Genomic DNA, 57671 nt, shown 5'->3' on the forward strand with positions numbered 1-57671 from the left:
TTCTCGCCAGCTGGACTTTGGATGAGAGCCTCGAGCACCTGTCGCAACTGGCGGAAGCGCTGATTTTTGAAACCTATCAATGGCAGTATCACATCTGTTGCCAAGAGTGGGGCACGCCGTGCAATGCCGAAGGGCAAGCACAACCCATGCTGATCATTGGGATGGGCAAGCTCGGTGGCGGGGAACTGAACTTCTCTTCCGATATCGACCTGATCTTCACCTATCCCGAAAATGGCGAAACGCAGGGTACACGCCGCTCCATCGCCAACGCGCAATTCTTTACCCGTTTGGGCCAGCGCATCATCAAGATGTTGGATCAACACACCTTTGATGGCTTCTGCTATCGCGTCGACATGCGTTTGCGTCCGTTTGGCGAAAGTGGACCATTGGTGATGAGCTATGCGGCGCTGGAGGATTACTATCAAGAACAAGGGCGCGACTGGGAACGTTACGCGATGATCAAAGGGCGCGTGATGGGGCGGGAAATGTACTCGCAGTATCAAGAGCTGCGCCAGATGCTGCGTCCGTTTGTGTTTCGCCGTTACATCGACTTTAGTGCGATTCAATCATTGCGCCGCATGAAATCGATGATCAGCAGCGAAGTGCGTCGCCGCGGCTTGAGTAACAACATCAAGCTCGGCGCCGGTGGCATTCGTGAAATTGAATTTATCGCGCAAGTGTTCCAGTTGATTCGGGGCGGCCGTGAGCCTGCGCTGCGTCAGCGTGGTCTCTTGGAAACGCTGCAGGCGATTGGCGAGCTGGCTCTGCTCACAGAGCAAGAAGTTGCGGCGCTCACCGAGGCCTATCGCTTCCTGCGCCGATTGGAAAACCTGCTGCAAGCCTTGGCTGATAAGCAAACCCAGACGTTACCTGACAAAGCGGACGATCAACTGCGTTTGGCGGTGGCGATGAATTTTGCCTCTTGGCAGGCGCTGTTGGATGATGTGCAGGCACACATGGGACGCGTTCATGCGGTGTTTGCCAATCTCATCGGCGATGAAGGGGATGAGGAAGACGATGCGATTGCGGCGCACTTTCATGAGCTGTGGGACATGGCGCACAAGCGCGACGTGATTGAACACGTGATTGAACATGATTTGTCACGTGCGCAAAGCGAGGCGATGGCGACCACTGTCATTCAGTTTAAAGAGGATTTGGCCAAGCGCACCATTGGCCCGCGAGGGCGAGACGTGCTCAATCGTCTGATGCCCAAAGTGTATCAAGCCATCTTTGCCCATCCGGATGCCGAATTTGGTCTGTCGCGCGTGTTATCGCTGCTGCACAGCATTGCCACACGCACCACGTACTTGGAACTGCTGGACGAACATCCTGCGGCGCTGACGCAACTGGTACGTTTGTGTACTGCCAGCCCGATGATTTCTGAGCAACTGGCGCGCTACCCGATTTTGCTTGATGAGCTGATCGACCCACATCATCTGTACAATCCAATTGCGTTGGATGGGTACAAAACTGAGCTGCGTGATTTTCTGGCCCGTATTCCGGAAGATGACATGGAACAGCAGATGGAAGGGCTGCGTCAGTTCAAACAGATTTGTATTTTGAAAATTGCTGCCGCCGACATTGCGGGCGTACTTCCGGTAATGAAAGTGAGCGATCACTTAACTTATCTCGCTGAAGCGATTGTGGAAGCGGTGATCCATCAGGCGTGGCTGCAAGTCAGTGCCAAATACGGTGAACCCACCCACCTTCACGACCGCGCTGGGAAAGGCTTTGCGGTGGTCGGCTATGGCAAAGTGGGCGGTTGGGAACTGGGCTATAACTCGGATCTCGACATCGTGTTTATTCACGACTGCCCGGTCGATGCCAATACCGATGGCGTGAAAGAGATCGACGGTCGTCAGTTTTACTTGCGCTTGGCGCAGCGCGTGATCCATATTTTCTCCACTCGCACCGCGTCTGGCATTTTGTATGACGTGGACACTCGCTTACGTCCGTCTGGCGCGTCCGGTCTATTGGTCAGCCCGATTGATGCGTTTGAAGCGTATCAACGTGAAGATGCGTGGACTTGGGAACATCAAGCGCTGGTGCGGGCGCGCGTCATTTACGGCGATGAACCGCTACAACAGGCGTTTCTTGCCACGCGTCACGCCATTTTGTCGTTGCCGCGTGATGAGGACCAGCTCAAGAAAGAGGTGGTCGAGATGCGTCAGAAAATGCGCGAACACCTCGGGGGCAAAAAAGCTGGCCGCTTCATGCTCAAGCAAGATGTGGGCGGCATTACCGACATTGAATTTTTGGCGCAGTACCTGGTGCTACGCTACAGTCATGACAAACCTAAGCTGACGCGTTGGTCAGATAACGTGAGAATTTTTGAATCATTGCTCACGCAAGGTGTCATGGAAGAAGAACAGGCGATGGCGCTGACGAATGCTTACACCAGCATGCGAAACCAGATCCATCACCGCAACCTACTCAATCAGGACGCGGACGTCAGTGAGACGAAATTCGTGACGGAGCGTGAGCAGGTGAAACGCGTTTGGCAACAGTGGTTGGGCTGATGCTTTAGCCACAAAAAGGGCTGTGATACACTCCGCCCAGTCATAAATATTGGAGATCCATAATGAAACCAATCCTACCTGACTACAGCAATGCTGGGGTTTTGATTATTGGCGATGTGATGCTTGACCGTTATTGGTATGGACCAACGGGTCGCATCTCGCCAGAAGCTCCGGTGCCTGTGGTAAAAGTAGAGCAGAACGAAGAGCGTCCGGGCGGTGCAGCGAACGTTGCGATGAACATTGCCTCTCTCGGCGGTCAGGCGCATATCATTGGTTTAACTGGGATGGATGAACCGGCTCAGGTTTTGTCAGACAAGCTCACGTCGTTAAACGTGACGTGTGATTTTGTCGCACTGCCTGATTACCCAACCATCACGAAGCTGCGCGTCTTAAGCCGTGGCCAGCAACTGATTCGTCTCGATTTTGAAGACAAATTTGAAAACACCGATCCACAACTCATTCTGTCACGCATGGCACAGGCGTTGCCACAGGTGAAAGCGGTGATTCTGTCCGATTACGCCAAAGGCGCGTTGGAACACGTGCAACAGTTCATTCAAACCGCGCGTGCGGCGGGTGTACCGGTGTTTATCGACCCGAAAGGTGCCGATTTTGAACGCTACCGCGGTGCGACCTTACTGACGCCAAACATGTCTGAATTTGAACAGGTCGTGGGCAAAGTGAAGACCAATGAAGAGTTGGTGGCCAAAGGCGAGGCGCTGATCGAACAGTTTGATCTGGAAGCCCTGTTGGTGACTCGCAGCGAAAACGGCATGACCTTGCTGCGTCGTGGCATGGATCCGTTCCATCTGCCGACACAAGCCAAAGAAGTGTACGACGTGACCGGCGCAGGCGATACCGTGATCTCGGTACTGGCCGCATCGGTTTCAGCGGGCAAAGCGTTGGATGAAGCGTGCGCTTTGGCCAATGCTGCTGCGGGTGTCGTGGTCGGCAAACTGGGGACTTCAACCGTGTCAACCATCGAACTGGCAGAAGCGATTCATGGCAGTAAAGATACCGATTTTGGCGTGATTGATGAAGCATCACTGATTGAAGCGGTGAAAAAAGCGCAAGCACGCGGTGAGAAAGTGGTGATGACCAACGGGTGTTTCGACATTCTGCATGCGGGCCATGTTTCTTACCTCAATCATGCAGCTGAGCTGGGCGATCGTTTGATTGTCGCAGTCAACACGGATGAGTCGGTGAAGCGTCTGAAAGGCCCCGGTCGTCCGGTGAACCCAACGGAGCGTCGCATGGCGGTATTGGCCGGTTTGGGCGCGGTGGATTGGGTGGTGCCTTTTGCTGAAGATACGCCACAACGTTTGATCGCTGAAGTTTTACCGGATTTGCTGGTGAAAGGCGGCGATTACAAACCGGAAGAGATTGCGGGTGGCAAAGAAGTGATTGCGGCGGGTGGCAAGGTGCAAGTGCTGAACTTTGAAGACGGCTGCTCAACCACAGAAATTATCGAAGCAATCAAAGGTGGCCGTGGTTAATCCCAGCGCTGCATGATGCATCGACAATAAAAAGGGCTCACGAGGTGAGCCCTTTTTACGAGAACTGACCGCCACACAGTGTGTGACGAACAGGCACTTTATTTCTTCATGGCTTTCAGGCCAGCGTTGACATCCACGATGTCTTGCTCGCTGAGTGTGCCCACCGCTTGACGCAGTTGCAGCACGCTGATGATGTAGTTGTAACGTGCATCAGACAGGTTTTTCTTCACGCTGTACAGTGTACGCGTTGCGTCAAGAACGTCAACGATGGTACGAGTACCCACATCAAAACCTGCTTCAGTGGCATCCAACGCAGACTGCGCAGAAATCACCGATTGCTCATACGCACGCACTGAACCGATCGACGCGTTGATGTTGTTGTTGTACGCACGTACATTTTTCACCACGCTGCGGTATGCCGCTTCCAGATCTTGGCTGGCTGCGACGTACGCGTATTCCGCTTGTTTGGTTTGAGACGACACATTACCACCGCTGTAGAGTGGAATGGTCAGGTTCAGACCAATGTTGAAGTCGTTATTTTCGTGGTAAGTGTTGTAGCTGCTGTAGTTGTCGTTGTATTCACGACCGTAGTTGTAGCCACCATCCAGTGTTAGTGAAGGTAAGTGACCCGAGCTTGCCAGCGAGATGTTGTCTTTCGCAACATCTTGCGAGATGCGTGCAGACAACAGAGACAAGTTTTTCTCTTGTGCTTTCTCAATCAGCGCTTCCATGGAATCGGCGGTGCGGCTGGTGGAGAAACGGTTGGTGTCGAGCACACTCAGGTTGGTGTGTTCTTGACCGGTGATTTCACGCAATGACTCGTAGCTGTTGATCAGGGCGTTTTCGGCCAGCACTTCATCAGCCAGCACGGTATCGTATTGTGCTTGTGCATCATGAACGTCAGTGATGGCAGACAAGCCCACTTCAAAACGTTGTTTGGTTTGCTCGAGTTGGCGGCCAACGGCGGCTTTTTCCGCACGAACAAATTCCAAGTTATCTTGCGCGCTCAACACGTCAAAGTAGGCTTGCGCCACGCGCAACATCAGACTTTGCTGAGTGTCGGCGTATTGGGCGTCAGCTTGACGGGCTTGTTTCTCAGACGTATCCAGAGAAACCCAGCTTGAACGGTCATACAATTCTTGCGAGAAGTTGATGCCTGCGCTCAGTTTGTCGCTATCGCGAAGATCAACATCACTACGGTTAATGTTGTAACCCGCAGTCAAATTGATTTGTGGCAAAAGAGAGCTGCGGCTTGAGTTGATCGCTTCAAACGCTGCGTCACGTTGTGCCGCTGCACTCAGCAGTTGAGGATCGTTTTGTTTTGCTTGATCGTAAATTTGTGCAAGGTCATCTGCAGATGCTTGAGCACTTAGGCTGCCTAGTGTTGCACTAATTAGTAGTGGAAGCAGTTTTTTCATTAGTCCTATTCCTGCCTGAATATGAAAGGAGTTACGCTTTCGAGAGTGTAACTCAAATTGATGGTATTTCACTCGAAACTTTGCACTTTTTTACACTTAGCTGTCCATTTGTGCAATAAAAATCGTATATTAACTTAAATATAAATGTAACTTTTGTATAAAAAGTTGAGCAAGGTCCTTGGAAGTAACAAAAATTCATGAGTAAACTATAAGATTCACTGAGAGAGGTTTCTAATGCAGCAGTCTGAACGGTCGCCAGGAGCATTTACTCCGAATGATGTTGAAATTGTCTCGACCGAGACATTGTTTCAAGGATTTTTCCGAATGGTGAAGTATCGGTTTAAGCATCGATTATTTCAAGGCGGGTGGAGTCAGACAATTGAACGAGAAATGTTTGAGCGCGGTCATGCCGCCGCAGTCTTGCCTTATGATCCCATTCGAGATCAGGTGGTGATGATCGAACAAATTCGAGTGGGCGCATTAGAACATGAACATCCTTGGCAGCTGGAAATTGTCGCCGGCATCATCGATCGCGATGAAACGGCAGAACAAGTCGTTCGCCGTGAAGCGGAAGAAGAAGCTGGGATCTCGGTCAAACGAACCGAGAAAATAACCGCCTATTATCCTTCTTCCGGGGGATGTTCTGAAAAACTCGATGTCTACGTAGGAGAAGTGGATGCTTCCCTCGCTCATGGTGTCCATGGTTTGGACGATGAAGGGGAAGATATTCAAGTTCACGTCATGTCACGGCAGGACGCGTATCAATGCGTGAAAGATGGACGAATCGAGAATGGTGCCTCGATAATCGCACTCCAATGGTTGGAGCTAAACCACGAGAATTTACGATCACAATGGCAGCAATGACAGCATTAAAAAAAACGTATCATGTTGATTTACCTGAACTGATGCGGACTTATGAAACCAACTACGCCAAGTTGAACGCTTTGTTGCCCGCGCAACCGAGCGTCGGTGACGTGCGTTGTTATCAAGCTGCACATTTAACGTATCAGCTACAAGTGCTGGAAGTCACAAAGTACACAACTTTGGTGGAGATTTGTCAAAGTGATGATATTTCGATATTTCCATTACCAACCATGTCTGTCAGGCTATATCACGATGCGCGTGTTGCAGAAGTACTGACCACTGATCAGCTTAACCGGGTATTGGCACGTTACGATTACCCGAATGAGAAAATGGTGCAAAAGGACGAGAAGGCACAAATCAATCGTTTTCTGGGAGACTGGCTGACATTTTGCCTGAAAAGAGGCATTAGCCGCGCCCCCATTCACATCAATCAATAGCATTAGGTTTATAGATTTTGAACGTGTCGTCCAGTTTAGAGAATTCCGACAGCATCAAGTTAGTGCAAATCACGGACACGCATCTGTTCGCACCCGATGATGGGAGCCTGCTGAGCGTCAACACCGCAGACAGCTTTCTCGCAGTGGTCGAAGCGATTTCGGCGCAACGATTGGAATTTGATGCCATTTTGGCGACCGGCGATATTTCGCAGGATCACACGGCGGAGTCCTATCACCGTTTTGCCCAAGGCATTCAACCGTTAGAGAAAACATGTTTCTGGTTGCCCGGTAACCACGATTACAAACCCAACATGGGCAGTGTGCTGCCGTCTGAGCAGATTCATGCGCCTGACCACGTCCTGTTGGGCGATCATTGGCAAATGATTTTGCTGGATTCGCAAGTCGTGGGCGTTCCCCACGGCCGATTGAGCGATCAGCAATTGGCCCTGCTGGAAGCGCAATTGTCGGCACATCCGACGCGTTATACTTTGGTGTTGTTGCATCATCATCCGTTGCTGGTGGGTAGTGCTTGGCTTGACCAACACACGCTCAAAGACAGCGAGGCATTCTGGGCCATCGTTGAACGCCATCAGAACGTCAAAGCGGTATTGTGTGGGCACGTGCATCAGGATATGGATCGCATGCATCACGGTGTGCGCGTCATGGCGACGCCTTCCACCTGCGTGCAATTCAAACCTAATTCGGATGACTTTGCGCTCGACAAATGTTCGCCCGGTTGGCGTGAGTTAGCGTTGCATGCCGATGGCCGAGTGACCACACAGGTCAAACGCTTAGCCAAAGGTCAGTTTCAACCCGATTTCACCTCCAGCGGATATTAATATGTCGAATCTCCCATCGCTACTGCTCTACATTCACGGTTTCAACAGTTCACCTCTGTCGCACAAAGCGCAAGTGATGCAGCAGTACTGCGCGGCGAACCGCCCGGATATCAAGGTCGTGGTGCCCAAGTTGCCTTCGTTTCCGAAACAAGCCGCGGCATATCTGGTCGATGTGGTGAACCAGTACAAAGATGATTATCAGATTGGCTTGGTTGGCAGCTCGCTCGGTGGGTATTTGTCGACGTGGCTCAATCACCAATTTGGGTTTCGTGCCGTGCTGGTGAATCCGGCCGTGAAACCGTACGAATTATTAGCCAATTTTTTGGGTGAACAACAAAACCCTTACACGCAGGAACGTTATGTTCTGGCGGCTGAGCATATTGATGAATTAAAAGCGTTGGATACCCCGACGTTGCGTGCACCACAAGACTTCTGGTTGCTGCAACAAACCGGCGACGAAGTGCTAGATTATCGCCAAGCGGTGGACAAGTATCGTCACGCCCGTCAAACGATTGAAGAGGGCGGCGATCACAGTTTTGTCGATTTTGAACGGTATCCGGCCCAAATCATTCATTTCTTAAATCTCTGACCTTTTCATTGAGGGAAGAGTCATAATTTTGCTCGTTACTTACTGATGTCGCTTGACATCAGCGAGCCTCTTCCAGACTATGTTTCTCTTGGACTTTCCTCGTTTATGGCGCCGGAAAAAGCGGCAAAGCGCCTGCTAATTCATCAAAAATAAAGCGTTCATAAACGAGTCGTAAAGTTACGAATCATTTATCGATAAAAGCATTCCGTATTATGACTGAACAATATAATGCTGGGGCCATTGAAGTACTCAATGGTTTGGAACCAGTACGTCGCAGACCTGGGATGTATACGGATACCACGCGCCCTAACCACCTTGGGCAGGAAGTCATCGACAACAGTGTCGATGAAGCGCTGGCCGGATACGCCACTAAGGTTCAAGTGATCCTACATGCCGATCAATCACTGGAAGTGATTGATGACGGTCGTGGTATGCCTGTAGACATTCACCCGGAAGAGAAAGTCTCCGGGGTCGAACTGATCTTATGCAAACTGCACGCGGGCGGTAAGTTCTCCAACAAGAACTACCAGTTCTCCGGTGGTTTGCACGGGGTAGGGATCTCAGTCGTGAACGCGCTCTCCAAGCGCGTCGAAGTTACAGTGCGTCGAGATGGCCAGGTATATGACATCGCCTTTGAACATGGCGACAAAGTGTCTGATCTTACCGTGACCGGCACCTGTGGCCGTCGCAACCGCGGCACCAGTGTCCACTTCTGGCCAGAGACCAAGTATTTTGATTCCCCGAATTTTTCCGTGACCCGTCTGATCAACAACCTGCGTGCGAAAGCCGTGTTGTGTCCGGGCTTGGAAATTACTTTCTCTGACAAAGTGAACAACAACGAATACCGTTGGTTCTACGAAGATGGCTTGAAAGACTATCTGGCCGAAGGCGTCAAAGGCTACACCTTGTTGCCGGAAGAGCCGTTCACTGGTGAATTTTCTGCAGAAACCGAAGCGGCAACGTGGGCGGTGATTTGGCTGCCGGAAGGCGGTGAGATGATCACTGAAAGTTACGTCAACTTGATCCCGACCGCACAAGGCGGTACGCACGTGAACGGTTTGCGTCAGGGTCTGTTGGATGCGATGCGTGAGTTTTGTGAATTCCGCAATCTGCTGCCACGGGGCGTGAAGCTGACCGGTGAAGATGTGTTTGACCGCTGTGCTTACGTGCTGTCGGTGAAAATGCAGGATCCGCAGTTTGCGGGCCAAACCAAAGAGCGTCTCTCGTCACGTCAAACCGCTGCATTTGTGTCTGGTGTGGTCAAAGATGCCTTCAGCTTGTGGTTGAACGAAAAACCGCAACTGGCTGAGCAACTGGCGGAAGTGTGTATCGCGAATGCACACCGTCGCATGCGTGCGGCGAAGAAAGTCGTGCGTAAGAAAGTGGCCTCTGGCCCCGCGCTGCCAGGTAAATTGACCGACTGTTCGCAACAAGATCTCAGCCGCACCGAACTGTTTTTGGTGGAAGGTGACTCGGCGGGTGGTAGTGCCAAACAGGCGCGCGATCGTGAGTTCCAAGCCATCATGCCGCTGCGTGGTAAGATTCTGAACACGTGGGAAGTTTCGGGCGATCAAGTGCTCGGCTCGCAAGAAGTGCACGACATTTCAGTCGCGCTGGGGATTGACCCAGACAGCGACAACCTCGAAACACTGCGCTACGGCAAAGTGTGTATCCTCGCCGATGCGGACTCCGATGGGTTGCACATTGCGACCTTGTTGTGTGCGCTGTTTACGCGCCACTTCTCGGCGTTGGTACGCGAAGGGCACATCTACGTGGCGATGCCGCCACTGTATCGTATCGACTGCGGTAAAGAAGTGTTTTACGCACTGGATGATAATGAAAAAGACGCCATTCTCGAACGTTTAGCGAAGAAGAAAGCCAAAGTGAACGTACAGCGATTCAAAGGTCTGGGTGAAATGAACCCGATCCAGCTGCGCGAAACCACCATGGATCCGAATACGCGTCGTTTGGTTCAATTGACCATTGATGACGCGAAAGCGACCGAAGAGATGATGGATATGCTGCTGGGTAAAAAGCGTGCGGATGACCGCCGCAACTGGCTGCAAAGCAATGGCGATCTGGCTGAGGTGTAACGAATGTCGACTGAAATCACCTACGATGGCGTTGAACAGCTGCCGCTGCGCAAGTTTACTGAAGACGCTTATCTGAATTATTCCATGTACGTCATCATGGACCGGGCGTTGCCATACATTGGCGACGGCTTGAAACCGGTACAACGACGTATCATTTATGCAATGTCTGAGTTGGGGCTTTCTGCCTCAGCCAAATACAAAAAATCGGCGCGTACCGTCGGTGACGTGCTGGGTAAATACCACCCGCACGGCGACTCGGCGTGTTATGAAGCGATGGTACTGATGGCGCAGCCATTCTCTTACCGTTACCCATTGGTGGACGGTCAGGGGAACTGGGGGGCGCCGGATGATCCGAAATCATTCGCGGCGATGCGTTATACCGAAGCGAAACTGTCGAAGTTTGCTGAAGTACTGCTGAGCGAATTGGGTCAAGGCACCGTTGATTGGCAACCGAACTTCGACGGCACGATGAAAGAGCCGAAGATGCTGCCAGCGCGCCTGCCGCACATTCTGCTCAATGGCGTGACTGGTATTGCCGTGGGCATGGCGACCGACATTCCACCGCACAACGTGCGTGAAGTCGCGGATGCGACCATTCATTTGATCGACAACCCGCAAGCTGGGCTGTCGGATCTGATGCAATACGTGAAAGGCCCGGATTACCCAACCGAAGCGGAGATTATTTCGCCGCAGGTTGAGCTGGAAAAAGTGTATCGTACCGGCCGCGGCAGCGTGAAAATGCGCGCGGTGTGGCACAAAGAAGGCGCCGACGTGGTGATCACCGCGCTGCCGCATCAGGTGTCTGGCGCTAAACTGCTGGAGCAGATTGCCAACCAGATGCGTGCGAAGAAACTGCCGATGGTGGAAGATTTGCGCGACGAATCGGATCATGAAAACCCGACTCGCATCGTGATTGTGCCGCGCTCAAACCGTGTCGATTGCGATCTGCTGATGAATCACTTGTTTGCCTCGACTGATTTGGAACGCAGCTACCGTGTGAACCTCAACATGATTGGCCTCGACAATCGCCCGCAGGTGAAAGGTCTGGTCAGCATTTTGAGTGAATGGATTCAGTTCCGTCGTGAGACCGTGCGCTCTCGTTTGCAATACCGTCTGGATAAAGTGCTGGCGCGCCTGCACATCTTGGAAGGTTTGCTGATTGCGTACCTCAATATCGATGAAGTGATTGAAATCATTCGCACAGAAGACGATCCAAAAGCGGTGCTGATGGCCCGTTTTGGCATCAGCGATATTCAAGCGGACGCGATTCTGGATACCAAACTGCGTCACTTGGCCAAATTGGAAGAGATGAAGATCCGCGGCGAGCAAGACGAGCTGGAAAAAGAGCGCAAGAAACTGGAAGAGTTGCTGGGCTCTGAGCGTCGTCTGAATACGTTGCTGAAAAAAGAACTGAAAGCTGACGCGGAAAAATACGGTGACGATCGCCGTTCACCGTTGGTAGAACGTGAAGAAGCCAAGGCGCTGACAGAGCGCGATTTGATGCCAAGTGAAGCGATCACCGTCGTTCTGTCGGAAAAAGGTTGGATTCGTCACGCGAAAGGTCATGAAGTCGATTGTGAAGGCTTGAACTACAAAGCCGGCGACAACTACTTAGCGCACGCGTGTGGTAAGAGTAACCAACAAGCGGTCTTCCTAGGCAGTGATGGACGCAGTTACTCACTCGAATCACACACACTGCCGTCTGCACGCGGTCAGGGTGAGCCGATCACGGGGCGTCTCAACGTGGCTGAAGGCACGTCAATTCGTCAGGTGGTGATGGGCGAAGAAGATCAACTGTGGCTGGTGGGCTCGGATGCTGGTTACGGTTTCGTGTGTAAAGGCACCGACTTGTTGTCGAAAAACCGCAGCGGGAAAGCGCTGGTGAACTTGCCTGAAAATGCAGAGATCATGGCACCTCAAGCGGTGAACGATCTGGAAAGTGATGAGATCTTAGCTATCACTAACCAAGGCCGTATGCTGCTGTTCCCGATCAAAGATCTGCCACAATTGGGCAAAGGGAAAGGCAACAAGATCATCAACATTCCGGCAGCGAAAGCCAAAGCCCGTGAAGAAGTGGTGTCGCATCTGATGGCGCTGCCGAAAGGCGTCACCATCACGCTGTATGCGGGTAAACGCAAGCTGGGGCTCAAACCGGCCGATCTGGACAATTACCGTGGTGAGCGTGGCCGTCGTGGGGGCTTGCTACCTCGTGGCTTGCAACGTGTGACTCGGATTGATCTGGACGTGGATGGTCAAGTGAGTTCGGAAGAAGAATAACGCGAACTGAACGAAGCAAAAGCCCCGCACTGCGGGGCTTTTTTGTGTCGCTTATTTGTGTCACTTAGCTTGGGCGTAGCAAGCGATGCGGGTTAGTAGTTGTCTTCCGACCAACCGTCGCTGTCGGACATGTCCGGCGCGCCGGGAATCGATTTCTCTTCATCGGCCCATTCACCGAAATCAATCATCTGACATTTTTTACTGCAAAACGGACGATGAGGGCTTTGTTCACCCCATTCAACACCTTGGCCGCATGTGGGGCATTTCACCACCGTAATTTTTTTTGACATGGTTTTATCCTGTACGTCGAGAATGGCTCGCCGTGAATGAACTGAAGTATGGCGACGTTAGCTGCACACGGCAAGATCGAAAGCAATGTCTTGCGTGCTGGCTTGGCCAGAGCTGAAATCGATGAACTTGATGGCAAATCGATTTTTGTGTCCAGAAATCATCGGGTACACACCGTAATCTAACGGAATCGACAGGCGCAGAATGTTGGCTTCTTCCGCATCGCTTTGGTAGAACCCAGACTTCGCTTCACGGGCACGGAAGTTGCCGGTTTCCCGTGTCAGCTTGAGCCATAACTTCAGGGCATCAGCGAGCGGTTGCAGGGTTTGCATCCATTGATGAGCATCGCGAGTTTTTTGCGCTAAGGCTAAGTGCAGCCAATAATGCAGCGCCGGAAGGTCAAAGCAACATGACCCACCCGGCAGATTAAAGCGCTGGCGAATGGCACTGAGAAAACGGTCTTCTTTGAGGGATTGGCCGAAGCGCTCGCCGCCCATGAGGTGGCGGTGGACGTCGTCGATTTCGCGCAACAAGCCGAGCAGCATCGCTTGGTCAACGCCTTCCACGTTCAGCCAGTTGCGATAAGCCAGGCGCTGCTTTTCGATGTCTTTAGCCAGTTCACTTTTGAGTTGGATCTGCTCAAAAATTTCTAGCAGATCGAACAGTGAGCGGAAGAATAGCTGATGCTGAATTTCGTCGCTAAACTGCGACGCTTGCTCCATCTGATTGAGCAGCGCTTCGACACGAAGGTAAATACGCGTTTTTTCGTTGAGCGGATGTTCAAACTTATGTGTGGTCATCAAACTAGCCTTGGGTTATTTGGGACTTATTCTCACAGATTTGTACGGCTTATGGCTAGATACTTTTGGTGCAATTCTGTGATTTGAGGCAAAAGTTTCTGGTTTTCTGCGTTATTTTTAATCACATCGTCGGCGATGGCTAAACGTTGTTCACGGCTCGCTTGCGAAGACAGAATCGCCTTCACCTGCTGCTCGGACACATGATCGCGCGACATGGTGCGCGCGATCTGGGTTGCTTCATCGACATCGACCACCAAAATGCGGTCTGCCATAGACTGCAGTTGGTTCTCCACGAGCAATGGAACCACTAGTAACGCATAAGGAGAGCGGACTTGTCGTAAATCCTGTGTCATTTTTTCGCGAATCAATGGATGCAACAAATGATTGAGCCAGTTTTTCTCATCGTTATCGGCAAAAATACGCTCGCGCAGGGCGGTGCGATTCAGAGTGCCATCGGCGAGGAGGATGGCATCACCAAAATGCGCGGTGATGGCATGCAGTCCCGGTGTCCCTTGCGCGACCACTTCGCGGGCCACCACATCGGCATCGACAATATCGATGGCGAAATGCTGATGGAACAGATTTGCCACGGTGGTCTTTCCGCTGGCGATACCGCCGGTTAAACCAATGATGAGTGCCATCGTCAAAATCCTAATACGGAATGAAAATACCAACCAACGATCGCCTGACCGTATAGCGCTGACAGCCAGCCCGCAATCGCCAGATAAGGGCCAAACGGGAAGGCTTTATCTATGCCGCGTTTTTGCAGGCGCAGTTGAATCAGACCAAACACGAGGCCGACCACCGAAGACATCAAAATGATGATCGGCAGCTGCTGCCATCCGAGCCAAGCGCCCAGCGCGGCCAACAACTTAAAGTCGCCATAGCCCATGCCTTCCTTGCCGGTGAGCAGTTTAAACAGCCAGTAGACGGACCACAGCGCCAGATACCCCGCCATCGCACCGATCACGGCATCGTGCAACGTGATTGGGCTGATGCCCGCTAGCGCCAGTGCGATACCGCCCCACATCAACGGCAGCGTCAGTTGGTCAGGCAGCAGCATGGTGTCGAAGTCGATGAAGGTTGCCGCAATCAGCACATAACTGAAAAACAGCAAAGCCACCGCAAACCAGCTAAAACCAAACTGCAAAGCAATCGCCAAGCTGCATAACGCCGTGAACGATTCAATCAGTGGGTAGCGAGCGCTAATGGGTGCGTGGCACTGCGAGCACTTGCCGCGCAGTAGCAGCCAGCTCAGCACCGGAATATTGTCGATGATACGAATCGGTGTATCGCAATGTGGGCAGGTGGAACGGGGCGTGCTGAGCGTTAACACACCTTGGGGTGGTTCAATATGGTATTCCGGAAAGGACTCGGCACAGTCTTGACGCCACTCGCGCTCCATGATTTTCGGCAAGCGATAGATCACCACATTGAGAAAACTGCCGATGATCAGACCCAGCAAGGTGGCCAGCGTGGGAAACAGCCAGGGATAGAAAGTAAAAATGTCCATGCAATATGCTCGCGGCGCGTTGCCTTAGTGCGTCAATCAGAGGTGTCCATACTAACCCAATACACTCATTAAGTTAAAGATGGGGAGGTACATCGCAACCACCAGCCCGCCAACGACCACTCCCAGAAAGACGATGATCAGCGGCTCGAGAATTTTCCCCAGATTGTCCACGGTATTGTCGACTTCAAACTCATAAATGGTCGCGACTTTGTTCAGCATGTCGTCAAGCTTACCCGACTCTTCACCAATCATCACCATTTGCAGCACCATCTCCGGAAATGCGTCGGTATTGCGCATGGCGATGTACATCGGCATGCCTGCCGCGGTATGGCGATGCACCTCCTGAATCGCGGTTTCAAAATGGACGTTGCCGGCGGTTTTGGCGGTGGTTTTTAAACTGGCCAGAATCGGTATACCGGCGCTAAAACTGGTGGCCAATGTGCGGCTGAATTTGGCAATGGCAGCCTTGGTTAATACCGCGCCGACAACAGGAAATCGCAAGCCAAGGCGGCTGGTTTTCAATCGAAAGACCAATGATTTGTTGCGCGCGGTTTTGAGCGCCAATAGGCCAGCGCTGGTCGCCAGTACGCCCCATAGGCTATAGGCTTGCACGCCGTGAGAGAGTTTAAGAATTTGCTGTGTAAACCAAGGGAGCTCTGCGCCAAAGCCTTTGAACATGCTTTCAAACTCGGGGATGACCATGGTCAGCATCAGATAAGAGACACCCAACGCGACCAACATCACCATCGCCGGATAGATCAGCGCCTTGATCACTTTGGCGCGCAGTTGTTCGCTTTTTTCTCGATAGGTAGCAAGGCGCTCAAACACTTCGGCCAAATTCCCGGATTGCTCGCCGGTGGCAATAAGGTCAACGTATAGCGCATCAAAATGTGGGCTGGCAGTGCGCATCGCTTTAGACATCGGGGTGCCTGCTTCTACCCCTTTGGTGACTTGGGCCAGAATCGATTTCATTTCTGCTTTGCGGTGATTGTCGCCAACCAGTTTCAACGCTTGAACGATGGGCACGCCTGTAGTCAGCATGGTGGAAAGCTGGCGTGTGAGCAGGGTGATGTCGCGAGTCTTGACGCGGTGGGTGAGGCGAGTCAGCAGTGAAATGCTGCCTTTTTTGATCTTCTTCACCTGAATGTGCTGCTCTTTGAGCTTATCGCGCACCTCGATTTCACTGATGGCCAAGGTGTGTCCGGCAACTTTTCGCCCGGAGCTGTTGATGCCTTTCCAGCGGAAGTTTTTCAATTCGGCAGCTTTATTTGGTTTCATGGTCGTGGCTCATTCAACTTGAAGTGGCAAGGGAACAATTCGGTGACTAAACAACTCAGTGACTTAACAATCGGGTCACTAAAAGTAGAGCACTCGCTGTAATTCACTAAAACTGGTGATGCCCGCGCGCAGTTTTTCAATCCCAGATTGCAGCAAGGGTTGCATGCCGTGCTGTTGGGCAATGTTTTCGATTTGATGAATGCTGGCGCGCTGCATCACCGCGTCCGCCAAGGCGGGATGAAACGCCATCACTTCATAAATGCCCACGCGGCCGCTATACCCATTGGTGCATTCTGTGCAACCCGATGGATGTGCTTCGTACACGGCATCTTCGGCGAGCAAGCCAAATTGCTGCTGCAGCGCCGCTGGGGGCATGATGGCGACCTTGCAATGCGGGCACAGACGGCGGGCCAGCCGCTGCGCAATGATCAGGCTCAATGATGAGGCAAGGTTAAAGGGTTCAATGCCCATGTTGGCTAAACGAATCACGGTTTCCGCGGCCGAGTTGGTGTGCAAGGTTGAGAGCACCAAGTGCCCGGTTTGCGCGGCTTTAATGGCGATTTCTGCGGTTTCTAGATCGCGAATTTCGCCCACCATCACCACATCGGGATCTTGGCGTAGAAACGAGCGCAGCGCTTGTGCAAAGCCAAAGCCGATTTTGGGTTGAACTTGCACCTGATTGATACCGGGCAGGTTGATTTCCACCGGATCTTCGGCGGTGGAGATGTTCACTTGTTCGGTATTGAGAATGCGTAATCCAGTGTAGAGCGACACGGTTTTGCCGCTGCCGGTTGGGCCGGTCATTAAGATCATGCCTTGCGGTTTGGTGAGGGCCGCGAGGTAGAGCTGTTTCTGCTGTTCGTTGTAGCCAAGTTTGTCGATGTTGAGGTTGGCCGCGCTGCTGTCGAGTAGGCGCAGAACAATCTTTTCACCCCACAATGTTGGCAAGGTCGATACACGCATATCAATCGCGGTGTCGGCATCCAAGCGCAGTTTGATGCGTCCATCTTGCGGGAGGCGGCGCTCGGCAATATCCAGTTTCGACAAAATTTTGATTCGGGCTGCCAAGCGTCGGCTGAGGTGACTGGCAGGTTGTTGGGTTTCGACCAGAATGCCGTCACAGCGCAGACGAATACGGTAGTGGGACTCATACGGCTCAAAGTGAATGTCGGATGCACCTTTGCGCACGGCATCGAGTAGGATCTGGTTGATAAAACGACTGACCGGTGAATCATCTTGGCTGAGATCTTCAATGGTGGTTTTTTCGTCGTCAGAGATCTGTACCAGATCCGCCAATTCATCCTGACTGATCTCTTTGCCTTGCGTCCCCGGCGTCGCGAGGCTGCGCCCATACAAGCGGCGAATGGTGGCGTGCAGCGCTTTATGATCGGCGAGCACCAGTTCCACCTGTAATCCGGTGGCAAAGCGAAACTCGTCTTCGACTTGCAGGTGAGTTGGGTCAGCAACCGCCAACGTCAGGATTTGACCATTGCTGTGCAGCGGCAGGGCTTGATAGCGGGTGATGAGTTCTCGAAGTCCCAATTGCTGGCATAATGGCGCGTAATCAAACCGAGTGAGATCGGTTTCGGGTAGACCAAAGATCTGACTCAGTTGCTCGGTTAAATCGTGATGATGAAATATCGCCAAATCGATCAACGCCTCCGGCACCGTGGCACCGGAAGCGTGAATATGATCGATCACGGCCTGTTCCTGCGTTGGGCTGATCAACTCAGCCTGACGCAGAATGGCGATAAGGTTGGTCAGCATTGGGAATTATTGACAGCCTTTAGGGGCATCGGTAGTCGCTAAGCCAGTTGTTTTAGGATCGAACGCACATTTCCAACCATTATCTTCACGTGTATAAGTGAACGTCGCTGGTGCTGCTCCTCCGTTTTTAAATTCAAACGCCATCTGACCTTTATGCGTGGTGTTTCCTTCTACAGCCGTCAATTCGCCAATAGGATTTGCACCTGATGTAATGCCTATTGCATCTAAGATCGTTGCTCCACTGACAGCTTTCAATGTGCCTTCTGATTGGACAATTAATTCTGCTGGTGTGATGGTTGATTTGATCGTGGCAAAACCAGAAGCAATCTCGCTCTTGGTGACATAATTTTTATAGGCGGGGACGGCAATGGCCGACAGGACGCCGATGATGGCAACCACGATCATCAGTTCGATCAGGGTAAATCCTTGTTGCTTTTTGCGTTGATTCGCGTTCATGAAACTCTCCGTTATGCGTGTGTTTGTGACGATGGGCAAGAGCATAAGAAGTTGCTGATTTAAGGAACATTGTTGGAATCAGAGGGCGCGAGTCATTCGGGATTTTTATTGTTCGGGTTGCATGAATTGGGCAAATTCTTTCGACTCAGTTAAAAGCCTCAGTTAAAAGCATGGCCGCGATTTGAGGGTTGGTGGACAAAAAAAAAGGAGGCAAAGCCTCCTTTTAACTATTTGAAAATTCGATTTTTATTTGAAGCGCATCGACAAGTCCATGGCGCGTACATGTTTGGTTAGTGCGCCCACCGAGATGTAATCAACGCCCGTTTCGGCGTATTCACGCAGCGTTTCCATCGTGACGTTGCCGGAGTTTTCCAGTGCCGCGCGACCAGCGTTGATCGCCACTGCGTCACGCATCATCTCCAGCGTAAAGTTGTCGAGCATGATGATGTCAGCGCCAGCTTCAATCGCCAGACGCAGCTCATCGAGGTTCTCAGTTTCGACTTCCACGGGTTTGCCCGGGTTGAGTTTCTTCGCGGTGCTGATCGCTTGTGTTATGCCACCACAAGCGATGATGTGGTTTTCTTTAATTAAGTACGCGTCAAACACACCAATACGGTGGTTAAAACCGCCGCCACAGGCCACGGCGTATTTCAGCGCGCTGCGCAGGCCTGGAATGGTTTTGCGCGTGTCGAGCAGGCGACATCCTGTCCCTTCCAGTGCTTTGACATATGTCGCGGTGGTGGTGGCGCAACCGGACAAGGTTTGAATAAAGTTCATTGCGTTGCGCTCGCCGGTCAGCAGAATGCGCGCCGGACCGCTCAGCGTACACAGCGTTTGGTTGGGCACCACGGGATCACCGTCTTTGACCAACCACTCAATGGTTACTTCGCCACCGAGTTGCTTGAACACTTCATCTGCCCACGCTTGGCCGCAGAACACGCCATGTTCGCGGGTGATGATGGTTGCGTTGCCCTGCACATCGGCGGGGATCAGACTTGCGGTGATGTCGGCTGCGGGATCGAGCGTGCCGCCTAAATCTTCTTTCAGCGTGTCGGTGACCGAGCGGGTGATTTCCAGTGGCAGTTGTTGCTTGAGGTATTCGAGGCGTTCTTGACTGTTGTGGGACTCTTTCATCGCAAATCGTTAATAGTAAATTGAACCAAGGAGAGGAATGATACGCGGAGTGGGCGTTAAATTCAGCTCTTGATCTCGCATTTCGTGGTCAGAACGTTAAAATCGCTCCATTCCCGAGGTGGTTTCACCGCAAGTCAATGGAGCGTGTTTATGATCGACAATCAGGGCTGGTATCAGGCTGCCCGCCGCGTGCCTTCGCCGTTTTACGACCAACGCACGGACGCGCAAGATATTTCGTTGCTGGTGGTGCACAACATCAGTTTGCCGCCGGGGCAGTTTGGTGGGCCGTACATCGAGCAGTTTTTTACCGGCCAGCTTGATCCGAATCAGCATCCGTTTTTTCGCGTGATTCACACCATGGGCGTGTCGGCGCATTGTCTGATTCGCCGAGATGGGGAAGTGGTGCAGTTCGTGCCATTTTCAGCCCGCGCTTGGCATGCTGGGCAATCATCATTTGCCGGGCGCCCGCGCTGCAACGACTATTCGATTGGCATTGAGTTGGAAGGAACCGATTTTGTCGCCTATACCGAAGCGCAATATCACGCCTTAGCCACACTCAGTGATGCGCTGATGACGCGCTATCCGGCAATCACCTTGCCACGCATTACCGGGCATCAATACATTGCCCCGATGCGGAAAACCGACCCGGGGCTGGTGTTTGACTGGCGAAAATATCGCGCGCTTCTGACCCATCACGCTGGATGATCCATCGCGCTTGATGGGTCAGTCACGATGACATTTTAGAGCGCGTCGTGGTACTCGACCAGCACCTGTTCAATCCAGGTGGCGATGCGTTCATCACTGAGTTCGTATTGCGAATCTTCATCCAGTGCGAGGCCAACGAACTGGGTGCCCTCTGCGGTGAGCGCTTTTGAGGCTTCAAACTGGTAGCTATCATCGTTCGGCCAGTAGCCGATCAGCGTCGCTCCCGTCTTCTTGATCTCGTCGTGGAGCATCCCCATCGCATCGAGGAACCATTCGCCATAGCCTTCTTGATCGCCTAAGCCGTATAACGCGACGAACTTGCCTTTTAGCGACACGCCACCGATGTGATCCCATATTGCGCTCCAGTCTTCTTGGATTTCGCCGAAATCCCATGTGGAGATTCCCAGTATTAACAGATCATAGTCGCTCATCAAACTGAGCGGCGTTTCTTTCACATTGTGAATGTCGAGCAGATCATCACCGAGGATGGCGCGCATTTTCTCCGCTGCCATTTCGGTGTAACAGGTTGTTGAGCCGTAAAAAAGACCGATCTTCATAGTTTCATGTTCGTTTTTTATCTGGAATGGTGAATTCTAACCATAAAATAACCCGGAGTGCAGTGAATATCCTGCTGTCAGAATACTTTTATGGTATTAAGCTTAGGGAATCACGAACGACAAAGAGATGAGAAGTACAGGTGTCAGAGCATTTTTCTCCTGATCAAGGGCTGGTGGAACAGTTTCTTGATGCGATGTGGATGGAACGAGGGTTATCGGAAAACACCCTGATGTCGTACCGCAATGATCTGATGAAGCTGCTAGATTGGATGCAGCGCCACAACTACCGATTGGATTTCATCAGCCTGTCAGGCCTGCAAGAATATCAAACTTGGCTGGTGGATCAGGATTACAAACAGACCTCGCGCGCGCGCATGTTGTCGGCGATTCGCCGCCTGTTTCAGTACCTGCACCGCGAGAAAATGCGTGCCGACGATCCGAGTGCCTTATTGATTAGCCCCAAATTACCGAAGCGCTTGCCCAAAGATCTCAGCGAAGCCCAAGTGGATGCGCTGCTCAGTGCCCCCAATCCGGACGACCCGATTGAGCTGCGAGACAAAGCAATGCTAGAGCTGTTGTATGCCACGGGCCTGCGTGTGACCGAATTGGTGTCGCTGACGATGGAAAACATCAGCCTACGTCAAGGCGTGGTACGCGTGATTGGTAAAGGTGGCAAAGAACGCTTGGTGCCGATGGGCGAGAATGCCATTGAGTGGATTGAAACTTTTCTGGCGCAAGGTCGGTCTCACCTGTTAGGTGAGCAAACATCGGATGTGGTGTTTCCAAGCAAGCGAGCGCAACAAATGACGCGCCAAACATTTTGGCATCGCATCAAACATTACGCGGTGATTGCCGGCATTGATGTCGACAAACTATCGCCGCACGTTTTACGCCACGCGTTTGCCACCCACCTGTTAAACTACGGCGCGGATTTACGCGTGGTACAAATGCTGCTCGGTCATAGTGACTTATCGACAACGCAAATTTATACTCATGTCGCGACTGAGAGATTGAAACAACTACACAGCGAGCACCACCCAAGGGCTTGATGGAAAGGACTTTTTTATGAAGATTTTACGCCGATTATCACTTCTGCTGCTGCCGTTCGTTGCGGTGGCGTGTAACGCAGAGACGGTGTCTGCCGAGAAAACCGCTGCCCAAGTGCAGCTCGACAAAAGCGTATTTCAGCAACGATTTGCCAAGCTGGGGTTGGATGTGATGGATGTGGTGCCGTCGGCGATTGACGGCTTGGTGGAAGTGCAAACGGCCGGTGGCGTGTTGTTTGCGTCACCCGATGGCAAGCACTTCATTGCTGGCACACTGTACGAAATGGATGCCAATGGCGGCTACACCGACGTTTTGGCCAAGCGCCAAGCGCCGATCAATGCCAAGAAAATCGCGCAGTTCCAAGACAGTATGATCGAATACAAAGCGGCGAATGAAAAATACATTGTCACCGTGTTTACCGATATTACTTGTGGCTACTGCGTGCGCCTGCACAGCCAGTTGAAAGAGTACAACGATGCGGGTATTACCGTGCGTTATCTGGCGTACCCACGCCAAGGGCCGACTGGCCAAGTCGCTGAACAGATGGCTGCCATCTGGTGCGCTGATGATCCGAAAGCGGCCATCCACAACGCCAAAATGAACCGTCAAACGTTGGAAACCCAAGGGGATTTGGCGCAGTGCAAACAAACCATCGCACAGCATTACCAATTGGGGCGTGAGCTGGGCATCAGCGGTACTCCGGCGATCTTCCTGCCGAACGGCGAAATGGTCGGTGGTTACTTGCCAGCACCACAACTGTTGCAACGCCTACAAAACATGTAATCAAAGCAGAAAGGATACGGGCCTGAGCACGCCTCAGGCCTGAGAACAGATGATTGAAATTCAACGACGACCGGAGCTAGATCTGGCTCAACTCCCAGACACCATTCCTCCATTGTTAAGACGCATCTACCTCAACCGTGGGGTGAGCAGCGTCGAACAACTGGAAAAAGCGGCCAAGGCGCTGCACTCCTATCAGCAATTGCATGGCATCGATGCCGCTGTTGAACTGCTGTTTGAGGCCATCAAGCAGCAGAAGCGCATCATCGTTGTTGGCGACTTTGACGCCGATGGTGCCACCAGTTCCGCCTTGTCGGTGCTGGCGCTGCGCATGCTGGGCAGCCACAACGTGGATTATCTGGTGCCCAACCGTTTTGAAGACGGTTATGGCCTGAGCCCCGAAGTGGTAGAACAAGCGCTGGCGATGAACGCCGAGATGATCATGACCGTTGATAACGGCGTGTCCTCGATTGAAGGCGTGCGGTTTGCCAAACAACACGGATTGAGCGTGTTGGTGACCGACCACCACTTACCGGGCGCTGAGCTGCCGGAAGCGGACGCAATGGTCAACCCCAACTTGCAGCAATGCGCGTTTCCTTCCAAAGCGCTGGCTGGCGTGGGGGTGGCGTTTTACCTGATGATGGCGCTGTGCGTTTACATGCGTCGTTGCGGCTGGTTTGCTGAGCAAGGCATGGCCGAACCTAAACTGATGGAACTGATTGATTTGGTGGCGTTAGGGACGGTCGCTGACGTGGTGCCGCTGGATGAAAATAACCGCATTTTGGTGCACCAAGGCTTACAGCGCATTCGTGCCGGGAAAGCGCGTCCGGGGATTCAAGCGCTGATTGAAGTGGCTAAGCGCGATGCGCGTAAACTGGTGGCGTCGGATTTCGGGTTTGCATTGGGGCCGCGGATTAACGCCGCAGGGCGTCTCGATGACATGTCCTTTGGGGTGGAGTTGCTGCTGAGCAACAACATTCACGCGGCGCGGCGCATGGCCAGTGAACTGGATGGCCTCAATCAGACGCGCAAAGAGATTGAAGAGGGCATGAAACAAGAAGCGATGGCGTTTTGTGAACGGCTGCAATTTGGCAAAGACACCGAGTTGCCACATGGCTTGGTGATGTTCCAACGCGATTGGCATCAGGGCGTGATTGGCATTTTGGCCTCGCGTATCAAAGAGCAGTTTCATCGTCCGGTGATTGCGTTTGCCGATGGCGGTGACGGCTTGATTAAAGGCTCTTGTCGCTCCATTCCGGGCCTGCACATGCGAGACGCGCTCGACAAAATCGACACACAGAATCCGGGCATCATTCTGAAGTTTGGTGGCCACGCCATGGCGGCGGGATTAACGATTGAAGAGCACAATTTTGAGCGTTTTAGCCGCCTGTTTGACGAGGTGGTGCGTCAGGATCTCGATGACGCGCTGCTCAAAGGCGTGATTCTGACTGATGGCGAATTGGCGCCGGAAGAGTTTTCGATGCACGTGGCTGAAATGCTGCGCGCAGGCGGCCCGTGGGGGCAAGCGTTTCCAGAGCCGGTGTTTGATGGTGAGTTTAAAGTCCTGCATCAAAAGCTGGTGGGGGAGAAGCATCTCAAGTTGATGTTGGAGCCGCTGCATAAAGGTCACCCGACCAACATCATGATCGACGGTATCGCGTTTAACGTGGATTTGCGTCGCTGGCCTGATGCTTCAGTGAAAACCGTCCGCCTCGCTTACAAACTCGATATCAACGAGTTTCGCGGCAACCAATCCTTGCAGTTGATGGTCGATCATCTCGAAGCACGATAAGTGAATGAGGTTATCAATCTGTAATTCACTTGTACGTTTTAGTTAAATAATCCTATCTCAGAGCACCGACTTGTCAGGTGCTCTTTTTTTGTCCTATTTTTGTGATTGGCTTCTAAATTTTGCCCACAACATCGACACTATGAATATTTTTCATCGTCCGTTAATTTCTCGTCTGTATGTTTTTTGTAATTGGTCTGACCAATCTTATTGCCGTTTTAGTGCGCTATTGTTAGTAAAGTGTTTTCATTAGGCCGGTTCTATGATGTGGGTCAATTTTTGACTGGACATTGGCGTTTTAATTATGTTAATTTCTGCACCAACTTGAAATTGGTATTACCAATTGCCTGCAAGAATATAAAGAGAAGAACAATAAATTATGGCTTATCAAAGGATTCGTCAGCCGAAACTCTCCGATGTGATCGAACAGGAGTTAGAACGGTTGATTGTGGAAGGAACATTAGCCCCTGGGCATCAACTGCCACCGGAGCGAGAGCTGGCCAAACAGTTCGATGTATCCCGTCCATCAGTCCGTGAAGCCATTCAACGCCTCGAAGCCAAACGTCTGCTGACCCGTCGTCAGGGCGGTGGCACTTTCGTAAGCGAGCACATGTGGAAGAGTTTCTCCGATCCTCTGCTAAATTTATTGTCTAGCCACTCGGAAACCCAGTTGGATCTCCTTGAAGCGCGTCATGCGTTGGAAGGAATTTCGGCGTATTTTGCAGCACTGCGTGGTACCGAAGAAGATTTTGCCCGTATTCAAGCCTGCGTGGCGCGAATTGGTGAGCTTCAGGATGCGAAGGACGTCGAAAAAGAATCCGCAACCGTCATGGAGTTTCTGATTGCTATTACGGAAGCTGCTCATAACGTGGTTCTGCTCCACATCGTTCGAAGTCTTGCTCCCCTGCTTGAGCAAAATATTCTGCAGAATTTTAAATTATTACGCCGCCGCCCCGAAGCGGTGGAGAAAGTAAGTAAGCACCGAGCTAATATCGTGGATGCGATCGTATCTGGTCAGCCTGAAAAGGCGCGCGAGATGTCTCATTCACACTTAGCTTATATCGAAGAAACATTGTTGGATCTGACCCGGGAAGAGTCTCGTCGTGAGCGTTCTCTGCGCCGTATCCAACAGGGTAATGAGCCGCAATAAGCGGTCCATTGCGATTCAAATAAGTCCAACCAACAGAAGGATAGATCGCCATGTCTGACATGAAGCATGACGTAGATGCACTGGAAACTCAGGAGTGGTTAGCCGCACTTGAGTCAGTTGTACGTGAAGAAGGCGTAGAGCGTGCCCAGTATCTACTAGAAGAAGTACTGGAAAAAGCACGTCTAGACGGCGTTGATATGCCAACTGGTATTACAACTAACTACATCAACACGATTCCTGCGGCGCAAGAACCGGCATACCCAGGCGACACGACCATTGAACGTCGTATTCGTTCGATCATTCGTTGGAACGCGATCATGATCGTTCTGCGTGCATCGAAGAAAGACCTGGATCTGGGCGGCCACATGGCATCATTCCAGTCTTCAGCTGCGTTCTATGAAACATGTTTCAACCACTTCTTCCGTGCACCAAACGAGAAGGACGGTGGTGACCTGGTTTATTACCAAGGTCATATTTCTCCAGGGATTTACGCGCGTGCATTCGTTGAAGGCCGCCTGACAGAAGAACAACTGGATAACTTCCGTCAAGAAGTGGATGGCAAAGGCATTCCTTCCTACCCACACCCGAAACTGATGCCTGAATTCTGGCAATTCCCAACCGTATCAATGGGTCTGGGTCCTATCGCATCGATCTACCAAGCTCGCTTCCTGAAATACCTGGAAGGCCGTGGCATGAAAGACACTGCTGAGCAGCGCGTTTACGCGTTCTTGGGCGACGGTGAGATGGATGAGCCAGAATCACGTGGTGCCATTTCTTTCGCGGCGCGTGAGAAACTGGACAACCTGTGCTTCCTGATCAACTGTAACCTGCAACGTCTGGATGGCCCAGTAATGGGTAACGGCAAGATCATCCAAGAGCTAGAAGGCCTGTTCAAAGGCGCTGGCTGGAACGTAGTGAAAGTGATCTGGGGTAACAACTGGGATTCTCTGCTGGCAAAAGACACCTCAGGTAAATTGCTGCAACTGATGAACGAAACCATCGACGGCGACTACCAAACGTTCAAAGCGAAAGATGGCGCGTACGTTCGTGAGCATTTCTTCGGTAAATACCCAGAGACAGCAGCGCTGGTTGCTGACATGACTGACGACGAAGTGTTCGCCCTGAAACGTGGTGGTCACGAGTCTTCTAAACTGTACGCAGCGTTCAAGAACGCACAAGACACCAAAGGCCGTCCAACCGTTATCCTCGCGAAGACTGTAAAAGGTTACGGCATGGGTGATGCGGCTCAAGGTAAGAACATTGCACACCAAGTGAAGAAGATGGACATGACGCACGTGATCGCGATGCGTAACCGTCTGGGTCTGCAAGACATCATTTCTGATGAAGAAGTGAACAACCTGCCTTACCTGAAACTGGAAGAAGGTTCAAAAGAATTCGAATACCTGCACGCTCGTCGTAAAGCGCTGCACGGTTACACGCCACAGCGTTTGCCTAAGTTCACACAAGAGCTTGTGATTCCTGAACTGGAAGAGTTCAAACCGCTTCTGGAAGAACAGAAACGTGAAATCTCTTCAACCATGGCTTACGTGCGTGCACTGAACATTCTGTTGAAAGACAAAAACATTGGTAAGAACATCGTTCCTATCATTGCTGACGAAGCACGTACTTTCGGTATGGAAGGTCTGTTCCGTCAAATCGGTATCTACAACCCACACGGCCAGACGTACACGCCTGAAGACCGTGGCGTGGTGTCTTACTACAAAGAAGACACTGCAGGTCAGGTACTGCAAGAAGGGATCAACGAACTGGGTGCAATGTCATCTTGGGTTGCGGCTGCGACATCTTACAGCACCAACAACCTGCCAATGATTCCGTTCTACATCTACTACTCAATGTTCGGTTTCCAACGCGTTGGCGACATGGCATGGATGGCAGGTGACCAACAAGCGCGTGGTTTCCTACTGGGCGCAACGGCTGGCCGTACAACCCTGAACGGTGAAGGTCTGCAGCACGAAGATGGTCACTCACACATTCAAGCCGCGACGATTCCGAACTGTATCTCTTACGACCCAACATTCGCTTACGAAGTTGCGGTGATCATGCAAGACGGTATCCGTCGTATGTATGGCGATCAAGAGAACGTGTTCTACTACATGACGCTGATGAACGAGAACTACGCTCACCCAGCGATGCCAGAAGGCGCAGAAGAAGGTATCCGTAAAGGTATCTACAAACTGGAAACGCTGTCTGGTTCTAAAGGTAAGGTTCAACTGATGAGCTCAGGTACTATCATGAATGAAGTACGTAAAGCGGCAGTGATCCTGAGCGAAGAATACGGCATCGCGTCTGATGTTTACTCTGTAACCTCATTCAACGAACTGGCTCGTGATGGTCAGAACGTCGAGCGTTACAACATGCTTCACCCAGAAGCCGAAGCGCAAGTACCTTACATCGCTTCAGTGATGGGAACTGAACCAGCAATCGCTGCAACCGACTACATGAAGAACTACGCTGACCAAGTTCGCGCGTTCATTCCTGCAGAGTCTTACAAAGTGCTGGGTACTGACGGCTTCGGTCGTTCAGACAGCCGTGAGAACCTACGTCGTCACTTCGAAGTGAACGCAGGCTACGTCGTTGTTGCTGCGCTAAACGAACTAGCGAAACGTGGTGAAGTTGAGAAATCTGTGGTGGCGGAAGCTATCAAGAAATTCGACATCGACACTGAAAAAACTAACCCGCTATACGCTTAATTGAAGGTAGGAAAAGCATGGCTATCGAAATTTACGTACCAGATATCGGTGCAGATGAGGTTGAAGTGACTGAGATTCTTGTCAGCGTAGGCGACAAGGTTGAAGAAGAACAATCTCTGATTACTGTTGAAGGCGACAAAGCTTCTATGGAAGTTCCTGCGTCTCAGGCCGGTATTGTCAAAGAAATCAAAGTTGTGACTGGTGATAAAGTCACAACTGGCTCACTGATCATGGTGTTTGAAGCGGAAGGTGCAGCAGCGGCTGCACCAGCACCTGCGGCGGAAGCAGCACCAGTTGCGGCAGCGCCAGCAGCGGTTGAACTGAAAGAAGTCAACGTGCCAGACATCGGCGGTGATGAAGTTGAAGTGACTGAAATCATGGTTGCGGTGGGTGACACCGTGTCTGAAGAGCAGTCGCTGATCACTGTTGAAGGCGACAAAGCGTCAATGGAAGTGCCTGCGCCATTCGCGGGTACCGTGAAAGAGATCAAGATCGCGTCGGGTGACAAAGTGACCACAGGCTCACTGATCATGGTCTTCGAAGTGGCCGGTTCTGGTGCGCCAGCAGCGGCAGCGCCAGCTCAGGCAGCGGCTCCAGCAGCAGCGCCAGCGGTAGCAGCAGATAAAGAAGTTAACGTGCCAGATATCGGCGGTGATGAAGTTGAAGTGACTGAAATCATGGTTGCAGTTGGCGACATGGTGAGCGAAGAGCAATCTCTGATCACTGTGGAAGGCGACAAAGCGTCGATGGAAGTTCCTGCACCATTCGCGGGTAAAGTGAAAGCGATCAAAGTCGCGGCTGGCGACAAAGTGTCGACTGGCTCACTGATCATGGTGTTTGAAGTGGCAGGCGCAGCGCCGGCAGCTGTTTCAGCACCAGCTCAAGCCGCAGCACCTGCAGCAGCGGCACCGAAAGCTGAAGCGCCAGCGGCAGCAGCACCTGCAGCGGCAACCGGCGACTTCCAAGAGAACAATGAATACGCACATGCGTCGCCAGTGGTTCGTCGCTTAGCGCGTGAATTCGGTGTGAACCTATCTAAAGTGAAAGGTTCAGGTCGTAAGAGCCGCATTCTGAAAGAAGACGTTCAGAACTACGTGAAAGAAGCGCTGAAACGCCTAGAATCAGGCGCAGCATCAGCCGCATCTGGCAAAGGCGACGGCGCAGCACTTGGCCTGCTACCTTGGCCAAAAGTGGACTTCAGCAAGTTCGGTGACACTGAAATTCAGCCACTGTCTCGCATTAAGAAGATCTCTGGCGCGAACCTGCACCGTAACTGGGTGATGATCCCGCACGTGACTCAGTGGGATAACGCAGACATCACAGAACTAGAAGCTTTCCGTAAAGAACAGAATGCGATCGAAGCGAAGAAAGACACTGGCATGAAGATCACGCCACTGGTGTTCATCATGAAAGCGGCTGCGAAAGCGCTGGAAGCATTCCCTGCGTTCAACTCGTCTCTGTCTGAAGATGGTGAAAGCCTGATTCTGAAGAAATACGTGAACATCGGTATCGCTGTTGATACACCAAACGGTCTGGTTGTTCCTGTGTTCAAAGACGTGAACAAGAAAGGCATTTACGAGCTGTCTGAAGAGTTGGCAGTCGTATCGAAGAAAGCACGTGCAGGTAAACTGACGGCGTCTGACATGCAAGGCGGCTGTTTCACCATTTCTAGTCTGGGTGGTATCGGCGGTACAGCATTCACACCAATCGTGAATGCACCAGAAGTAGGTATTCTGGGTGTGTCTAAGTCTGAAATGAAGCCAGTGTGGAACGGCAAAGAATTTGCGCCACGTCTGCAACTGCCTCTGTCTCTGTCATACGACCACCGTGTGATCGATGGCGCGGAAGGTGCACGCTTCATCACTTACTTGAACGGTTGCCTGAGCGACATTCGTCGTCTGGTTCTGTAATCGGTTCAAAACACAATAAGGCGGCTCTTTAGCCGCCTTGATTCAAGCATTGTCTTGCAATTTGATGATGGAAAAATTTTTCCCCATTGAATTGTCGTCTAGCTCACAGGCTACATGGATTTACTTTTCACACCATTAACATCTCTGTAAACTGTTACGGTCTGAAAAATAAGCGTTTAAGTCTTTCGTTTTAAGCATTACGTTTTAAACACAAAACAAATAGATAGAACACCCACTCAGCCTGTTAGGGATATTGACTACAAGAGGTCGAAATGAGCAAAGAAATTAAAGCCCAAGTTGTAGTGCTTGGTGCCGGTCCTGCTGGTTACTCCGCTGCATTCCGTTGTGCAGACTTAGGTCTGGACACAGTACTTATCGAACGTTACAACACCCTTGGTGGTGTGTGTCTGAACGTGGGTTGTATCCCATCGAAAGCACTGCTGCACGTTGCGAAAGTGATCGAAGAAGCCAAAGCGTTGGCTGAACACGGTATCGTGTTTGGTGAACCACAAACAGACATCGACAAGATCCGTCTGTGGAAAGAAAAAGTAATTACTCAGTTGACTGGCGGTCTTGGCGGTATGGCGAAGATGCGTAAAGTGAACGTTGTGAACGGTTTTGGTAAGTTCACTGGCCCGAACACCATTGAAGTGGACGGCGAAGACGGCAAAACTGTGGTGAACTTCGACAACGCGATCGTTGCTGCAGGTTCTCGCCCAATCAAACTGCCATTCATTCCTCATGAAGACCCACGCATTTGGGATTCAACAGACGCACTGGAACTGAAAGAAGTCCCAGGAAAACTGCTGATCATGGGCGGTGGTATCATCGGTCTGGAAATGGGGACGGTTTACCATGCATTGGGTTCTCAAATCGACGTGGTTGAAATGTTCGACCAAGTGATCCCAGCAGCTGATAAAGACATCGTGAAAGTCTTCACCAAACGTATTGCGAAGAAGTTCAACCTGATGCTAGAAACCAAAGTGACTGCGGTTGAAGCAAAAGAAGATGGCATCTACGTTTCGATGGAAGGCAAAAAAGCGCCAGCAGAAGCTGAGCGTTACGATGCAGTTCTTGTGGCAATTGGCCGTGTACCAAACGGTAAACTGCTGGACGCAGAGAAAGCGGGTCTGGAAGTGGATGAGCGTGGCTTCATCAACGTAGACAAGCAAATGCGTACCAACGTGCCTCACATCTTCGCAATCGGCGACATCGTTGGTCAACCGATGTTGGCGCACAAAGGTGTGCATGAAGGTCACGTCGCTGCGGAAGTGATTTCTGGTAAGAAACACTACTTCGATCCGAAAGTGATTCCTTCAATTGCTTACACTGAGCCAGAAGTGGCTTGGGTGGGTAAAACTGAAAAAGAAGCGAAAGCAGAAGGCATCAACTACGAAGTGGCAACCTTCCCATGGGCAGCATCAGGCCGTGCAATTGCGTCTGACTGTGCCGATGGTATGACGAAGCTGATCTTCGATAAAGAGACTCACCGTGTGATCGGTGGTGCGATTGTGGGCACGAACGGCGGCGAACTGCTGGGCGAAATCGGTCTGGCAATCGAGATGGGTTGTGATGCAGAAGACATCGCGCTGACCATCCACGCACACCCAACGCTGCACGAGTCTGTTGGCCTTGCTGCCGAAGTGTTTGAAGGTACGATCACTGACCTACCAAACGCAAAAGCGAAAAAGAAAAAATAATTTTCTAAGCGCTAAATGATAAAAAACCGCTGATCACTCAGCGGTTTTTTTATGTCTGTCGCTCGGCCTTTGCGGCAAAAAAATAGCGCCTTGCGGCGCTATGATTCATCAATCTTTGCTTAGTGATCGCGTTTATAGATGCACAGCATGTCGAGGTAGCTCTTCACCAGCTTCTGCATGTAGCCTTCATCGCGTACACGGTTTGCTTGCACGAACAGGGAGTAGCACACGCCATGGAACAGCGTCGCCAGATCATCTGCATCGTGTTGCTCGCATACTTCACCCCGTTCAATCGCTTTTGAGAACATGTTTTTCAGCAGCAGTTGGTTGGTGCGGTTGCTCGACACAAACAGGGGCCACACTTCATCACGGGTGGATGCGCTCCACTCAAACCACACTTTCAGCCAGTGGCAATCGTCATTGGCCAAACGAACCATTTCGCGGGTGATGTTCGCAATGTTGTCTTTTGCGTGCATGTCCAGATCGATGTTGTCGGTCAGGAAGTTGGAGAACTGACGAACCACGTAAGTGAGCACGTCGTCGACCAAATCTTCGCGCGTTGGGAAATAGTTGAATACGGTCGCGACAGAAACTTGAGCAATTTCTGCGATGTCGGCGTGACCGCCACGACCAATCCCACGATTTGCAAACACTTCCAGCGCGATTTCCATCAACTGAAGTTTACGTTTTTGGGGAGATAGCCGCGTTCTAGGGCGTTTCTCTATCGATGCGTCCATAGTTTTAATCCTTGCCATTTGAGTTGTAGTCTGCGTTTTTTAGTAAACGCTAATGATTATTTTGTTAATTGCTTTGAAAGCCTTATGAGTGTAATTGCGTACATGATTTAGGTCAATGTTTCGCGACTAAAAAATGTGCACATTTACGAAATGCATTTATTTTCAATGCGTTTTATTGAATCAATTTCTCATTAAAACGTAACGTCAGTGAAAGGTTAACACCCACCGTCAGCAATGGTACTATACGCGCCGAAAGCTTTAGCGGCGCTGTCGGTGTGATTTGCAGTGCCAAGTGTCGCTCCAACAAAAACGAGATTGGTATGAAACATACAATTGAAGTAATGATTTCTGAGCAAGAGGTTCAGGAACGTGTCCGCGCACTAGGCCAGCAAATTTCAGATCACTACGCAGGTAGTGAAGATTTGGTTCTGGTCGGTCTGCTGCGTGGTTCTTTTGTGTTTATGGCGGATTTGGCACGTGCCATCAGCCTGACACATCAGGTCGACTTCATGACCGCGTCGAGCTACGGCAACAGCATGGAAAGCTCTCGCGACGTGCGCATCCTGAAAGATCTGGATGACGACATCAAAGGTAAAGATGTGCTGCTGGTGGAAGACATCATTGATACTGGCAACACGCTCAGCAAAGTGAAAGAGATTCTGTCACTGCGTGAACCCAAATCAATTCAGATCTGTACGCTGCTCGACAAACCGTCTCGTCGCGAAGTGCCTGTCGACGTGAAGTGGATTGGGTTTGAAATCCCAGACGAATTCGTGGTGGGCGTGGGCATCGACTACGCACAGAAATACCGTCATCTGCCATACATCGGTAAAGTGATTCCACTTTAAGCCGATTCCGGATGAAAAAAATGCCCACATGATGTGGGCATTTTTTGTTATCGACACAGCAACTTGTGCTGCGGATTTAAAATCTTTTCCATGGCTTTCTTGTAGCTGTCATCCACCATGCCGCGTGAGTTGCAACGCACGCCCAGGTATTCCAGACGACCATCACCGATGCCGTACACCACGCCGTGAATCTCAACGTCCTGTCCACGCTCCCAAGCGTTTTGCAGGATGGTAGAGTTACCCAGATTGTAAACTTGTTCAGCGACGTTGATTTCGGCCAATTTGTCCGAACGGTCGGCTTCTGGCATGTGGTCCAGATACTCGCGGTGTTTGAAGTACAAATCGCGAATATGCAGAATCCAGTTGTTGATCAACCCCAGTTGCGGGTTGTCGATGGATGCGGTCACACCGCCACAACCATAGTGGCCACAGATGATGATGTGCTTCACTTTCAGTACGTCAACCGCGTACTGCACCACAGACAGGCAGTTCAGGTCGGTGTGAATGACCTGGTTGGCCACGTTGCGGTGTACAAACAACTCACCGGAATAGAGGCCGGTTAAGCGCTCTGCGGGTACGCGACTGTCTGAACAACCAATCCATAGAAAGTCCGGATTTTGTCCTTCGGCTAACTTGCTAAAGTATTCAGGACGCTCGGCTTTGATCGACTCTGACCACTTCGAGTTGTTTTCGAATAGTTGTTTAATCTCTGGCATTTTACTTCCCTTAGTTTATAGCCAAGTACCCTCAAGGTGCCTGCTTCAATCCCGAGATGGAACGCGGCGTCTTGAGTCCACTTGGGTATGCTTGCCAACTATACACAATGTCATACGTTCATTCTCTGACAAATTGCTTAACAGACTACTCATCTGAGCAGTTAATGGAAGTAAAATTTTTGCAAGTTTTTGTTTGCAAAAGTGATAACTGAAACAAGGTGAAGAGATCACCTTGTTCACATTAAGGGAATTTAATCCCATCTATTTGCGTTGGAGGGTTGAAAATTGACCTTTTAAGCAGCACATCTAGTCTGTTCGAACAGAAAGAGTTTTTACATTGTTATGTATGCATTAGACATTGAGCAGCTGCGCAAAACCTATGCCGGTGGTTTTGAAGCGCTGAAGGGCGTTAGCCTGACGGTCAATCAGGGCGACTTCTACGCGCTGCTTGGCCCCAATGGTGCTGGTAAGTCGACCACGATTGGCATCATCTCCTCCTTAGTGAATAAAACCTCCGGTACGGTCAAAGTGTTTGGCCACAATATCGATACCCACTTGGAACAAGCCAAACAGCATTTAGGTCTGGTGCCGCAGGAGTTTAACTTCAACCCCTTTGAAACGGTTGAACAGATCGTCATGCAGCAAGCGGGCTATTACGGCGTATCGCGCGCATTGGCTAAGGAGCGCGCCAAGAAGTACCTGACTCAGCTTGACCTGTGGGAAAAGCGTGCAGAGCGAGCGCGCAACCTGTCAGGGGGCATGAAGCGTCGCCTGATGATTGCTCGCGCGTTGATGCACGAGCCGCAATTGCTGATTTTGGATGAACCGACCGCCGGGGTCGACATTGAGCTGCGCCGTTCAATGTGGGAATTCCTCAAACAGATCAACGCGCAAGGCATCACCATTATTCTGACCACGCATTATCTGGAAGAAGCAGAGATGCTGTGTCGTCATATCGGCATCATCAACCGAGGTGAGCTGATTGAGAACACCACCATGAAAGGGTTGCTGGGCAAACTGCGCGTAGAAACCTTTATTCTCGATATCGACAGCGAAGAGAAGCTACAGCCGCTTACGGATGTGGTCTCGCAGCGCGTGGTCGATGGCTCGCTGGAAATTGAACTGGAGAAAACGCAAGGCATGAACCATGTGTTTGAGCAGTTGTCGGCGCAGGGCGTCAATGTGATGTCGATGCGTAACAAAGCGAACCGTCTTGAAGAGCTGTTCGTCAGTATTGTTCGTCAGCAGAGCCAGAGGTAATTCGCATGTATCAGATTTATTGGACTGCTTTTCGTAGCTTGCTGCGCAAAGAGATCAACCGTTTTACGCGCATTTGGGTGCAAACGCTGGTGCCGCCTGCGATTACCATGAGCTTGTATTTCATCATTTTCGGTAATTTGATCGGGTCTCGCATCGGTCAGATGAACGGCTTTAGTTACATGGAATACATTGTGCCGGGGTTGATCATGATGTCGGTGATCACCAACTCGTACTCCAACGTGGCGTCGTCCTTTTTCAGTGCCAAGTTTCAAAAGAACATTGAAGAGCTGCTGGTGGCGCCGGTACCGAACTACGTCATTATTGCCGGTTATGTGATGGGCGGAGTGGCACGTGGTCTGTTAGTGGGCGCGATGGTGACGTTTGTGTCGCTGTTCTTCGTCGACCTCAGTGTTGACCACTGGGGCATCATTATTGCGACCGTCTTTTTGACGTCCGTGGTGTTTTCGTTGGGCGGCTTGATCAACGCGGTGTTTGCACGCACGTTTGATGACATCTCGATCATTCCTACTTTCGTCCTGACACCGCTGACGTACCTCGGCGGGGTCTTTTACTCGATCAGCTTGTTGCCGGAGTTTTGGCAAGGCGTGTCGAAAATCAACCCGATCGTCTACATGGTTAACGCATTTCGTTATGGCTTCTTAGGCGTGTCGGATGTGAATATTGTCACGTCATTTAGCGTGCTGGGTGTGTTCGTTGTGGCGTTGTACGCCGTGGCGCATTACTTGGTGAGCAAAGGCCGAGGCTTGCGTAGCTAAGCTGCCGCCTTACAAGCCGCTGGCAATAAAAAAGGTCAACCGAGGTTGACCTTTTTTTGTGACTGCCGAAACGATTATTCTTCTTCCGAGTCGTCTTTGCTGTCGCTGGCGAGATCCAAAACCTGATTATCAATCAGGCGGACTTTGCCCAGAAAGGCCGACATCAGAATCACCGCTTGTTTGCTGTCTGCGGAAATTGGCAGCAGCGTACGTGCGTCGCGAATAAAGATTTCATCGGGTTCCAGATCGGCTGCGCGCAGCTGATCCACCGCATCTTCAATGATTGAGTTGTAATCGTCACGGCCGCCACGAATCGCACTGTTGATCCAGCGCATCGTGCGTGCCAGAACAGGCGCACGTTGACGCTCATCGAGCGTCAGCAGGCCATTGCGCGAACTCATCGCTAAACCGTCCATTTCACGCACGGTTGGCACGCCAATCACCTCGATATCGAGACACAAGTCATCCACCATTTGACGAATCACTGCCAGCTGTTGGTAATCTTTTTCACCAAAGCAAGCGACGTTCGGCTGCACAATGTTGAACAACTTACTGACGATGGTGGCCACACCACGGAAATGGCCCGGGCGAGAAGCACCTTCCAGCATGTGAGATAGCCCTGGGACTTCAACAAACGTTTGTTTATCCAAGCCGTACGGGTACATGATCTCTGGCGTGGGGGTGAAGACGAAATCCACGCCTTCACTGTTGAGTTTGCTTAGATCATCATCCAGCGTACGTGGGTAGTTATTGAGATCATCTGCGCGGTCAAACTGCATTGGGTTGACGAAGATACTCACCACGACCACATCGGCCTGTTCACGGGCTTTACGCACCAGGGTGAGGTGACCTTCGTGCAAATTGCCCATTGTCGGTACGAATGCGACACGGCGACCATCACGCTTGACCTGTTTGAGCTGCTCACGAAGAGCTGCAACATCAGCAAAAGTCTGCATGAAATACTCCTTTAGGCAATAGTATGCGCTTCATCAGGGAATGTACCGTTTGCCACATCTTCCATGTATTTTGCTACGGCTTTACGCATGTCACCTGTTTCAGCGAGAAAGTTTTTCGAGAATTTTGGCATGTAGTTGGCCGAAATTCCGAACATATCGTGCATCACCAGAATCTGACCATCGGTCGCATTGCCTGCGCCAATGCCGATCACGGGCACGTCTAACAGCTGAGTAATCCGTTCAGCCAAAGTGGCTGGAACACATTCCAGCAAAATGATTTGCGCACCGGCTTCTTGTAGCGCCAGAGCGTCTTTCACCATGCGATCCGCTTTTTCCTGTTCGCGGCCTTGCACCTTGTAACCACCAAAAATATTGACGGATTGCGGCGTCAAACCCAAATGCGCGCACACTGGGATCGCACGTTCGGCAAGGACCTTGACGGTCTCGACCAGCCAATCGCCACCTTCAATTTTGACCATGTTCGCACCGGCGCGCATGATTTTGGCGGCGTTTTCACACGCTTGCTCTGGTGTGGCGTAGCTCATAAATGGCATGTCGGCCATCAGCAGCGAATTCGGGCTGCCTGCACGCACACAGCGCGTGTGGTACGCAATGTCGTCAACGGTCACTGGCAAGGTGTCGCTATGGCCTTGCAGCACCATGCCCAGTGAATCGCCCACTAATAATACCGGCATCTCTTGGCTTTCAAAAAGCTGCGCAAAGCTGGCATCGTAAGCAGTCACAGTCGGAAATTTACGACCTTCCTGTTTCCATTTCATCAGGTCGTTAATGGTGATTTTTTTCATTCGTTGTCCTTACTAGGCGTTGGCGTCTGCCAAATACTGAGCCCATTGAGAGGAACGCTCTCTAGCAGCGTCGGCAACGCAGTCCCATCCGGGAGTTGTAAATTTGGTGCGATCTCGGCGAGCGGGTAGAGCACGAACTCACGTACTTTCATTCCGTAATGGGGAATGATCAGCCGCTCCGATTCCATCACCTCATTGCCATAAAGCACGATATCTAAGTCGAGTGTTCTTGGGCCCCAACGTTCGGCTTTACGGACACGCCCATGTTCCTGTTCAATCGCTTGGGTGCAATCGAGCAGTTCGAGTGGCGTTAATTCAGTCTCAATGGCCACCACCGCATTAATGTAATCCGGCTGATTCTGTGGGCCCATTGGTGTGCTGCTATACAGCGACGAAGCCGCGATAAATCGCGACTTCGGGACAGATTTTAGTGCTTCGATGGCTTGCCTTGCCTGAGTCACGGGGTCGCTGAGGTTACTGCCTACGGCGATATATGCGGTGATCATGACGAGGTCTTGCTCTTCTTCTTGCGTGGCGATGGCTTGCGACGACGCGGGGTCGATGAGGTTTTTGCGCCCCCATCTAAATCCAGCACCATGGCCTGACGCATGTTACGACCTGCGCTTTGGAAGGTTTCCCACCAGCCAGCCAGCAGTTTGGTCTCACCATCTTCCACTTCCCCGCGCATTTCCAGAAAATCGAATCCGGCGCGGAACTTGTTCAGCTCCATCAGGCGGAAAGCGCGTTTCCCGGTGCGGCGTGGCAGACGCAGTTGCAATTGCCAAATTTCACGAATAGTCGCGGTGTGACGACGCGGAATCGCAATGCTTTTCACCACGTCATCGAGAATGCGGTTACTCGCTTCCATCACGGCATCGTATTCGCTGAAATGGTCGAATTCCATCAGCTCATCGGCAATCTTCAGCATGGGGTACCACAACATGGCAGCAAACATAAACGCCGGATTGACGCGTTTGCCTTCTTCCATGCGCTGATCGGTGGAATCCAGCGCCAAATCTAGCATCTGTTCGGTTTGCGACGAGTAATCGTCGGTAAAGTGACGCGCAATGGTCGGAAACAGTTGCTGGAACAGGTTGTACTCACGCATCAGGTGATACGTTTCCAAGCCGTAACCCGATTGCAGCATCTTGAGCGATTCTTCGTACAGACGCGCGGCCGGAATGTCGCGTAGCAGCGGCGCTAAGTGTTCGATCGGCGCCGCTGTCTCTTCTTCGATGTCGAAGTCGAGTTTGACGGCAAAGCGAATCGCACGCAGCATGCGCACCGGATCTTCGCGGTAGCGGGTTTCCGGATCGCCAATCAGACGGATCAGCTTGTCGTCCATGTCTTCCATGCCGCCTGCATAGTCGTGAATGCTGTAATCGGCAATGTTGTAGTACATGGCGTTGATGGTGAAATCACGACGTTCGGCATCTTCATCGATGGTGCCGTAGACGTTATCACGCAGCAGCATGCCGGCTTCAGATTGCGAGGCAATCTGTTTGTTGTTTTCTTGGTGGTGACCGCGGAAGGTCGCCACTTCAATAATATCGCGGCCGAACATAATGTGTGCCAGACGAAAACGGCGCCCGATCAGGCGACAGTTACGAAACAGCTGGCGAATTTGTTCGGGAGTGGCATTGGTGGCCACATCGAAATCTTTGGGCTTTCCACCCAACAGTAAATCACGCACACCGCCGCCGACCAGATACGCCTCGAAGCCCGCACCATGAAGGCGGTACAACACTTTTAACGCATTCTCGCTGATATGCTGACGAGACACGTTGTGCTCTTGGCGCGTGATGATATTCAAATCTAAATCTGGATATACGCGATGTTTGCTTGGTTCTAAGTCGTTGTTATTCATGTGCATCTGACATTGATTGGTGTTGCCTATTCAAGCGTGTTTCTGCACGTAATGTGGCTTAAATGGGCCGAATTTGCGGCTAATAATAGCTTACACAACGCCATTTGAGAATCGTGGTGTGATCTCGGTCTCGACTGGCAGCTGTGCAATCCGCCAGTTTTGGCATCCCCACGCGATGATTTCCTCAACGCGTCCATCCATAAATTTTTCATTAATATCAAAGCCTAAGAACTTCATGGCGTGAATTAACGTTGGCTTTGGATCGGCGGGATTAATCGCCGTGGCGTGATTCTGTTTTGAGAGTTTATTCCCGTTGCCATCCATCGCCAAAGGCAAATGTAGGTAGCTTACTGGGTTTTGTTTTAAAGTGTGATACAAACTGATTTGTCGCCCGGTGGGCTCAATCAAATCGGCTCCTCGCACCACTTCGGTCACGCCTTGGTCGATGTCGTCTAACACGACGGCCAAATTATAGGCAAACAAGCCATCCCGACGTTTGATGATGAAATCTTCTTCAGCCAACGCTGAAGGTATCGTGATTTCCCCATGTTTCAAATCGATGAACGAATACACCGGATTGTCCATGCGCAGGCGAATGGCGCAGTCTTGGCTCAGCGGCAGCTGCTTATCGCGGCATGTGCCGGGGTAGAAGCCACCTGCGGCTTTGATTTGTTTACGGGTGCATTGGCAATAATACGCCTGACCTGAATCTACCCAGTGCTCAATTTGGCCCTGATACAACGCATGGCGTTGGCTTTGATACACCACTTCACCATCCCAGTGCAGGTGATACGCGTCTAGCGCCTGTAAGATCCAGTCGGCAGCGCCGGGCATTTCTCGCGGTGGATCTAAATCTTCGATGCGAACCAGCCATTGCCCGTGTTGGGATTTAGCCTGAAAGTAGCTGCCGAGTGCAGCAATCAGTGAACCGAAATGCAGGGGACCCGACGGTGAGGGGGCGAAACGACCAATGTAACTCATAGGATTGCAATTTGTGACCAGTGACTCTCAAGTGTAACCTGCGAAGAAAATAAAAAGGGAGCTTTTTGCTCCCTTTTTCTCATCTGACGGGTAATTAACCCAGCATCTGTTTCTCTTTGATTTCTGCAAGCGTTTTACAGTCGATACAAAGGTCGGCCGTAGGACGAGCTTCAAGACGACGGACTCCGATCTCAACCCCACAAGATTCACAGAAGCCAAAATCATCTTCTTTGATTTTGTCTAACGTCTTTTCAATCTTCTTGATCAAACGGCGCTCACGGTCACGGTTACGCAGTTCTAGGCTGAACTCTTCTTCCTGAGAAGCGCGGTCAACTGGATCGGGGAAGTTTGCTGCTTCGTCCTGCATGTGGTGCACGGTACGGTCAACTTCTTCTCTGAGCTGGTTGCGCCAAGCTTCTAAAATTTTTGTAAAATGAGCGATCTGCTCAGGTGACATGTACTCTTCACCTGGTTTTTCTTGATACGGCTCAACACCTGCAATGGCTAGGATGCCTAGCGTTTTCTTTTTGGATTCTGGCATACAGCATCTCCTACTAACACCTAGTCAACTGCGAGAGCAGTCAATTTAAGGCGGGTATCTATAGCAAAAAGAAGTTGGCGAGGCAAATACTCAATTATAAAGTTATCGTCAATGTGAAGGCGCCATCAATTTTTTGGCGATTGATGCGCAAATTCGATTGAGGACACTAATCGGATGCCACACTCGGAAAGCTCTGCTTTGTAACACAAAACTTCCACTCCGGCTTCTTGAGCCATTATTAACAATTGTGAATAGTTCGCGTCTATATGGTGCGCTGGGGCGACTTTTTCAATCCCTGAATGCAAAACAGCAAACAAAAGTACTGCTCTGCTTCCATTTTTTGCCACTTCTGCCAGCTCTCGTAAATGTTTCTGGCCTCGAGTTGTGACCGCATCGGGAAAGTAACCTTGACCTTTGCATTGATTTTCCTCACCCGATATACCGGCTCGCTCATCCAAAAGGGTGACGCTTTTCACTTCTATATAACAGTTTGGACCGGATTCTGAGTTGAGCAAGATATCAATGCGGCTATTTTCGTTGCCATATTTCACTTCGGTTCGCAGTTGGTCATAGCCCTGCAATTCCGTAATGGTGCCATCTTGAATGGCTTCGACGACCAATGTGTTGGCGCGTGCGGTATTGACGCAGATGCGATGGTCGCGCGCGGTCTGGGTGATTTCCCAACTATGGGCGTACTTGCGCTTTGGGTTGTCGGAGGTGGAATACCACACGGTGCTGCCCGGTTCGGCACAGCCCGTCATCGCGCCCGTGTTGGCGCAATGCATGGTCAGCGGGTCGCCGTTTGGCAGGGTGACATCGGCCAGAAAACGTTTGTAGCGCTGAATCAGCGTTGCGGATTGAAGCGGTGGGGAAAACTGCATAAGAGACTCGGTTTCGCTTTGATTACTGTTTTTATGTACAATACCGGCGCCATTTAAACACAAGGATATCGTCTTGTCACAATTGCCCATCGAAGCTGTGATTCCCGAGCTACTTGCTGGGATTCAGCGCTCCCCTCAGGTGATCCTCAAAGCCGCCCCCGGTGCCGGTAAGTCGACCCATTTCCCGTTAGCGCTCCTCAAAGCCAACCTGGTGGAGGGCAAGATCGTGATGCTGGAACCGCGGCGTTTGGCGGCACGCAACATCGCGCGTTATCTGGCGCAGCAACTCGGCGAAAGTGTGGGGGACACGGTGGGGTATCGCGTGCGCGGTGAAACACGCGTGAGCGCCAACACGCGGCTGGAGATTGTGACCGAAGGGATCATGACTCGCATGATTCAACACGATCCGGAACTCAATGGTATCGATGCGTTGATTTTCGATGAATTTCACGAGCGTAGCATTCACGCCGACACCGCATTGGCGTTTAGCTTAGAAGTGCAGGCGGCGCTGCGCGACGATCTCAAAATCATCGTCATGTCGGCGACTTTAGAGCAGGATGCATTGCAAGCGTTGTTGCCGATGGCGACTTACGTTGAATCTCACGGTCGCAGTTATCCGGTGGCGGTGCGTTATCAGGCGCTGAAACAAGGTGAACCGCTGGTGGCGAGCATGGAAAAGCAGATTCGTCAGCTACTCGCGCAGGAAAATGGTTCACTGCTGGCTTTCTTACCGGGCGCGGCCAGTATCACTCAGTTGACTCAGGCTTTAGGCGATTTAGCGGACGATATCGATGTGTGTCCGCTGTTTGGGCAGTTGAATTTTGCTGAGCAGCAAAAAGCCATTGCGCCGACACCAAACGGGCGGCGTAAAGTGGTGTTGGCGACCAACATCGCTGAAACGTCCTTGACCATTGAAGGCATTCGCATCGTGCTCGACAGCGGGTTAGAGCGCCGCGTGCGATTTGATTTGAAAACCGGGATTACGCGTTTGGAACAGGTACGAATTGCGCAATCGTCAGCCGAGCAACGTACTGGCCGAGCCGGACGCCTTGCGCCGGGCGTGTGTGTGCGTTTGTACAGTGAAGCGCAGCTCAAACAGCAACCGGTGGTGCCGGTGGCGGAGATTGTGCAAAGCGATTTGGCCCCATTGGCGTTGGAGCTGGCGCAATGGGGCGCACAAGAAGCAACGGATTTACAGTGGCTGGATGTACCACCCGCTGTCGCGATGGCTCAGGCTCGCCGTTTGCTGCATACGCTGGGGCTGATGGATGAGCGAATGCAACTGACGGCTCAAGGCAAAGCTGCGCACCATTTGGGCGTCGAGCCTCGGATTGCGGCGATGCTACTGACCGCGCAGCAACTTGGCCCGGCGCACCTGCAAAGTGCATTGGCGCTGGCCGCGCTGCTGGAAGAGCCCGAACGTCAGGTACTGGATGTGCAGCACAGCCTGCACCGTTGGCAACAGGGCAAACATTCGAAATTACGCTCGATGGCTCAACGCGCCACAGCATTGGCGCATAAGCTCGATGACGGGTTTGATTTGCGCCGCGTCGACAGCGCGCTGCTGGCTGTGGTGGCGTGTTTAGCGTTTCCCGATCGTATCGCGCAGCAACGCGGTCAACACGGTCAATTCTTGCTGGCCAATGGTCACGGCGCGTTTGTGGCCGATGATCAGCCGCTGGCGGGCAGCGATGCGCTGATTGCACTGGATTTAATGCGCGGTCATCAGCAATCGAGCCAAATCTTTTCGGCCTTAGCGTTGGATATGGTTCAACTGGAACAGCAGTGCCCTCACTTATTTAGCGAGCAAGAGCGGGTGGATTGGGATGAGAAAGCGGGCCGTTTGGTAGCCGAAATGCAGTGGCGATGCGGACAACTGGTGATTCGTCGTCAGGCCTTGCCGGCGCCAAATCAACAAAAAATGACGCAAGCTTTGCTCAACTATGTCGAGCGTAAAGGCCTTTCGGTATTAAATTGGACTCAGGCCAGTCTCGACTGGCTGACACGGGTACGTTGTGCGGTCGAATGGTTGCCTGAGGAAAACTGGCCTGATATGGATGACGAAGCGCTGCGCCACCAGCTGTCTGATTGGCTAGAACCGTATTTAGCCGGTATCAGTTCGGTGAAAGAATTAAATAAAGTGCCGCTGATGGACGCCCTGATCACCCGTTTAGGCTGGCCATTAAGCCAACAACTTGACGAGTGGCTGCCCACGCATCACGCTTTGCCGACCGGCACCTCCAAGCGTATTCGTTATCAGCTCGGTATGGAACCGGTGCTGTCGGTGCGCATGCAGGAAGTGTTCGGTGAGAAAAGCACGCCCTTGATTGCCAAAGGTACCAAGGCGATTGTGATGGAGTTGCTCTCTCCCGCTCAGCGTCCGCTGCAAGTAACCCGCGATTTAGCGGGCTTCTGGCGCGGTGCGTACAAAGACGTGCAAAAAGAAATGAAAGGACGTTACCCAAAACACGTGTGGCCGGATGATCCTGCCAATCACAGTGCGACGACCAAAACCAAGCGACAACTGAATTCATGACCAAGAAAAGCGAATCCCCAAAGAAACGTACACCGGCCAAAAAACGTACGCCGCGTAAATCCCCGTCAGCCAAACCCACCCGTTCACGCACGTGGTTAAAGCGTTTGTGGAGCTTGGGCTGGAAGGTTGGTCTGGCGCTGGCCGCGGTGCTGGTGTTTACCGGTATCTATCTCGACAGCATGATCAAGCAGCGCTTTGAAGGGCAACTGTTTGATCTGCCGACCGTGGTGTACGCTCGAATTCTGACCCTCGAACCGGGCAGTGACATCAGCATCAAACAGATGCGTAATGAGCTGGATGTGCTCAATTATCGCAAAGTGAGTCAGCCGCGCTACGCCGGTGAATACTCGGCTTCGTCGACTCGCATCGAACTGATTCGTCGTCCGTTTGAGTTCGCCGATGGGCCGGAGCCGGATCGCCATGTGATGCTCATGTTTGATGACAGTGGGTTGACCCGCATTCAGTCGCTGGAAAAACGGGGTGACCTTGGCTACTTGCGCATTGAGCCGAAAATGCTGGGCATGCTGGAAAAAGACATGCAGGAGCAGCGCTTGTTCCTGCGTCGTGAACAGTTCCCGGAAGTGATGATCGATGCGCTGCTCACCACCGAAGATCGCAACTTCTATCAGCATGATGGTGTGTCACCGATGGCAATCGCACGTGCGATGGTGGCCAACGTCAAAGCGGGCCGCACCGTGCAGGGCGGCAGTACGTTGACTCAGCAGTTGGCAAAAAACATTTTCTTATCCAGCGATCGCACCTTGTGGCGTAAATTGCGCGAAGCCTACATGGCGCTGATCATCGATTATCGCTACAGCAAAGATCGCATTCTGGAAGCTTATCTCAACGAAGTCTATCTGGGCCAAAACGGCAAAGAAGCCGTGCACGGTTTTGGCTTGGCGTCGCGCCTCTACTTTGGCCAGCCGCTGCAAGAATTGCGTATTGACCAGCTCGCGTTATTGGTTGGTATGGTGAAAGGCCCGTCTTACTACAACCCGATGCGTTTCCCTGAACGTGCCAAAGAGCGTCGTGATTTGGTGCTCAAGCTGATGATGGACCAAGATATTCTGACCGCCAAACAGTATGAGCAAGCGGTGACGCGTCCGTTGGATGTGCAAAAGCATGCGCGCATTGCCAGCCGTCAGCCAGCGTACTTCCAGCAGTTGTCGATTGAACTCAAGCAAAAACTCGGCGATGTGTTTAAATCCGATACCGGGCTGCGTGTGTTTACGTCGCTCGATCCGGTATCGCAAGCCAAGCTCGAAGCTGCGGTTGAAAATCAGGTGCCGATTTTGGCGCGCACCGCTGGTAAAGAGTTGGAAGCAGCAGCGATTGCGGTGGATCGCAACAGCGGTGAAATTCGTGCCATGGTGGGCGGTAAACGCACCGGATACGACGGTTTTAACCGCGCGCTCAATGCCAGTCGTCCGATTGGTTCATTGGTGAAACCCGCGGTGTATTTGACCGCACTGGCGCAGCCGGAAAAATACAATTTGGCGACCACCTTGATGGACAAGCCGATTTCCCTGCAAGGCAGCGAAGGCACCGTGTGGAGCCCGCGCAACTTTGATCGCCAGTTCCGAGGTGAAGTGCCGTTATACATCGCGCTGGCCAAATCGCTCAACGTGCCGACCGTGCAATTGGGCATGCAACTGGGCATTGAAAATGTGTCGAAGACGCTGGAGAAACTGGGCGTGAATCGTAATGAAATTCGTCCGGTGCCTTCGATGTTCCTCGGGGCGTTCTCTTTGACGCCATATCAAGTGGCGCAAATGTTCCAAACCGTGACGAACTCTGGCAAGAAAGCGCCGTTGTCGGCACTGCGCAGTGTGCTCGATTTGCAAGGCAATGTGCTGTATCAATCGATCCCGAAAGTGTCCCAAGCGGTCGATCAGCAAGCGGCATGGCTCACGACGTACGCGATGAAGCGCGGCGTGATGGAAGGCACGGGGCGTTACCTCAACAACCAATTTGCGTGGGCAGCACTGGCGGGGAAAACCGGCACCAGTAATGATAGTCGCGACAGCTGGTTTGTTGGTGTGGATGGCCGCGAAGTGACCACGATTTGGCTGGGACGAGACGATAACCAACCAACCAAATTAACCGGCGCCAGCGGCGCGCTGCGCGTCTATGCTGATTACCTGCGCTACCGCATTCCGGAAAAGCTGGTGTTGCCGTGGCCGCAAGGCATCACCACTGTAGGTTTCTCTGCTTCACGTGACGGCGGCTTGGAGCTTGATTGCAACAACGATTTCAAACTGCCAGTGTGGGATGTGTCCGGCAGTTGGAAAAAACAGTGTGAGAACCGCCCCACAGAGTGGTTGAAAAAACTCTTTGAGTGGTGATTGAGCCCGTTTATAGTGTTTTGATGATAAAAGTAGCGCGATTGTAAAGTAATGAAGGACATACTGTGACCCGTTGGCTGTTCAGCATATTGTGTATTCCAGCTCTGATCTGGCCTGCGATGGTATCGGCACAAGCGCCTTCTGAGGCTTTGGTGTTGGGGCATCCTCGACCGAAAATCGCGTTAGTGTTGGCCGGTGGGGGCGCAAAGGGCGCTGCGCACATGGGGGTGCTCAAAGCTCTGGAAGAGATGCATGTGCCGGTGGATATCGTGATCGGTACCAGCATGGGCGCGTATGTCGCAGGGCTTTATGCCACTGGGATGAGCGCCGATGAAATCGAAAGCTTCATTTACAGCGTGGATTGGAATACCGGCTACCGCGACCGCGTGAACCGCAGTCAGCGCCGCGTGCGCGACAAAGAATATGAAGACCGCTACCAGCTGACCACCGATCTCGGTGTGCGTTTGGATGGGGTTTACGCGCCGCGTGGTGTGGTGCAGGGGCAGAACATGCTGCGTATTCTGCGTGAAACCTCGGGTAACCTCATGCCGTTTCAATCGTTTGATGATTTAGTGGTGCCGTTTCGCGCGGTCGCCACCGACATCATCAAACTGGAACCGGTGGTGCTCGACAAAGGCTACTTGGTTGATGCGATGATGGCGAGTATGTCGGTGCCGGGCGCATTACCGCCGTATGAAATCGATGGCCGCTGGCTGGTTGATGGCGGTGTGACCAACAACATGCCGGTCGATGTGGCGCGTCAAATGGGCGCGGATGTGGTGATCGCGGTCGATATCAGTACCGATTACAAAAGTCAGGAAGCGTTCACGAACTTTCTCACCGTTGCCGATCAACTGTCGAACTACCTGGTGCGCCGCAGTACCGAACTGCAAGCGAAAACGCTGACTGAAGATGATGTGCTGCTGCGTCCGCAAGTGGGCCTGATGGAAACCACTGAGTTCGATAAGATGCCGGATGCGTTTGTGAAAGGCTATCAATCGGCGATGGAGCAATCGGATCACCTCAAGAGGCTGTCGTTAACCAGTGCCGATTATCAGCATTATATCGATCACAAAGAAACCTTGCGTCGCCAACTGAAATACGGCGATACCATCACCGTCGATCATGTCGTCATCAATAACCAATCCCACTACAGTGATGTGTTGTTGCAAAACCGCCTGCATCTGGAGGTGGGGGAAAAGCTCTCGACCGAACAAATTGAATCGAGCGTGCAGGATTTGTATGCGCTGGATCGCTTCAAGTTGGTGAGTTACCAATACGAAGAAAAAGATGGCGAAAACAATCTGGTCATTGATGTTCATGAGAAATCATGGGGCCCCAATTACCTCAATTTCCGATTCTTCCTCGAAGATGATTTCAATACCGACAGCCAATACTCGATTGGCGGCTCACTCAATTTTACCGACATCAACTCACACGGTGCCGAGCTTGCGGTCAACCTGAACATTGGCACCGATAAGTTGCTGGAAGCTGAGCTCTATTCACCCGTACGCTCAGGACAAAAGGCGTTTTATACCGCCACCTTGCGCTATACCGATGAAAACCGCAGCGTGCCGGTCACGGGCTTTGAAGACACCACGCTGTCGGCGAGTCGCAACTATTTCCCTGTGACCTATCAGACCTTCATGGCGGAAGCGGCGCTGGGCTACCAAGCCAAGTTGTGGCAAGAGTTTAAAGTCGGCGGACGCTATTCCGATGGCTCGGCGAAGTACTCCACGCTACCTGATTTTGCTGATGTGGAATTCACGCGCCAGGGGGTGCTCCTGAACTACCGGATCGACTCGTTGGATGATTTCAGCTTGCCGAACAACGGGGTGTACATCGATTTGGAATACCTCATTTCGCACGATGACGTTTCCATGAAAGAAAGTGGCGTGGCCGACGATGCGTCGGATACGGTTTATGAGCTCTCCGCGAAGGTGATCACGGCTTACAGCTTCCTAAATCGTCATACTTTGGTCGGCAACATTGATTACGGCATCGTGAAGAGCAAAAATTCGATTCAGCCGATCGATCCGAAAACCATTGGTGGTTTTCTCAACTTGTCGGGAATCTCCCGCAACAGCTTGATTGGTCAGAACAAAGCGTACGCCAACCTGATCTATCGCTACCGTTGGTTTGACAATGATTTTGGCCTGTTTACGTCGCCAGTCTATCTCGGTGCTTCGATCGAGTACGGTGGCGTTTGGTCTGATCCTGATTTAAGAATTGATACCGCGCCGTTGTACGCTGCGGGATCAGTATTTACCGGCGTGGACTCTCCAATCGGTCCAATCATGTTCGGTTACGGACGCACAGAGCAGAAATACGATTCGATTTATCTGATCATTGGCACCACGTTCAAATAGCTGAAGAACGGAAATTGTGAACATGATTTCCTATAACTTTCGTCTTAAGTTGCTATGTTGGTCAAAATGATGAGATTTTAATTTATCGTTAATTTTGCTATCCTGACGCCCACAGTTTGGCCTCTAGGGCGCTGTTTCTCAGTCAAATTTGAATGAAAACATGGGCAACGGAGAGCCAAGTTTCCAAGGATGTTCACTCACATTTTTATAATAATTGGGTGAACCGCAATGAGAGGAAAAAGTCGTGCTTGAAGCCTACCGTAAACACGTCGAAGAGCGTGCTGCTGAAGGAGTTGTACCTAAACCCCTAGACGCTGAGCAAGTCGCTGGACTTGTTGAGTTACTCAAAAATCCCCCGCAAGGTGAAGAAGATGTTCTTCTTGATCTGCTTGAGAACCGTATTCCTCCAGGCGTTGACGAAGCTGCGTATGTAAAAGCAGGCTTTCTCACCGCAATCACGAAAGGCGATGTGTCATCTCCGCTGGTTAGTCGCGAAAAAGCGGCGACTTTGCTCGGCACCATGCAAGGTGGTTACAACATCGAACCGCTGGTATCGCTGCTGGATGACGCCCAATTGGCACCCATCGCAGCCACCGCGTTGTCGCATACACTGCTGATGTTTGATGCGTTCTACGACGTCGAAGAAAAAGCCAAAGCGGGCAACGCGTTCGCCAAACAAGTGTTGGAATCTTGGGCAGAAGCAGAATGGTTCCTGTCGAAGCCTGCACTGGCTGAAAAAATTACATTGACCGTCTTTAAAGTGACGGGTGAAACCAACACGGATGATTTGTCACCAGCACCCGATGCATGGTCACGTCCGGATATTCCTGTGCACGCGCTCGCGATGCTGAAAAACGAACGCGACGGCATCGTGCCGGATGCGCCGGGACAAATTGGTCCAATTAACCAAATTGAAGCACTGAAAGAAAAAGGTCACCAACTGGTTTACGTCGGTGATGTTGTCGGTACGGGTTCTTCACGTAAGTCGGCGACCAACTCAGTATTGTGGTTCATGGGCGATGACATTCCAAACGTCCCGAACAAACGCGCTGGCGGTTATGTGCTGGGCGGTAAGATTGCACCGATCTTCTTCAATACCATGGAAGATGCGGGCGCCCTGCCAATCGAAGTGGACGTGTCAAAACTGAACATGGGTGATGTGATTGATGTTTACCCATACGAAGGCAAAGTGTGCAACCACGACACTGGTGAAGTCTTGGCGACATTCAAGCTGAAAACCGACGTGCTGATCGACGAAGTCCGCGCGGGTGGCCGTATTCCTCTGATTGTGGGCCGTGGTTTGACAGACAAAGCGCGTCAAGCACTCAATCTGGAAGCATCCACCGTGTTCCGTCGCCCAGTTCCTGTCGCAGACAGCGGCAAAGGCTTCACGCTGGCACAGAAAATGGTCGGCAAAGCGTGTGGCGTCGAAGGGATTCGTCCTGGCACATACTGTGAGCCGAAGATGACCACCGTGGGTTCTCAGGATACCACCGGTCCAATGACGCGTGACGAGCTGAAAGATTTGGCCTGTCTCGGCTTCTCTGCGGATCTGGTGATGCAGTCGTTCTGTCACACTTCGGCTTATCCAAAACCCGTTGACGTGCAAACGCACCACACACTCCCAGACTTCATCATGAACCGCGGCGGCGTGTCACTGCGCCCAGGCGACGGTGTGATTCACTCATGGCTGAACCGCATGCTGCTGCCGGATACGGTGGGTACGGGTGGTGACTCGCATACGCGTTTCCCACTGGGGATTTCATTCCCAGCCGGTTCTGGCTTGGTGGCTTTTGCTGCTGCAACGGGCGTTATGCCGCTCGATATGCCGGAGTCCATTCTGGTGCGTTTCAAAGGGGAGATGCAACCGGGGATCACGCTGCGTGACTTGGTGCATGCGATTCCTTACTACGGCATCAAACAAGGCCTGCTGACGGTTGAAAAAGCCGGTAAGATCAACGAATTCTCTGGCCGCGTGCTGGAAATCGAAGGGGTTGAACACCTGACGGTTGAACAGGCATTCGAACTGTCGGATGCATCAGCAGAGCGTTCAGCGGCCGGTTGTACGGTTAAACTGTCGCAAGAATCTATCGCCGAATACCTGAACTCGAACATCACCATGCTGAAATGGATGATCGCAGAAGGTTACGGTGATCGCCGCACGATCGAACGTCGCATTAAAGCGATGGAAGCATGGTTGGCGACGCCAGATCTGATGGAAGCGGACAAAGACGCAGAATATGCACACGTGATCGAAATCGACTTGGCCGACATCAAAGAACCGATTCTTTGTGCGCCAAACGACCCAGATGACGCGCGTCCGCTGTCTGAAGTTCAAGGCACACCGATTGATGAAGTGTTCATCGGTTCGTGCATGACCAACATCGGTCACTTCCGCGCCGCAGGTAAACTGCTGGATAAATTCAACGGTCAGCTTGAAACGCGTCTATGGGTGGCACCGCCAACCAAGATGGACCGCGATCAACTGACAGAAGAAGGCTACTACGGCATCTTTGGTCGTTCGGGTGTGCGTATTGAAACGCCGGGATGTTCACTGTGTATGGGTAACCAAGCACGCGTGGCAGATAAAGCGACGGTGATGTCGACGTCAACACGTAACTTCCCGAACCGTTTGGGCACCGGGGCGAACGTATACTTGGCATCGGCAGAGCTGTCGGCTGTGGGCGCGATTCTCGGCCGCATTCCAACGTTGCAAGAGTATCTGGAATACGCGAAACAGATCGACGCGACGGCAGCTGATACCTACCGTTACCTGAACTTCCACCGCATGAGTGATTACACCAAGAAAGCGGATACCGTGATTTTCCAAGAACCCGCTTAATTACGGATGAAATGACGATTGAAGGTCGCTGCTTGCAGCGGCCTTTTTTTGTGCCGGATTGAGGCTCGTCATTCGGTTTCGCTGGCGCTATACTCGCGCCATCGTCATTAATCGGTCATCATCGATGGAATTTGAATTCACCAAAAATACGCTGCTGGGCGAGTATTACGTCACCTGCAGCATGGAACATCAGATTGTGGCTCGCTGGCTACAAGAAGAAATCGCGCAAGATCGCACAAAAATCGAGCATGTGTTGGGGCTGTTGGAAAAAGCGCACCAATGTCCTGCACAAGAGTGGTCATACCCGGGGCGTGAAATCTCACTGATGATTTGTGGGGACGAAGTGACGGTGCAGGATAACGCGCTGAACTATGGCCATGATATTGAGTTAGAAAGTGAATTTGAACTTTATGACAGTGAGAGTGTGGCGCAGTGCGGCCTGGAAGATTTTGAGTCGCTGTTGATGCAATGGCAGGATTTCCTCGCCGGTTACTGAGTTGGCCTCTCGTCAAGCTGCACCCATGTGGTGAAGAAAGCAAAAGTCGCCTTATTTTTGGGAAAGGGTTGCACAATAAATGTGCAACCCTTTTTGTTTTTTGAAGCGAAATCTCACTAAGTTATTATTTATCAATCAGTTAAAAAGTTGGCACGCACCTTGGATTAATAGAACTGTAAATGGACTACAGCTTCAGAGAGGACGCGATGAAACTCATTAACGCAATCATCAAACCATTCAAACTTGACGATGTTCGTGAAGCCCTGGCCGATGTCGGCATCGAAGGGATGACCGTATCAGAAGTCAAAGGCTTTGGCCGTCAGAAAGGTCATACCGAACTTTACCGTGGTGCAGAGTACCAAGTGGACTTTCTACCGAAGGTGAAAATCGAAATCGCCACACAAGCGGACAATGTCGATCGTGTGCTAGAAGCGATCATCAAAGCCGCACACACGGGCAAGATTGGCGATGGCAAAATTTTTGTTTACGACTTGAGCCACGCAGTTCGTATTCGCACTGGCGAAATGGACGCGGAAGCACTTTAAGATTCAAAGGACTGGAGACGACTATTATGGAACTGTCAGTTACGGTAGCGGAGTTACGCTACGCACTGGATACATTCTTTTTCCTCATTTCGGGCGCATTGGTCATGTGGATGGCGGCAGGATTTGCCATGCTGGAAGCTGGCCTCGTGCGTTCAAAAAACACCACGGAAATTCTGACTAAAAACTTTGTACTGTACGCGATTGCTTGTACCACTTACCTCGTGGTCGGCTACAACATCATGTATGTTGATAATGCCGAAGCGGGTTGGTTACCATCTTTTGGTGCCTTGATTGGTAGCCAAGCAGATGGCGCGGACCACTCTCTCGAGTCGGATTTCTTCTTCCAAGTGGTGTTTGTGGCCACATCCATGTCTGTGGTCTCGGGCGCCGTTGCAGAGCGTATGAAACTGTGGGCTTTCCTGATTTTCGCGGTTGTGTTTACAACCTTCATCTACACCATTGAAGGGTACTGGACTTGGGGCGGCGGCTTCCTGTCTGCGGCTGGTTTCAGCGACTTCGCGGGTTCAGGTATCGTTCACATGGCGGGTGCAGCTGCGGCGCTGGCAGGGGTTCTATTGCTGGGTGCACGTAAAGGGAAATATGGCAAAAACGGCGAAGTTTACCCGATTCCAGGTTCCAACATGCCACTGGCGACGTTGGGTACATTCATCCTGTGGTTCGGTTGGTTCGGCTTCAACGGCGGCTCTCAATTGATGGTGTCTGACTTTGAAAACGCGACCGCTGTCGGTAAAGTGTTCCTCAACACCAACGCGGCGCCTGCTGCCGGTGCGATTGCTGCGCTGCTGGTATGTAAAACCACGTGGGGCAAAGCTGACCTAACGATGGTGCTGAACGGTGCGTTGGCAGGCCTTGTTGCGATTACAGCGGATCCGCTGTCACCATCACCACTATACTCGGTGGCAATCGGTGCGGTTGCAGGTGTGATTGTGGTGTTCGCGATTGTGGCGCTGGATAAATTGAAAATCGATGATCCAGTGGGCGCTATCTCGGTTCACGGTGTGTGTGGTTTCTTTGGTCTGATGGTTGTGCCTCTGAGCAATGCAGATACGACGTTCGGTGCTCAGTTGCTCGGTTCGGTGGTGATCTTTGCTTGGGTCTTCATTGCCAGCCTGATTGTGTGGGGCATCCTGAAAGCGACGATGGGTATCCGTGTCTCTGAAGAAGAAGAGATGACCGGTATGGACATGCACGACTGCGGTGTAGAGTCTTACCCTGAGTTTGTGACAGTGAAGTAATAATTCGTTACAAAACCTTTGCTAAAAACCTGCCCTATGTGGCAGGTTTTTTATTTTTGCTGATTGTTTTATTAGGCTTGGTCAATATAATTTACGCAATTGATAAGTGTTATCATTAGCAATATTAAAGGACTTGAACCATGAAAAAACTGCTGGCTCTATCGGCACTCGCAGGCTGCGTGATGGCCCCTTCAGCGATAGCGGCTGACGAAGTCAATGTGTACTCTTACCGTCAACCTTTCCTGATTGAACCGATGTTTAAAGAGTTCACGCAAGAGACCGGAATTCAGGTCAACGTGAAGTTTGCTAAAGAAGGCATTGCAGAAAAATTGGCTCAAGAAGGGGAATACAGCCCCGCCGATGTCATTTTGACTTCAGAATTCAGCCGTCTGTTTGAACTGTCGGACAAAGGCTTAACCCAGCCGGTCAAGAGTGCGGTGATCGATGAAAACATTCCGGCGCAATACCGTGACAGTAGTGAAGAGTGGTTCGCTTTGACCATTCGTACGCGCAGCGTTTACTCATCACGTGACCGCGTAGGCAAACTGGGTGACGATTTCGATTATCTTGATCTGGCGAATCCACAATACAAAGGCAAGATCTGTACGCGTAGCGGAAAACACCCTTACAACATTGCGCTGGTGGCGGCGATGATCGCAAATCACGGTGAAGCGGAAACCAAAACGTGGTTGCAAGGGGTAAAAGCGAACTTGGCGCGTAAACCGCAAGGCAACGATCGCGACCAAGTTCGCGCCATCAAAGAAGGCCTGTGTGATTTGTCGCTGGGCAACAGCTACTACCTTGGTAAAATGCTAGAAGACAAAGAGCAGAAAACGTGGGCTGAATCGGTGTTCATCAACTTCCCGGGTCAACAAGCGCAAGGCACACACGTCAATGTGAGCGGTATGGCCATGGCCAAATACGCACCGAACCGTGACAACGCGGTGAAGTTGATGGAGTTTTTGACCGGTGAGACCGCGCAGCACATGTATGCCGACGTGAACTTTGAGTATCCAGTGAAACCTGGTGTTGAGCGCTCAAAACTGGTGGCATCTTGGGGCGAGTTTAAGTCTGACGCTTTGCCGCTCGAGAAAATTGCCGACAATCACGCCGCAGCGATCAAGCTGTTGGACGAAGTCAAATTTGACCTGTAAATGAGTCTAGGGGTATAACTATACCCCTGATTTATTAAAGGGATATGAGATGTATTTGCAGATGCATTTATGCCTTATAGCGCCTGACAGTTTCTAGGCAATGAAAGAAAAACACCTTTTATGGAAAACCAGTAGTGTGGCTTTGGCAACCCTGCTGGTTTTGCCGATCTTAGCGATCTTCTTTACCGCCATCGGTCAAACGGATGATGTCTTTGCGCATCTGATGTCGACTGTGATGCCCACCTATGCGCTGAACACCGTCCTTCTCACGTTGAGCGTGATGGCGCTTTCGCTGGTGTTTGGTATTCCCAGTGCTTGGTTGATGGCGATGTGTCGTCTACCGGGCGAAAAAATGCTGCAATGGGCGCTGGTGCTGCCGCTCGCCATTCCCGGTTATATCGTCGGTTATATCTTTACCGGGTGGTTTGATTACGCGGGGCCGATTCAGGTTTGGCTACGTGAACAAACGGGCTGGATGGCGGGCGAGTATTACTTTCCGGATATTCGCTCTTTGGGCGGTGCCAGCATGGTGCTGGCGTTGGTCTTGTATCCCTACGTGTATCTGATGTGTCGCGCTTCGTTCATGGAGCAGAATGTGTCGCTGTTGCAGTCGGCGCGTTTGCTGAAATGCTCACCATGGGAAAGCTTTCGTCGTATCTCGCTGCCATTAGTTCGCCCATCGATTGCGGTTGCTTTATCGCTGGTGGCGATGGAAACCGTGGGCGATTTTGGCACGGTGAGCTACTTCGCCGTGAACACGCTAACCACGGCGGTATATGACACCTGGATGAATTATTCCAATTTAACCGCCGCGGCCAAAATTTCTGCGGTGATGTTGGTGATTGTACTGCTGCTCCTCAGCGCTGAGCGCTACAGTCGCCGCCGGCAAAAGCTTTATCAGAGCCAATTCAATAGCCATGAAGATTTTCGTTACACCTTGCAAGGGTGGAAAAAATGGGCGGCATTGTTGTGGTGCTGGGGGCTGGTGTGCGTGGCCTTTATCTTTCCGCTACTGCAACTGCTCAGCTACGCCTATACCTACTTTGAGCAAAGTTGGACGGCAGAGTTTCGTGAATACGCGTGGAACAGCCTGCAAGTTTCGCTGAGTGCTGCGGTGATTGCTGTGAGTGTGGCGTTGGTGGTGAATTTCTACGCGCGGCTGAAACAAAATCGCCCCAGCATTGCATTGATGCGCCTCTCGTCCATGGGCTATGCGGTGCCGGGAACCGTACTTGCCATTGGCGTGATGGTGCCAGTGTTAACGCTCGATCATGCGGTCAACGATGTGGCCAAAGCGATGCATTGGGGCCGGCCGGGATTAATTTTCTCCGGGACCATGTTTGCCATTATTTTTGCGCTGATTGTGCGTTTTTCGGCGGTGGCCATTGGCAGCATTGAAAGCAGTTTAAACCGCATTTCGCCGTCGCTGGATATGGCGGCGCGGACAATGGGCTGCCAAGCCAATGGCATGTTGTGGCGAGTGCATTTACCGTTGGTGCGGCGCGGCGCGCTGATTGCGGGTCTGTTGGTGTTCATTGAGTCGATGAAAGAGCTCAATGCTGCGCTGTTACTGCGTCCGTTCAACTTCGAAACCTTGGCCACCTACGTGTACAATTATGCCTCCGATGAGCATTTGGAATTGGCG

General features: G+C 51.7%; 47 protein-coding genes (2 of these 47 cut by a window edge). 28 read left to right on the forward strand and 19 right to left on the reverse strand.

The window, feature by feature from the left end:
• On the forward strand, window positions 1-2519 hold the 3' portion of the coding sequence (gene glnE / locus ACF8PK_RS21950; RefSeq protein ID WP_158140190.1) for a bifunctional [glutamate--ammonia ligase]-adenylyl-L-tyrosine phosphorylase/[glutamate--ammonia-ligase] adenylyltransferase. The gene continues 328 nt to the left of window position 1, outside the view; 2519 of the gene's 2847 nt are visible here — the last part of the coding sequence; its start codon lies beyond the left edge, outside the window; its stop codon occupies window positions 2517-2519.
• Window positions 2520-2581: 62 nt separating this feature from the next.
• Window positions 2582-4012: a bifunctional D-glycero-beta-D-manno-heptose-7-phosphate kinase/D-glycero-beta-D-manno-heptose 1-phosphate adenylyltransferase HldE gene (gene hldE / locus ACF8PK_RS21955; RefSeq protein ID WP_004729107.1), complete on the forward strand. Its 1431-nt coding sequence runs from the start codon at window positions 2582-2584 to the stop codon at window positions 4010-4012.
• A gap of 98 nt (window positions 4013-4110) precedes the next feature.
• Here hldE and tolC read toward each other — a convergent pair whose 3' ends face one another.
• Window positions 4111-5430 (reverse strand): outer membrane channel protein TolC, encoded by a 1320-nt coding sequence (tolC, locus tag ACF8PK_RS21960; RefSeq protein WP_055466512.1) that lies wholly within the window; start codon window positions 5428-5430, stop codon window positions 4111-4113.
• Window positions 5431-5664: 234 nt separating this feature from the next.
• On the opposite strand from tolC, the gene nudF reads away from it, so the two are divergent.
• From nudF to parC, 6 genes are all read left to right on the forward strand, one after another.
• Complete coding sequence (gene nudF / locus ACF8PK_RS21965) at window positions 5665-6294, forward strand: ADP-ribose diphosphatase (protein WP_038152695.1); 630 nt, start codon at window positions 5665-5667, stop codon at window positions 6292-6294.
• Complete coding sequence (locus ACF8PK_RS21970) at window positions 6282-6731, forward strand: DUF1249 family protein (protein WP_038152693.1); 450 nt, start codon at window positions 6282-6284, stop codon at window positions 6729-6731. The genes nudF and ACF8PK_RS21970 overlap by 13 nt, the downstream gene beginning before the upstream one ends.
• Before the next feature lie 17 nt (window positions 6732-6748).
• A complete protein-coding gene (gene cpdA / locus ACF8PK_RS21975) occupies window positions 6749-7570 on the forward strand; it encodes a 3',5'-cyclic-AMP phosphodiesterase (RefSeq protein WP_014204453.1) in 822 nt (273 codons plus the stop codon).
• A 1-nt stretch (window position 7571) separates the two neighbouring features.
• Window positions 7572-8159, forward strand: coding sequence for an esterase YqiA (gene yqiA / locus ACF8PK_RS21980; protein WP_004729098.1), 588 nt, complete (start codon window positions 7572-7574; stop codon window positions 8157-8159).
• Between the two features lie 212 nt (window positions 8160-8371).
• Window positions 8372-10252, forward strand: a complete 1881-nt coding sequence (parE, locus tag ACF8PK_RS21985) for a DNA topoisomerase IV subunit B (RefSeq protein ID WP_014204455.1) — start codon at window positions 8372-8374, stop codon at window positions 10250-10252.
• A 3-nt stretch (window positions 10253-10255) separates the two neighbouring features.
• Window positions 10256-12529: a DNA topoisomerase IV subunit A gene (gene parC / locus ACF8PK_RS21990; protein ID WP_004729093.1), complete on the forward strand. Its 2274-nt coding sequence runs from the start codon at window positions 10256-10258 to the stop codon at window positions 12527-12529.
• Between the two features lie 92 nt (window positions 12530-12621).
• Here the strand turns inward: parC and yacG are convergent, their stop codons facing one another.
• The 8 genes from yacG to nadC form a co-directional block, all read right to left on the reverse strand.
• Entirely contained in the window at window positions 12622-12819 is a 198-nt protein-coding gene (gene yacG, locus ACF8PK_RS21995) for a DNA gyrase inhibitor YacG (RefSeq protein ID WP_004729092.1), read from the reverse strand.
• A 57-nt stretch (window positions 12820-12876) separates the two neighbouring features.
• Window positions 12877-13617: a cell division protein ZapD gene (gene zapD / locus ACF8PK_RS22000; protein WP_004729090.1), complete on the reverse strand. Its 741-nt coding sequence runs from the start codon at window positions 13615-13617 to the stop codon at window positions 12877-12879.
• Between the two features lie 32 nt (window positions 13618-13649).
• Window positions 13650-14258 carry a dephospho-CoA kinase gene (gene coaE / locus ACF8PK_RS22005; protein ID WP_014204457.1) on the reverse strand — a complete coding sequence of 203 codons (609 nt, stop codon included), beginning with the start codon at window positions 14256-14258 and terminating at the stop codon, window positions 13650-13652.
• A gap of 2 nt (window positions 14259-14260) precedes the next feature.
• Window positions 14261-15130, reverse strand: coding sequence for an A24 family peptidase (locus ACF8PK_RS22010; RefSeq protein WP_004729087.1), 870 nt, complete (start codon window positions 15128-15130; stop codon window positions 14261-14263).
• 51 nt (window positions 15131-15181) lie between these two features.
• Window positions 15182-16408, reverse strand: a complete 1227-nt coding sequence (locus tag ACF8PK_RS22015; protein WP_392443580.1) for a type II secretion system F family protein — start codon at window positions 16406-16408, stop codon at window positions 15182-15184.
• Window positions 16409-16486: 78 nt separating this feature from the next.
• Window positions 16487-18175 (reverse strand): type IV-A pilus assembly ATPase PilB, encoded by a 1689-nt coding sequence (gene pilB, locus ACF8PK_RS22020; protein ID WP_392443581.1) that lies wholly within the window; start codon window positions 18173-18175, stop codon window positions 16487-16489.
• 6 nt (window positions 18176-18181) lie between these two features.
• Window positions 18182-18631 carry a prepilin-type N-terminal cleavage/methylation domain-containing protein gene (locus ACF8PK_RS22025; protein WP_055466517.1) on the reverse strand — a complete coding sequence of 150 codons (450 nt, stop codon included), beginning with the start codon at window positions 18629-18631 and terminating at the stop codon, window positions 18182-18184.
• A gap of 246 nt (window positions 18632-18877) precedes the next feature.
• The gene (gene nadC, locus ACF8PK_RS22030) at window positions 18878-19765 is read right to left on the reverse strand and encodes a carboxylating nicotinate-nucleotide diphosphorylase (protein ID WP_154180385.1); all 888 of its coding nucleotides are present in this window, start codon (window positions 19763-19765) and stop codon (window positions 18878-18880) included.
• A gap of 150 nt (window positions 19766-19915) precedes the next feature.
• Here nadC and ampD point away from each other — a divergent pair, with 150 nt between their 5' ends.
• Complete coding sequence (ampD, locus tag ACF8PK_RS22035; protein WP_004729077.1) at window positions 19916-20470, forward strand: 1,6-anhydro-N-acetylmuramyl-L-alanine amidase AmpD; 555 nt, start codon at window positions 19916-19918, stop codon at window positions 20468-20470.
• A gap of 35 nt (window positions 20471-20505) precedes the next feature.
• Here the strand turns inward: ampD and fldB are convergent, their stop codons facing one another.
• On the reverse strand, window positions 20506-21027 hold the full coding sequence (gene fldB / locus ACF8PK_RS22040; RefSeq protein WP_004729075.1) for a flavodoxin FldB: 522 nt from the start codon (window positions 21025-21027) through the stop codon (window positions 20506-20508).
• Window positions 21028-21167: 140 nt separating this feature from the next.
• On the opposite strand from fldB, the gene xerD reads away from it, so the two are divergent.
• The 7 genes from xerD (at window position 21168) to lpdA (ending at window position 32114) form a co-directional block, all read left to right on the forward strand.
• Window positions 21168-22076: a site-specific tyrosine recombinase XerD gene (xerD, locus tag ACF8PK_RS22045; protein WP_004729073.1), complete on the forward strand. Its 909-nt coding sequence runs from the start codon at window positions 21168-21170 to the stop codon at window positions 22074-22076.
• 16 nt (window positions 22077-22092) lie between these two features.
• Window positions 22093-22857 carry a bifunctional protein-disulfide isomerase/oxidoreductase DsbC gene (gene dsbC / locus ACF8PK_RS22050; protein WP_055466521.1) on the forward strand — a complete coding sequence of 255 codons (765 nt, stop codon included), beginning with the start codon at window positions 22093-22095 and terminating at the stop codon, window positions 22855-22857.
• Between the two features lie 49 nt (window positions 22858-22906).
• Window positions 22907-24646, forward strand: a complete 1740-nt coding sequence (recJ, locus tag ACF8PK_RS22055; protein ID WP_392443586.1) for a single-stranded-DNA-specific exonuclease RecJ — start codon at window positions 22907-22909, stop codon at window positions 24644-24646.
• Window positions 24647-25022: 376 nt separating this feature from the next.
• Window positions 25023-25793 carry a pyruvate dehydrogenase complex transcriptional repressor PdhR gene (pdhR, locus tag ACF8PK_RS22060; RefSeq protein ID WP_004729068.1) on the forward strand — a complete coding sequence of 257 codons (771 nt, stop codon included), beginning with the start codon at window positions 25023-25025 and terminating at the stop codon, window positions 25791-25793.
• Window positions 25794-25843: 50 nt separating this feature from the next.
• Window positions 25844-28504 carry a pyruvate dehydrogenase (acetyl-transferring), homodimeric type gene (aceE, locus tag ACF8PK_RS22065; RefSeq protein WP_004729066.1) on the forward strand — a complete coding sequence of 887 codons (2661 nt, stop codon included), beginning with the start codon at window positions 25844-25846 and terminating at the stop codon, window positions 28502-28504.
• A 17-nt stretch (window positions 28505-28521) separates the two neighbouring features.
• On the forward strand, window positions 28522-30414 hold the full coding sequence (aceF, locus tag ACF8PK_RS22070) for a pyruvate dehydrogenase complex dihydrolipoyllysine-residue acetyltransferase (protein WP_004729064.1): 1893 nt from the start codon (window positions 28522-28524) through the stop codon (window positions 30412-30414).
• A 272-nt stretch (window positions 30415-30686) separates the two neighbouring features.
• Window positions 30687-32114 (forward strand): dihydrolipoyl dehydrogenase, encoded by a 1428-nt coding sequence (gene lpdA, locus ACF8PK_RS22075; RefSeq protein ID WP_004729062.1) that lies wholly within the window; start codon window positions 30687-30689, stop codon window positions 32112-32114.
• 119 nt (window positions 32115-32233) lie between these two features.
• On the opposite strand, the gene ACF8PK_RS22080 is transcribed toward lpdA, so the two are convergent.
• Window positions 32234-32851 (reverse strand): LuxR/HapR/OpaR family quorum-sensing transcriptional regulator, encoded by a 618-nt coding sequence (locus ACF8PK_RS22080; protein WP_014204466.1) that lies wholly within the window; start codon window positions 32849-32851, stop codon window positions 32234-32236.
• 320 nt (window positions 32852-33171) lie between these two features.
• On the opposite strand from ACF8PK_RS22080, the gene hpt reads away from it, so the two are divergent.
• Window positions 33172-33699: a hypoxanthine phosphoribosyltransferase gene (gene hpt / locus ACF8PK_RS22085; RefSeq protein ID WP_004729056.1), complete on the forward strand. Its 528-nt coding sequence runs from the start codon at window positions 33172-33174 to the stop codon at window positions 33697-33699.
• Window positions 33700-33746: 47 nt separating this feature from the next.
• On the opposite strand, the gene can is transcribed toward hpt, so the two are convergent.
• The gene (gene can / locus ACF8PK_RS22090; protein ID WP_004729053.1) at window positions 33747-34415 is read right to left on the reverse strand and encodes a carbonate dehydratase; all 669 of its coding nucleotides are present in this window, start codon (window positions 34413-34415) and stop codon (window positions 33747-33749) included.
• Between the two features lie 342 nt (window positions 34416-34757).
• Between can and ACF8PK_RS22095 the strand changes: the two genes are divergently transcribed.
• Window positions 34758-35675: an ABC transporter ATP-binding protein gene (locus ACF8PK_RS22095; protein ID WP_004729051.1), complete on the forward strand. Its 918-nt coding sequence runs from the start codon at window positions 34758-34760 to the stop codon at window positions 35673-35675.
• A gap of 5 nt (window positions 35676-35680) precedes the next feature.
• Window positions 35681-36451 carry an ABC transporter permease gene (locus ACF8PK_RS22100; protein ID WP_004729049.1) on the forward strand — a complete coding sequence of 257 codons (771 nt, stop codon included), beginning with the start codon at window positions 35681-35683 and terminating at the stop codon, window positions 36449-36451.
• Window positions 36452-36525: 74 nt separating this feature from the next.
• On the opposite strand, the gene panC is transcribed toward ACF8PK_RS22100, so the two are convergent.
• The 7 genes from panC to sfsA all read right to left on the reverse strand — a co-directional run bounded on the left by panC (window position 36526) and on the right by sfsA (window position 42483).
• Complete coding sequence (panC, locus tag ACF8PK_RS22105) at window positions 36526-37407, reverse strand: pantoate--beta-alanine ligase (RefSeq protein WP_004729048.1); 882 nt, start codon at window positions 37405-37407, stop codon at window positions 36526-36528.
• Between the two features lie 11 nt (window positions 37408-37418).
• Window positions 37419-38213 (reverse strand): 3-methyl-2-oxobutanoate hydroxymethyltransferase, encoded by a 795-nt coding sequence (panB, locus tag ACF8PK_RS22110; RefSeq protein ID WP_154180382.1) that lies wholly within the window; start codon window positions 38211-38213, stop codon window positions 37419-37421.
• Window positions 38210-38719, reverse strand: coding sequence for a 2-amino-4-hydroxy-6-hydroxymethyldihydropteridine diphosphokinase (folK, locus tag ACF8PK_RS22115; protein ID WP_014204468.1), 510 nt, complete (start codon window positions 38717-38719; stop codon window positions 38210-38212). Before folK ends, panB begins: the two co-directional genes overlap by 4 nt.
• Window positions 38716-40080 (reverse strand): polynucleotide adenylyltransferase PcnB, encoded by a 1365-nt coding sequence (pcnB, locus tag ACF8PK_RS22120; RefSeq protein ID WP_143680352.1) that lies wholly within the window; start codon window positions 40078-40080, stop codon window positions 38716-38718. The genes folK and pcnB overlap by 4 nt, the downstream gene beginning before the upstream one ends.
• 90 nt (window positions 40081-40170) lie before the next feature.
• The gene (gluQRS, locus tag ACF8PK_RS22125) at window positions 40171-41061 is read right to left on the reverse strand and encodes a tRNA glutamyl-Q(34) synthetase GluQRS (protein ID WP_004729040.1); all 891 of its coding nucleotides are present in this window, start codon (window positions 41059-41061) and stop codon (window positions 40171-40173) included.
• A gap of 94 nt (window positions 41062-41155) precedes the next feature.
• On the reverse strand, window positions 41156-41602 hold the full coding sequence (gene dksA, locus ACF8PK_RS22130) for an RNA polymerase-binding protein DksA (RefSeq protein WP_004729038.1): 447 nt from the start codon (window positions 41600-41602) through the stop codon (window positions 41156-41158).
• Between the two features lie 125 nt (window positions 41603-41727).
• Entirely contained in the window at window positions 41728-42483 is a 756-nt protein-coding gene (gene sfsA, locus ACF8PK_RS22135; RefSeq protein WP_392443714.1) for a DNA/RNA nuclease SfsA, read from the reverse strand.
• Window positions 42484-42556: 73 nt separating this feature from the next.
• On the opposite strand from sfsA, the gene hrpB reads away from it, so the two are divergent.
• The 9 genes from hrpB to ACF8PK_RS22180 all read left to right on the forward strand — a co-directional run.
• Window positions 42557-45019, forward strand: a complete 2463-nt coding sequence (gene hrpB / locus ACF8PK_RS22140) for an ATP-dependent helicase HrpB (protein WP_392443595.1) — start codon at window positions 42557-42559, stop codon at window positions 45017-45019.
• Entirely contained in the window at window positions 45016-47364 is a 2349-nt protein-coding gene (mrcB, locus tag ACF8PK_RS22145) for a penicillin-binding protein 1B (protein WP_392443598.1), read from the forward strand. The genes hrpB and mrcB overlap by 4 nt, the downstream gene beginning before the upstream one ends.
• A gap of 119 nt (window positions 47365-47483) precedes the next feature.
• Complete coding sequence (locus ACF8PK_RS22150; RefSeq protein WP_392443716.1) at window positions 47484-49733, forward strand: patatin-like phospholipase family protein; 2250 nt, start codon at window positions 47484-47486, stop codon at window positions 49731-49733.
• A 244-nt stretch (window positions 49734-49977) separates the two neighbouring features.
• Window positions 49978-52575 carry a bifunctional aconitate hydratase 2/2-methylisocitrate dehydratase gene (gene acnB, locus ACF8PK_RS22155; protein WP_014204474.1) on the forward strand — a complete coding sequence of 866 codons (2598 nt, stop codon included), beginning with the start codon at window positions 49978-49980 and terminating at the stop codon, window positions 52573-52575.
• A 124-nt stretch (window positions 52576-52699) separates the two neighbouring features.
• Window positions 52700-53071 (forward strand): YacL family protein, encoded by a 372-nt coding sequence (locus ACF8PK_RS22160; protein WP_143680357.1) that lies wholly within the window; start codon window positions 52700-52702, stop codon window positions 53069-53071.
• A 206-nt stretch (window positions 53072-53277) separates the two neighbouring features.
• Window positions 53278-53616 (forward strand): P-II family nitrogen regulator, encoded by a 339-nt coding sequence (locus ACF8PK_RS22165; protein ID WP_004729026.1) that lies wholly within the window; start codon window positions 53278-53280, stop codon window positions 53614-53616.
• A 26-nt stretch (window positions 53617-53642) separates the two neighbouring features.
• Entirely contained in the window at window positions 53643-54872 is a 1230-nt protein-coding gene (locus ACF8PK_RS22170; protein WP_392443602.1) for an ammonium transporter, read from the forward strand.
• 140 nt (window positions 54873-55012) lie between these two features.
• Window positions 55013-56026, forward strand: coding sequence for a Fe(3+) ABC transporter substrate-binding protein (locus tag ACF8PK_RS22175; RefSeq protein ID WP_392443605.1), 1014 nt, complete (start codon window positions 55013-55015; stop codon window positions 56024-56026).
• 100 nt (window positions 56027-56126) lie between these two features.
• On the forward strand, window positions 56127-57671 hold the 5' portion of the coding sequence (locus ACF8PK_RS22180) for an ABC transporter permease (RefSeq protein ID WP_392443608.1). It continues 81 nt past the right edge of the window; 1545 of the gene's 1626 nt are visible here — the first part of the coding sequence; the start codon lies at window positions 56127-56129; the stop codon falls past the right edge of the window.

Origin of the sequence: Vibrio sp. CJQ_6 (assembly GCF_043106745.1) — a bacterium.
GTDB classification, from domain to species: domain Bacteria; phylum Pseudomonadota; class Gammaproteobacteria; order Enterobacterales; family Vibrionaceae; genus Vibrio; species Vibrio furnissii.

What these genes read in the sequence shown, in the direction of transcription:
- can (WP_004729053.1), bottom strand. Translation starts at nt 34,415, where the DNA reads ATGCCAGAGATTAAACAACTATTCGAAAACAACTCGAAGTGGTCAGAG.
- panB (WP_154180382.1), bottom strand. Translation starts at nt 38,213, where the DNA reads ATGAAAAAAATCACCATTAACGACCTGATGAAATGGAAACAGGAAGGT.
- tolC (WP_055466512.1), bottom strand. Translation starts at nt 5,430, where the DNA reads ATGAAAAAACTGCTTCCACTACTAATTAGTGCAACACTAGGCAGCCTA.
- parC (WP_004729093.1), top strand. Translation starts at nt 10,256, where the DNA reads ATGTCGACTGAAATCACCTACGATGGCGTTGAACAGCTGCCGCTGCGC.
- pdhR (WP_004729068.1), top strand. Translation starts at nt 25,023, where the DNA reads ATGGCTTATCAAAGGATTCGTCAGCCGAAACTCTCCGATGTGATCGAA.
- ACF8PK_RS22150 (WP_392443716.1), top strand. Translation starts at nt 47,484, where the DNA reads ATGGTATCGGCACAAGCGCCTTCTGAGGCTTTGGTGTTGGGGCATCCT.
- ACF8PK_RS22080 (WP_014204466.1), bottom strand. Translation starts at nt 32,851, where the DNA reads ATGGACGCATCGATAGAGAAACGCCCTAGAACGCGGCTATCTCCCCAA.
- dsbC (WP_055466521.1), top strand. Translation starts at nt 22,093, where the DNA reads ATGAAGATTTTACGCCGATTATCACTTCTGCTGCTGCCGTTCGTTGCG.
- yacG (WP_004729092.1), bottom strand. Translation starts at nt 12,819, where the DNA reads ATGTCAAAAAAAATTACGGTGGTGAAATGCCCCACATGCGGCCAAGGT.
- folK (WP_014204468.1), bottom strand. Translation starts at nt 38,719, where the DNA reads ATGATCACCGCATATATCGCCGTAGGCAGTAACCTCAGCGACCCCGTG.
- hpt (WP_004729056.1), top strand. Translation starts at nt 33,172, where the DNA reads ATGAAACATACAATTGAAGTAATGATTTCTGAGCAAGAGGTTCAGGAA.
- nadC (WP_154180385.1), bottom strand. Translation starts at nt 19,765, where the DNA reads ATGAAAGAGTCCCACAACAGTCAAGAACGCCTCGAATACCTCAAGCAA.
- lpdA (WP_004729062.1), top strand. Translation starts at nt 30,687, where the DNA reads ATGAGCAAAGAAATTAAAGCCCAAGTTGTAGTGCTTGGTGCCGGTCCT.
- mrcB (WP_392443598.1), top strand. Translation starts at nt 45,016, where the DNA reads ATGACCAAGAAAAGCGAATCCCCAAAGAAACGTACACCGGCCAAAAAA.
- yqiA (WP_004729098.1), top strand. Translation starts at nt 7,572, where the DNA reads ATGTCGAATCTCCCATCGCTACTGCTCTACATTCACGGTTTCAACAGT.
- ACF8PK_RS22165 (WP_004729026.1), top strand. Translation starts at nt 53,278, where the DNA reads ATGAAACTCATTAACGCAATCATCAAACCATTCAAACTTGACGATGTT.
- ACF8PK_RS22160 (WP_143680357.1), top strand. Translation starts at nt 52,700, where the DNA reads ATGGAATTTGAATTCACCAAAAATACGCTGCTGGGCGAGTATTACGTC.
- pilB (WP_392443581.1), bottom strand. Translation starts at nt 18,175, where the DNA reads ATGCTGACCAACCTTATCGCCATTCTGCGTCAGGCTGAGTTGATCAGC.
- sfsA (WP_392443714.1), bottom strand. Translation starts at nt 42,483, where the DNA reads ATGCAGTTTTCCCCACCGCTTCAATCCGCAACGCTGATTCAGCGCTAC.
- panC (WP_004729048.1), bottom strand. Translation starts at nt 37,407, where the DNA reads ATGCAGACTTTTGCTGATGTTGCAGCTCTTCGTGAGCAGCTCAAACAG.
- aceF (WP_004729064.1), top strand. Translation starts at nt 28,522, where the DNA reads ATGGCTATCGAAATTTACGTACCAGATATCGGTGCAGATGAGGTTGAA.
- ACF8PK_RS22015 (WP_392443580.1), bottom strand. Translation starts at nt 16,408, where the DNA reads ATGAAACCAAATAAAGCTGCCGAATTGAAAAACTTCCGCTGGAAAGGC.
- ACF8PK_RS21970 (WP_038152693.1), top strand. Translation starts at nt 6,282, where the DNA reads ATGGCAGCAATGACAGCATTAAAAAAAACGTATCATGTTGATTTACCT.
- ACF8PK_RS22025 (WP_055466517.1), bottom strand. Translation starts at nt 18,631, where the DNA reads ATGAACGCGAATCAACGCAAAAAGCAACAAGGATTTACCCTGATCGAA.
- recJ (WP_392443586.1), top strand. Translation starts at nt 22,907, where the DNA reads ATGATTGAAATTCAACGACGACCGGAGCTAGATCTGGCTCAACTCCCA.
- pcnB (WP_143680352.1), bottom strand. Translation starts at nt 40,080, where the DNA reads ATGAATAACAACGACTTAGAACCAAGCAAACATCGCGTATATCCAGAT.
- nudF (WP_038152695.1), top strand. Translation starts at nt 5,665, where the DNA reads ATGCAGCAGTCTGAACGGTCGCCAGGAGCATTTACTCCGAATGATGTT.
- ACF8PK_RS22095 (WP_004729051.1), top strand. Translation starts at nt 34,758, where the DNA reads ATGTATGCATTAGACATTGAGCAGCTGCGCAAAACCTATGCCGGTGGT.
- fldB (WP_004729075.1), bottom strand. Translation starts at nt 21,027, where the DNA reads ATGAAGATCGGTCTTTTTTACGGCTCAACAACCTGTTACACCGAAATG.
- zapD (WP_004729090.1), bottom strand. Translation starts at nt 13,617, where the DNA reads ATGACCACACATAAGTTTGAACATCCGCTCAACGAAAAAACGCGTATT.
- ACF8PK_RS22175 (WP_392443605.1), top strand. Translation starts at nt 55,013, where the DNA reads ATGAAAAAACTGCTGGCTCTATCGGCACTCGCAGGCTGCGTGATGGCC.
- ampD (WP_004729077.1), top strand. Translation starts at nt 19,916, where the DNA reads ATGATCGACAATCAGGGCTGGTATCAGGCTGCCCGCCGCGTGCCTTCG.
- dksA (WP_004729038.1), bottom strand. Translation starts at nt 41,602, where the DNA reads ATGCCAGAATCCAAAAAGAAAACGCTAGGCATCCTAGCCATTGCAGGT.
- ACF8PK_RS22170 (WP_392443602.1), top strand. Translation starts at nt 53,643, where the DNA reads ATGGAACTGTCAGTTACGGTAGCGGAGTTACGCTACGCACTGGATACA.
- aceE (WP_004729066.1), top strand. Translation starts at nt 25,844, where the DNA reads ATGTCTGACATGAAGCATGACGTAGATGCACTGGAAACTCAGGAGTGG.
- hldE (WP_004729107.1), top strand. Translation starts at nt 2,582, where the DNA reads ATGAAACCAATCCTACCTGACTACAGCAATGCTGGGGTTTTGATTATT.
- ACF8PK_RS22100 (WP_004729049.1), top strand. Translation starts at nt 35,681, where the DNA reads ATGTATCAGATTTATTGGACTGCTTTTCGTAGCTTGCTGCGCAAAGAG.
- ACF8PK_RS22010 (WP_004729087.1), bottom strand. Translation starts at nt 15,130, where the DNA reads ATGGACATTTTTACTTTCTATCCCTGGCTGTTTCCCACGCTGGCCACC.
- gluQRS (WP_004729040.1), bottom strand. Translation starts at nt 41,061, where the DNA reads ATGAGTTACATTGGTCGTTTCGCCCCCTCACCGTCGGGTCCCCTGCAT.
- parE (WP_014204455.1), top strand. Translation starts at nt 8,372, where the DNA reads ATGACTGAACAATATAATGCTGGGGCCATTGAAGTACTCAATGGTTTG.
- coaE (WP_014204457.1), bottom strand. Translation starts at nt 14,258, where the DNA reads ATGGCACTCATCATTGGTTTAACCGGCGGTATCGCCAGCGGAAAGACC.